This window comes from Methylobacterium fujisawaense, assembly GCF_039619325.1.
Classification (GTDB): domain Bacteria; phylum Pseudomonadota; class Alphaproteobacteria; order Rhizobiales; family Beijerinckiaceae; genus Methylobacterium; species Methylobacterium fujisawaense.
The window spans coordinates 413,512-469,495 of sequence record NZ_CP155000.1 but is presented as its reverse complement, the minus strand read 5'-3'; the positions used below and the strand labels follow the sequence as shown (position 1 = coordinate 469,495).

General features: G+C 74.2%; 47 protein-coding genes, 1 tRNA gene and 2 pseudogenes (2 of these 50 running past the window's edge). 20 read left to right on the top strand and 30 right to left on the bottom strand.

The window, feature by feature from the left end; translation table 11 throughout:
- Positions 1-613, top strand: partial view of a GNAT family N-acetyltransferase gene (locus ABC766_RS02305; RefSeq protein WP_043382476.1) — the 3' portion only. 167 nt of this gene lie to the left of the window's left edge; the window shows 613 of its 780 coding nt (coding positions 168-780); its start codon lies off the left edge, out of view; the stop codon is at positions 611-613.
- Between the two features lie 11 nt (positions 614-624).
- On the opposite strand, the gene ABC766_RS02300 is transcribed toward ABC766_RS02305, so the two are convergent.
- Positions 625-912: a hypothetical protein gene (locus tag ABC766_RS02300; RefSeq protein WP_342142928.1), complete on the bottom strand. Its 288-nt coding sequence runs from the start codon at positions 910-912 to the stop codon at positions 625-627.
- Positions 913-938: 26 nt separating this feature from the next.
- Positions 939-1,715: an SGNH/GDSL hydrolase family protein gene (locus ABC766_RS02295; RefSeq protein WP_345820976.1), complete on the bottom strand. Its 777-nt coding sequence runs from the start codon at positions 1,713-1,715 to the stop codon at positions 939-941.
- A 395-nt stretch (positions 1,716-2,110) separates the two neighbouring features.
- Between ABC766_RS02295 and ABC766_RS02290 the strand changes: the two genes are divergently transcribed.
- Complete coding sequence (locus ABC766_RS02290) at positions 2,111-2,875, top strand: 3-hydroxyacyl-CoA dehydrogenase (RefSeq protein WP_236952901.1); 765 nt, start codon at positions 2,111-2,113, stop codon at positions 2,873-2,875.
- A 4-nt stretch (positions 2,876-2,879) separates the two neighbouring features.
- Here the strand turns inward: ABC766_RS02290 and ABC766_RS02285 are convergent, their stop codons facing one another.
- On the bottom strand, positions 2,880-3,128 hold the full coding sequence (locus tag ABC766_RS02285; RefSeq protein ID WP_043355542.1) for a hypothetical protein: 249 nt from the start codon (positions 3,126-3,128) through the stop codon (positions 2,880-2,882).
- A 210-nt stretch (positions 3,129-3,338) separates the two neighbouring features.
- On the opposite strand from ABC766_RS02285, the gene ABC766_RS02280 reads away from it, so the two are divergent.
- Together ABC766_RS02280 and ABC766_RS02275 are read left to right on the top strand one after the other, a co-directional pair.
- Positions 3,339-3,908, top strand: coding sequence for a PepSY domain-containing protein (locus ABC766_RS02280; protein WP_043382364.1), 570 nt, complete (start codon positions 3,339-3,341; stop codon positions 3,906-3,908).
- 238 nt (positions 3,909-4,146) lie between these two features.
- On the top strand, positions 4,147-6,420 hold the full coding sequence (locus tag ABC766_RS02275; RefSeq protein WP_345820975.1) for a xanthine dehydrogenase family protein molybdopterin-binding subunit: 2,274 nt from the start codon (positions 4,147-4,149) through the stop codon (positions 6,418-6,420).
- 214 nt (positions 6,421-6,634) lie between these two features.
- On the opposite strand, the gene ABC766_RS02270 is transcribed toward ABC766_RS02275, so the two are convergent.
- The 6 genes and pseudogenes from ABC766_RS02270 to ABC766_RS02245 form a co-directional block, all read right to left on the bottom strand.
- Entirely contained in the window at positions 6,635-7,744 is a 1,110-nt protein-coding gene (locus tag ABC766_RS02270) for an aldo/keto reductase (protein ID WP_345820974.1), read from the bottom strand.
- A gap of 55 nt (positions 7,745-7,799) precedes the next feature.
- Entirely contained in the window at positions 7,800-8,480 is a 681-nt protein-coding gene (gene larB, locus ABC766_RS02265; RefSeq protein WP_043756527.1) for a nickel pincer cofactor biosynthesis protein LarB, read from the bottom strand.
- The gene (locus ABC766_RS02260; RefSeq protein WP_345820973.1) at positions 8,477-9,298 is read right to left on the bottom strand and encodes an adenine nucleotide alpha hydrolase; all 822 of its coding nucleotides are present in this window, start codon (positions 9,296-9,298) and stop codon (positions 8,477-8,479) included. Before ABC766_RS02260 ends, larB begins: the two co-directional genes overlap by 4 nt.
- The gene (locus ABC766_RS02255; RefSeq protein WP_427902280.1) at positions 9,295-10,602 is read right to left on the bottom strand and encodes a LarC family nickel insertion protein; all 1,308 of its coding nucleotides are present in this window, start codon (positions 10,600-10,602) and stop codon (positions 9,295-9,297) included. Before ABC766_RS02255 ends, ABC766_RS02260 begins: the two co-directional genes overlap by 4 nt.
- A gap of 111 nt (positions 10,603-10,713) precedes the next feature.
- A pseudogene (locus ABC766_RS02250) lies at positions 10,714-11,425 on the bottom strand (Crp/Fnr family transcriptional regulator).
- A 407-nt stretch (positions 11,426-11,832) separates the two neighbouring features.
- Positions 11,833-13,026 (bottom strand): YihY/virulence factor BrkB family protein, encoded by a 1,194-nt coding sequence (locus ABC766_RS02245; RefSeq protein ID WP_345820970.1) that lies wholly within the window; start codon positions 13,024-13,026, stop codon positions 11,833-11,835.
- A 371-nt stretch (positions 13,027-13,397) separates the two neighbouring features.
- Between ABC766_RS02245 and ABC766_RS02240 the strand changes: the two genes are divergently transcribed.
- On the top strand, positions 13,398-14,159 hold the full coding sequence (locus ABC766_RS02240) for a sigma-70 family RNA polymerase sigma factor (RefSeq protein ID WP_345820969.1): 762 nt from the start codon (positions 13,398-13,400) through the stop codon (positions 14,157-14,159).
- Positions 14,160-14,397: 238 nt separating this feature from the next.
- Here ABC766_RS02240 and ABC766_RS02235 read toward each other — a convergent pair whose 3' ends face one another.
- The 3 genes from ABC766_RS02235 to ABC766_RS02225 form a co-directional block, all read right to left on the bottom strand.
- A complete protein-coding gene (locus tag ABC766_RS02235) occupies positions 14,398-14,724 on the bottom strand; it encodes a hypothetical protein (protein ID WP_345820968.1) in 327 nt (108 codons plus the stop codon).
- Positions 14,717-15,034: a hypothetical protein gene (locus ABC766_RS02230; protein ID WP_345820967.1), complete on the bottom strand. Its 318-nt coding sequence runs from the start codon at positions 15,032-15,034 to the stop codon at positions 14,717-14,719. Before ABC766_RS02230 ends, ABC766_RS02235 begins: the two co-directional genes overlap by 8 nt.
- Before the next feature lie 67 nt (positions 15,035-15,101).
- Positions 15,102-15,659 (bottom strand): metallophosphoesterase, encoded by a 558-nt coding sequence (locus ABC766_RS02225; protein ID WP_345822654.1) that lies wholly within the window; start codon positions 15,657-15,659, stop codon positions 15,102-15,104.
- A gap of 188 nt (positions 15,660-15,847) precedes the next feature.
- Here ABC766_RS02225 and ABC766_RS02220 point away from each other — a divergent pair, with 188 nt between their 5' ends.
- The 3 genes from ABC766_RS02220 (at position 15,848) to ABC766_RS02210 (ending at position 18,080) form a co-directional block, all read left to right on the top strand.
- The gene (locus tag ABC766_RS02220) at positions 15,848-16,525 is read left to right on the top strand and encodes a DNA-3-methyladenine glycosylase 2 family protein (protein WP_342142949.1); all 678 of its coding nucleotides are present in this window, start codon (positions 15,848-15,850) and stop codon (positions 16,523-16,525) included.
- 37 nt (positions 16,526-16,562) lie between these two features.
- Positions 16,563-16,638, top strand: a tRNA-Ile gene (locus tag ABC766_RS02215).
- Positions 16,639-16,976: 338 nt separating this feature from the next.
- Entirely contained in the window at positions 16,977-18,080 is a 1,104-nt protein-coding gene (locus tag ABC766_RS02210) for an adenylate/guanylate cyclase domain-containing protein (protein ID WP_043355495.1), read from the top strand.
- A gap of 66 nt (positions 18,081-18,146) precedes the next feature.
- On the opposite strand, the gene ABC766_RS02205 is transcribed toward ABC766_RS02210, so the two are convergent.
- The 10 genes from ABC766_RS02205 to ABC766_RS02160 form a co-directional block, all read right to left on the bottom strand.
- Complete coding sequence (locus ABC766_RS02205) at positions 18,147-18,521, bottom strand: hypothetical protein (protein ID WP_053609755.1); 375 nt, start codon at positions 18,519-18,521, stop codon at positions 18,147-18,149.
- Complete coding sequence (locus ABC766_RS02200; RefSeq protein WP_043382337.1) at positions 18,518-19,267, bottom strand: sel1 repeat family protein; 750 nt, start codon at positions 19,265-19,267, stop codon at positions 18,518-18,520. The genes ABC766_RS02205 and ABC766_RS02200 overlap by 4 nt, the downstream gene beginning before the upstream one ends.
- Positions 19,264-21,114, bottom strand: coding sequence for a reverse transcriptase family protein (locus ABC766_RS02195; protein WP_043382335.1), 1,851 nt, complete (start codon positions 21,112-21,114; stop codon positions 19,264-19,266). Before ABC766_RS02195 ends, ABC766_RS02200 begins: the two co-directional genes overlap by 4 nt.
- A 313-nt stretch (positions 21,115-21,427) precedes the next feature.
- Positions 21,428-23,092 carry an SWIM zinc finger-containing protein gene (locus ABC766_RS02190; protein WP_043382332.1) on the bottom strand — a complete coding sequence of 555 codons (1,665 nt, stop codon included), beginning with the start codon at positions 23,090-23,092 and terminating at the stop codon, positions 21,428-21,430.
- Positions 23,089-26,247 (bottom strand): hypothetical protein, encoded by a 3,159-nt coding sequence (locus ABC766_RS02185; protein ID WP_345820962.1) that lies wholly within the window; start codon positions 26,245-26,247, stop codon positions 23,089-23,091. The genes ABC766_RS02190 and ABC766_RS02185 overlap by 4 nt, the downstream gene beginning before the upstream one ends.
- Before the next feature lie 195 nt (positions 26,248-26,442).
- The gene (locus tag ABC766_RS02180; protein WP_345820960.1) at positions 26,443-28,383 is read right to left on the bottom strand and encodes an SWIM zinc finger family protein; all 1,941 of its coding nucleotides are present in this window, start codon (positions 28,381-28,383) and stop codon (positions 26,443-26,445) included.
- A 9-nt stretch (positions 28,384-28,392) separates the two neighbouring features.
- A complete protein-coding gene (locus tag ABC766_RS02175) occupies positions 28,393-29,523 on the bottom strand; it encodes a VWA domain-containing protein (RefSeq protein WP_342145544.1) in 1,131 nt (376 codons plus the stop codon).
- Positions 29,520-37,301 (bottom strand): DUF4132 domain-containing protein, encoded by a 7,782-nt coding sequence (locus ABC766_RS02170; protein ID WP_345820958.1) that lies wholly within the window; start codon positions 37,299-37,301, stop codon positions 29,520-29,522. The genes ABC766_RS02175 and ABC766_RS02170 overlap by 4 nt, the downstream gene beginning before the upstream one ends.
- Positions 37,302-37,349: 48 nt before the next feature.
- The gene (locus ABC766_RS02165) at positions 37,350-39,650 is read right to left on the bottom strand and encodes a DUF5682 family protein (RefSeq protein ID WP_345820957.1); all 2,301 of its coding nucleotides are present in this window, start codon (positions 39,648-39,650) and stop codon (positions 37,350-37,352) included.
- Positions 39,647-40,756 (bottom strand): ATP-binding protein, encoded by a 1,110-nt coding sequence (locus ABC766_RS02160; RefSeq protein ID WP_043382316.1) that lies wholly within the window; start codon positions 40,754-40,756, stop codon positions 39,647-39,649. The genes ABC766_RS02165 and ABC766_RS02160 overlap by 4 nt, the downstream gene beginning before the upstream one ends.
- 634 nt (positions 40,757-41,390) lie before the next feature.
- Between ABC766_RS02160 and ABC766_RS02155 the strand changes: the two genes are divergently transcribed.
- Both ABC766_RS02155 and ABC766_RS02150 read left to right on the top strand, forming a co-directional pair.
- Positions 41,391-41,687 carry a hypothetical protein gene (locus ABC766_RS02155; protein WP_043355801.1) on the top strand — a complete coding sequence of 99 codons (297 nt, stop codon included), beginning with the start codon at positions 41,391-41,393 and terminating at the stop codon, positions 41,685-41,687.
- 428 nt (positions 41,688-42,115) lie between these two features.
- On the top strand, positions 42,116-42,259 hold the full coding sequence (locus ABC766_RS02150) for a hypothetical protein (protein WP_167380411.1): 144 nt from the start codon (positions 42,116-42,118) through the stop codon (positions 42,257-42,259).
- 24 nt (positions 42,260-42,283) lie between these two features.
- Here the strand turns inward: ABC766_RS02150 and ABC766_RS02145 are convergent.
- The 4 genes and pseudogenes from ABC766_RS02145 to ABC766_RS02130 form a co-directional block, all read right to left on the bottom strand.
- A pseudogene (locus tag ABC766_RS02145) lies at positions 42,284-42,433 on the bottom strand (methyl-accepting chemotaxis protein); the annotation flags it as partial.
- Positions 42,434-42,788: 355 nt separating this feature from the next.
- A complete protein-coding gene (locus ABC766_RS02140; RefSeq protein ID WP_345820953.1) occupies positions 42,789-43,829 on the bottom strand; it encodes a helix-turn-helix domain-containing protein in 1,041 nt (346 codons plus the stop codon).
- Positions 43,830-44,065: 236 nt separating this feature from the next.
- Entirely contained in the window at positions 44,066-44,245 is a 180-nt protein-coding gene (locus ABC766_RS02135) for a hypothetical protein (protein ID WP_043355788.1), read from the bottom strand.
- A gap of 143 nt (positions 44,246-44,388) precedes the next feature.
- Positions 44,389-45,477 (bottom strand): catalase family protein, encoded by a 1,089-nt coding sequence (locus ABC766_RS02130; protein WP_345820951.1) that lies wholly within the window; start codon positions 45,475-45,477, stop codon positions 44,389-44,391.
- Positions 45,478-45,618: 141 nt separating this feature from the next.
- Between ABC766_RS02130 and ABC766_RS02125 the strand changes: the two genes are divergently transcribed.
- From ABC766_RS02125 to ABC766_RS02115, 3 genes are all read left to right on the top strand, one after another.
- Positions 45,619-45,825, top strand: coding sequence for a hypothetical protein (locus ABC766_RS02125; protein ID WP_342144970.1), 207 nt, complete (start codon positions 45,619-45,621; stop codon positions 45,823-45,825).
- A gap of 197 nt (positions 45,826-46,022) precedes the next feature.
- Positions 46,023-46,376, top strand: coding sequence for an energy transducer TonB (locus ABC766_RS02120; RefSeq protein ID WP_345820948.1), 354 nt, complete (start codon positions 46,023-46,025; stop codon positions 46,374-46,376).
- A 311-nt stretch (positions 46,377-46,687) separates the two neighbouring features.
- The gene (locus ABC766_RS02115) at positions 46,688-46,945 is read left to right on the top strand and encodes a hypothetical protein (protein ID WP_345820945.1); all 258 of its coding nucleotides are present in this window, start codon (positions 46,688-46,690) and stop codon (positions 46,943-46,945) included.
- Between the two features lie 17 nt (positions 46,946-46,962).
- Here the strand turns inward: ABC766_RS02115 and ABC766_RS02110 are convergent, their stop codons facing one another.
- Positions 46,963-47,142, bottom strand: coding sequence for a hypothetical protein (locus tag ABC766_RS02110; protein ID WP_043355784.1), 180 nt, complete (start codon positions 47,140-47,142; stop codon positions 46,963-46,965).
- 236 nt (positions 47,143-47,378) lie between these two features.
- A complete protein-coding gene (locus ABC766_RS02105; protein WP_043355782.1) occupies positions 47,379-47,861 on the bottom strand; it encodes a DUF2721 domain-containing protein in 483 nt (160 codons plus the stop codon).
- Between the two features lie 1,044 nt (positions 47,862-48,905).
- On the opposite strand from ABC766_RS02105, the gene ABC766_RS02100 reads away from it, so the two are divergent.
- Positions 48,906-49,736, top strand: coding sequence for a porin family protein (locus ABC766_RS02100; RefSeq protein WP_345820941.1), 831 nt, complete (start codon positions 48,906-48,908; stop codon positions 49,734-49,736).
- 230 nt (positions 49,737-49,966) lie between these two features.
- Here ABC766_RS02100 and ABC766_RS02095 read toward each other — a convergent pair whose 3' ends face one another.
- The gene (locus tag ABC766_RS02095) at positions 49,967-50,527 is read right to left on the bottom strand and encodes a hypothetical protein (RefSeq protein ID WP_043389277.1); all 561 of its coding nucleotides are present in this window, start codon (positions 50,525-50,527) and stop codon (positions 49,967-49,969) included.
- Between the two features lie 507 nt (positions 50,528-51,034).
- On the opposite strand from ABC766_RS02095, the gene ABC766_RS02090 reads away from it, so the two are divergent.
- The 5 genes from ABC766_RS02090 (at position 51,035) to ABC766_RS02070 (ending at position 54,165) form a co-directional block, all read left to right on the top strand.
- Positions 51,035-51,304: a GCG_CRPN prefix-to-repeats domain-containing protein gene (locus ABC766_RS02090; RefSeq protein WP_043756560.1), complete on the top strand. Its 270-nt coding sequence runs from the start codon at positions 51,035-51,037 to the stop codon at positions 51,302-51,304.
- A 337-nt stretch (positions 51,305-51,641) separates the two neighbouring features.
- Positions 51,642-52,184: a sigma-70 family RNA polymerase sigma factor gene (locus ABC766_RS02085; RefSeq protein WP_345820937.1), complete on the top strand. Its 543-nt coding sequence runs from the start codon at positions 51,642-51,644 to the stop codon at positions 52,182-52,184.
- Positions 52,181-52,951: an anti-sigma factor family protein gene (locus ABC766_RS02080; RefSeq protein ID WP_075379974.1), complete on the top strand. Its 771-nt coding sequence runs from the start codon at positions 52,181-52,183 to the stop codon at positions 52,949-52,951. Before ABC766_RS02085 ends, ABC766_RS02080 begins: the two co-directional genes overlap by 4 nt.
- A gap of 70 nt (positions 52,952-53,021) precedes the next feature.
- On the top strand, positions 53,022-53,714 hold the full coding sequence (locus tag ABC766_RS02075; RefSeq protein WP_345820934.1) for a helix-turn-helix transcriptional regulator: 693 nt from the start codon (positions 53,022-53,024) through the stop codon (positions 53,712-53,714).
- A 223-nt stretch (positions 53,715-53,937) separates the two neighbouring features.
- Positions 53,938-54,165 carry a DUF1127 domain-containing protein gene (locus tag ABC766_RS02070; protein WP_342144961.1) on the top strand — a complete coding sequence of 76 codons (228 nt, stop codon included), beginning with the start codon at positions 53,938-53,940 and terminating at the stop codon, positions 54,163-54,165.
- Between the two features lie 25 nt (positions 54,166-54,190).
- Here the strand turns inward: ABC766_RS02070 and ABC766_RS02065 are convergent, their stop codons facing one another.
- Positions 54,191-55,210, bottom strand: a complete 1,020-nt coding sequence (locus ABC766_RS02065; protein ID WP_345820932.1) for an NAD(P)-dependent alcohol dehydrogenase — start codon at positions 55,208-55,210, stop codon at positions 54,191-54,193.
- 271 nt (positions 55,211-55,481) lie between these two features.
- On the opposite strand from ABC766_RS02065, the gene serA reads away from it, so the two are divergent.
- Positions 55,482-55,984: the start of a phosphoglycerate dehydrogenase gene (gene serA, locus ABC766_RS02060; RefSeq protein ID WP_345822653.1), read on the top strand. The gene runs 721 nt beyond the window's last position; the window shows 503 of its 1,224 coding nt (coding positions 1-503); its start codon is at positions 55,482-55,484; its stop codon lies off the right edge, out of view.

Below are 55,984 nucleotides of genomic sequence, written 5' to 3'. Positions count from 1 at the left end.
TCGGCCCGACCAGTTCGCCTGGGCGGGGGCCGCGGCCCTCGGGCGTGCCCGGGCGCCGGCCTTCCTGGCCCGGGACGACGCGGAGGTGGCGCTGCTGCGCGATCTGTTCGAGCCGGCGGCGCTCTACCCGGCGAGCTGGATGGTGGCGTGGCCGCGGCCGTCGTCGTCCGCGGCGGGTGGCGCGATCACCGTGCAGGCGGCGCCCGCGCCGGGGCCGGATTTCGAGCGGGTCTTCGCTCACCTGTCCGACGACCCGGGCGTGCGGACGCATCTGCGCCGCTTCTATATCCCGGCCCTGCGCGCGGCCCGGAGCAGGACCGGACTCGCGCCGTTGCACCTCGTCCTGCGCGACGCCACCGGTCCGGCGGCCTGCGCGAGCCTTTACCTGCGCGGCGACAGGGCGGGGCTGTACAATGTCAGCACGCGGGCCGACCGGCAGCGTCGCGGCCTGGGCACCGCCGTGACCGTCGCGGCCCTGCGCGAGGCGCGGGCCCGCGGGGCCACCCAGGTCTTCCTGCAATGCCCGGCCGGCGGCGCGGTCGAGGCGCTCTACGTCCGGGCGGGCTTCCGGACGGTCTGCGCGCCCACCCTGCTGTGCACGAGCCCGCCTTGATGGGGATCCGTTCAGAACGGCTCCGCGCCATACCCGTCGGGCGTGAGGCTGAAGACGAACCCGATCTCCGCCTCCGCGTCGCCCAGGACCAGCGCGCTGACCGGCCCGGTGACGACCTTGCCCTCGCCCTCCGCCCAGGCGTCGTACCGTCCGCGGGACTCGAGGGCCGCCAGCGCCGCGAGGGTGCGCCGCGCCGCCCGGGGCTGCCGGACGCCGTTCTCGTCGAGCCAAGCCGCCGCGTCGGCGGGCCAGACCCGGCGCGGCAGGGACGGCCTGTCGCCGCGCGAGGGCGGGCGCATGGCCGCGACCCGGAGCGCGCGGATCCTCACGGCCGGCCGACCCAGGCCGCACGCAGGACCCGCAGGGGCGCCGTCGCGGCAGGCGCGGTCGCGACGGGCGTCGGGCGGGGCCCGGGACAGGGCACATCCGGGCGGAGCGGCCGCCCGGCCGGATGGACCATGCCCGCCACCGCGCGGGAGAGCGCCGCGGCCAGGGGCGCGTAATCGGCCAGATGCACGCCGTCCCGGTGAAGACCGGGGCCGGCGAGCCCCCCGGTGCCGGCGCGCCACGCCGCGAACGGGTCGAAGAAGGTGTGGCCCCCCTCGGCACACAGCCTCGCCAAGCGGTCCGAAAAGACCGCGACGGCTGCGGGATCCCGGCCGGTCGCCCCGATTCCGACCGGCGGTACGGCGGCGACGAACACCTGTGCCGACCACGCCTCCAGACTGCGCAGGATGCGCCGGACATCGGCCTCGAACCGGTCGACCACGCGGACCCGCTCGGGATGCCGCCAGCGCTGGAGGTCGTTGGTGCCGATGATCAGCACCGCGGCCGCGCAGCGGGTCGGAACGCGCAGCTCCGCGAGATGGCGGCCGCAATCGGCCGCGGTGCTGCCGCCGACGGCGATGTTGATGCAGGCCCGGCCGCCGAGATCCGGCGTTCCGACGAACTCCGCGTGGGAGTTGCCGGCCAGCAGCACGCTGTCCGGCGCGGCCGCCCGCAGGGCCGCGCGGATGCCGGGACGCCGGTCGGCGAACCGGCGCCCGACGATCCGCCCATGTCGCCAGTGCCGGGCGGCGGTCTCGATCCAGGGGACGTCCATGACTGTCCTGATCAGGCGTGAGGGCTCGGCCGCTCCCGGATGGCCGGGACCGGAGAATGACGGGTGCGGTCCGCGACAGAACCGTCACGACCGCACGACTCGGCCGCACCATGACTTGGCCGCACCATGACTTGGCCGTTCCCTGACATGGACACGGCATGACTTGGCGACCGGGCACCGAAGCGCGGGAAACACGGGGACATCCGATCCGCGACCGCAGATCGTCTTCGCATGTTGTATGTGGGAAAATTTCACACGTCAATCGCCCAGCGGAACGGATCGGTCCCGGATCCGAACGGGGACGACTTCCGGCCGCTGCGGCGCCGCGCTAGGTCGGTGGCCGCGGGGCGCCGTCGGTCGCCCGGAACCGTCGGGGGGCCAGGATGGCCAGCGAGATGATCAGGGATCGGGTCTTCATCGTCACGGGCGCGGGCTCCGGCCTCGGGGAGGCGACGGCGCGGGGCCTCGCGGCGGCGGGGGCCCGGGTGGTCGTGGCCGACATCGCCCGGGAGGCCGGCGCCCGGGTGGCGGCGGATCTCGGGACGCAGGCGCGCTTCGTCGAGACGGACGTCACCCGCGAGGCCGATGGCGCGGCGGCGGTCCGGACGGCGCTGGACGCGTTCGGGCACCTCCACGGGCTCGTGAACTGCGCCGGCATCGCGCCGGGGGAGAAGGTGGTCGGCCGCGACGGGCCGCACCGGCTCGAGACCTTCGCGCGGGCGGTCTCGGTCAACCTCGTCGGCACCTTCAACATGATCCGGCTGGCGGCCGACGCCATCGCCCGGGAGGCGCCGGACGCGGCGGGCGCCCGGGGCGTGATCGTCAACACCGCCTCGATCGCGGCCTTCGACGGCCAGATCGGGCAGGCCGCCTACGCGGCGTCGAAGGGCGGCGTGGTCGCCATGACGCTGCCCCTTGCCCGGGAACTCGCCCGGCACGGCATCCGGGTGGTGACCATCGCGCCGGGCATCTTCGAGACCCCGATGATGGCGGGGCTGCCCCAGGACGTGCAGGACACCCTCGGCCAGAGCGTGCCCTTCCCGCCGCGCCTCGGCCGCCCGTCGGAATACGCGGACCTCGTCCGCCACATCTGCGAGAACCCGATGCTGAACGGCGAGACGATCCGCCTCGACGGGGCGCTGCGGATGCCGCCGCGCTGACGGCTCAGCCGATCGACACGCTGGTCAGAACCGCGGCGGCCCGGCGGACCTCGGCGGCGATCATCTCCTCGCTCGGACCGTCGATCGGCATATCCGACAGGATCGCCGCCACGTCGCGCTTCACGTCCTCGCGGATCTCCGGGTTCTCCTCGGAGAGCCGCCCGATCAGGACGCCGAGCACGATCTCCAGGGCGGACAGCTTGGCGTGCAGGCGCGTGAAATCGTCCAGCGGCTCGGGCTCGTGCGCGGTCATGGCCTGCTCCATCCGTGAGGGCTCCGCCGTCGCCGAGGGGCACGCCGGATCGTCAGCGTCTCATACAGGGGCCCCGGCCGCCCGTCTCGCGGGGCGCCCGGCCGCGCTCCGGGGCGACGGCGGCAGAATTTTTTCCGGGCGCGGGCAACCGGATTTCCGGACCCGACGTTTCACGCTCCCGTGAACGAGCCCGCAAAGGGACTACCCGCCATGATCACCCGCCTCACCGCTGCCGCCGGCCTGCTCGCCCTCTCCGCCAGCTTCGCCGTGGCCCAGACCCCCACCGCGACCCCCGCCGAACCCGCCACCAAGGCCGACAGCAACCTGAAGGAGTGGCAGGTCGCCAAGGTCGCCAAGGTCGGCCTCGCCCAGGCGCTCGCCACCGCCGAGTCGCAGGGCGACGAGAAGGGCGGCCGCGCCATCGACGCCGACTTCGAGAAGGCCGACAGCAAGGATCCGGCCCACTACGCGATCAAGGTCGTCTACCCGAGCGGCAAGCTGGTCGAATACGGCATCAACGCCGATACCGGCGCCCTCTACAAGACCGAGAACCAGCCGATCGAGCGCTACTTCACCCGGCTGAAGGCCTCCGACTTCCAGAACGCCAAGACCTCGCTGAAGGACGCGCTGGCCATCGCCGAGCAGAAGGCCGGCGGCGGCAAGGCCTACGAGGCCGAGGTCGAGAAGGACGGCTCCGCGGTCCAGTACGAGATCAAGGTCGCCGGCGCCGACAAGGAGCAGGAGATCAAGGTCGGGCCGGACGGCAAGGTCCTGAACTGAGGCGCCGGGCTGCGGCGCAGGCCGCCGCAGCCCGCCCCGTCCTCGCGCGGGACGCGCGCAATCCGGGGGACGCCCGGCCGATCCAGGCCGCGCTGCCCCGAAGCGCTCCGCTCGCGAGGACGGCTCGGCCGGAGCGGCCGCTGCAACCTGTCGCCCCGCGGCAAGCGGACCCGAACCGCCGTCTCGTCCATTCCCTTCGTCAGCGGCGGCCGGAGCGGCCGCGGACGGGAAGGGCAGGATGGACGCACGCGCGCTGGACGAGGGTCATCTCGGACGGGCCCATACCCGGGTCGAGGGTCCCGACAAGGTCACGGGCCGGGCCCTCTACAGCTCCGACCGCGTCGGCCCGGAGACCGCCACGGCCCACGCCGCCCTGGTAACCAGCACCATCGCCCGGGGCCGCATCACCGGCTTCGACCTCGAAGCCGCCGGGCGGGTGCCGGGTCTCCTGGGGATCTTCACCCACCGGGATTTCGCGGGCGCGGTGGCGCCGGTGAAGCACCTGATGGCCGGCGGCTTCGCCAACAGCTCGCACCGCCCCCTCGACTCCGACGCGATCGCCTATGCCGGCCAGATCGTGGCGCTGGTCGTGGCGGAGACGCAGGAAGCGGCCGCGGCGGCGGCGGGCGCGGTCCGGGTCGCCTACGCGGCCGAGCCCGCCGCCGGCGGCTTCGATGCGCCCGGCGCCGAGACCGTGCGGTTGGCCGACCTGAAGCCCCATCACGAGGACATCGCCCGCGGTGATGCCGAAGCCGCCCTGCATACGGCAGCCGTCCGGATCGAGGCGCGCTACGAGACCCCGGTCCAGCACCACAACCCGATCGAGCTGTTCACCACCCGGGCCGCCTGGGACGGCGACAGACTGACGGTGCACGAGCCGACCCGCTACGTCGGCGCGGTCCAGCACGGACTCGCCGCGCAACTGGGCCTCGATCCCGCGCAGGTGCGGGTGGTGGCAGGCCTGATCGGCGGCCATTTCGGCTCGAAATTCGCGCTGTCGCAGCACACGGCGCTCGTCGCCCTGGCAGCCAAGCGCCTCGGCCGGCCGGTTTCCCTGGTCCCGAGCCGGCGGCAATGCTTCACCATCGCCAATTACCGGCCGGAATCCCGCCACCGCATCCGGCTCGGCGCCGACCGGACGGGCCGCTTGACCGCCCTGGTCCACGAAGCCGACACCGTGACCTCGCGCTTCGATCCCTTCGTCATGGAGGGCGCGGAGGTGACCGCGAGCCTCTACGCCTGCCCGAACATCCGGACCGAGGAGCGGGCCGTGCGGGTCGACCGCAACACGCCGGGGCCGATGCGGGCGCCCCCGGAGGTCCCGTTCCTGTTCGCCCTGGAGAGCGCCGTCGACGAGATGGCGGCGGCGCTCGGCATGGACCCGATCGAGTTGCGCCGGCTCAACGACACGGCGGTGGATCCGGTCAGCGGAAAGCCGTTCTCGACCCGGCCGCTGATGGCCTGCTTCGATGCAGGCGCCAAGGCCTTCGGCTGGTCGCGCCGGGTGCCGCGTCCGGGTTCGATGCGCGATGGTCCCTGGCGGGTGGGTCTCGGCTGCGCTACCTCGGTGCGGCCGGTGAAGATCGCCGCCGCGACGATGCGGGTCCGGCTGGGCCCGGACGGGTCCGCGGAGGTGGCCTGCGCGCATCACGAGATCGGCAACGGCATCACCACGCTGCTCGCCATGGGCGCGGCGGACGGGCTCGGGGTGCCGGTTGAGCGGGTGACGGTCCGGCTCGGCGACACGGACCTGCCGGCGGCGGGTATCTCGGGCGGATCGAGCACGACCACCAGCCTGATGAACGCCCTGGCATTGGGCTGCGGGCAGATCCGCGAGACCCTCGCGCAGGCCGCGACCGGGCAGGGCGGCCGCCTCGCCGGCCATGATCCGGGGACGCTGCACCTCGCGGACGGGCGGCTCGTGGCCCCGGACGGGGCCGGGATCGCGCTGGCCGAGGCGGTCGGACCGGCGGGCGTGGAGACCGTCGCGGCGTTCGTGCCCGAAGGCGGCGACCGCGAGACGGCGCTCGCGGGCCTGCGGCAGGGCCATATCGGGCTCAGCCTGGGCGGGGGCGGGAAAGCCGTCTCCTGGGGCTTCGGCGCGCAGTTCGCGGAGATCCACGTCCATGCCGAGACCGGGGAGATCCGGGCGGCCCGGCTCACCGGCGCCTTCGCGGCGGGGCGCATCCTCAACCCGCTGACCGCGCGGAGCCAGCTCACGGGCGGGATGATCTGGGGCCTCGGCTCGGCGCTCTTGGAGGAGACGGTGGTCGACGGGGCCGCCTACCGCAACCCGGATCTCGCCGAGTACATGGTCCCCACGGCGGCCGACGCGCCGGAGGTCGAGGCGCTGCTGGTACCCGATCCCGACGACCGGGTGGACGCGCTGGGCCTGAAGGGTCTGGGCGAACTCGGCATCATCGGGGTGAACGCCGCCATCGCCAACGCCGTCCACCACGCCACCGGCCGCCGCATCCGCAGCCTGCCGATCCGGCTGGAGGACGTGGCGTAACGCCGGCCGCTTCTCCCTCCCCCCTCTGCGGGGGAGGGTGGCCCCTGCGTCAGCGGGGGTCGGGAGAGGGGAGCGACGTTTCCGGACGAGGCGCCGCCTTCATGCCGGGCACAGGCCCGTTCTGCACCGTCGCGCCGCCCCTCTCCCGACCCCCTTCGGAGGCCACCCTCCCTCGCAGAGGGGGGAGGGAGGGCGCGCCATTCTGCGACCCGCTCTACTCCATCGTCGGCGCGAGCTTCTTCACGCTTGCCACGTCCTCGCCCAGCCATGCCGCGTTCTTGGCGGTGCCGTCGAAGGTCGCGCTCGTCTTGAACAGCTCGTACTTGCCCTCCAGCGCGTAGGGCTTCGACCGCGACAGCAGCTCGGCCACCGCCGCCTTGTCCATCGGCTTGAAGGTCTTCACCGCCTCGAAGGCCTGGTCGAGGTCGCGCTGGTTCTGGATGCCGGTGATCACCACCGAGACCGGCAGGTTCAGCGAGAAGTGCAGGTACTCGATCGGCTTGATCGGCGCGTCCGCCTTCAGGATCACCCCGTCGCCAAAAGTCTTCATGGCGAGCGGCGCGATGCCGTTCTGCACGAGATAGGGCAGGACGAGGTGGCTGAACGAGCGGAAATGCGCGTCCATCACGTTGACGGGCATCTGCACGGAATCGAAGTGGAAGCCGCGCTCGGCGGCGACCTCCAGCATCTGCAGGTGGATGCGCGGGTCCTTGTGGCCGGTGAAGCCGATGTAGCGCAGCTTGCCGGCCTTCTTGGCCTCCAGGAAGCCTTCCATCGCCCCGCCCTCGGCGAAGACCCGATCCGGGTCGTCGAAGCGCAGGATCTCGTGGTGCTGGACGAGGTCGATCCGGTCGGTGCGCAGGCGCAGGAGCGACTGGTCGATCTGCTTGATCGCCTCCTCCTTGGTCCGCCCGTCCATCTTGGACATCAGGAAGACCTTGTCGCGATAGCCGCCCTGGGCGAGGGCCGCGCCCATGCGCAGCTCCGAGCGCCCGTCGTTGTAGTCCCAGCAATTGTCCATGAAGGTGATGCCGCGGTCGATCCCGGCATGGATCAGCCGCGTCGCCTCGTCGTCGGTCACGGCCTTCTTGCCGAGGTGGAACCCGCCCATGCCGATCGCCGAGATCTTTTCCGACGTCTTCCCGAACGTCCGGTAGAGCATCTCGCCCCGGCGCTCGCCGGGATCGGTGACGAAGGGCAGGTCCGCCGGGTCCTGCGGGTGGTTGCCCGGGAGCACGGGGGCGTTCACGGCCGCACCTGCGCTGCCGGCGCCAGCCAAGCCCGCGCCGAGCACGGCGCCCTGTAGGAAGCTGCGGCGTTCCATCGGCTGTCTCCGTTCGTGAGTGTCCGGGTGAGGAGAGGTAATGCGTCGGGCCGGCTCATCGTTCGGTCTCCGCGGCGAGGCGTCCTGCCGCGTGGAGCAGGCGCAGGGCGGCGCAGGCGGCGCCGTAGCCGTTGTCGATGTTGACCACCGTGATGCCGGGGGCGCAGCTCGCCAGCACCGCGTCGAGGGCGGCGCGGCCGCCCGCGGCGACGCCGTAGCCCACGGAGGTCGGGACCGCGATCACCGCGCCGGCCACGAGGCCGCCGACGACGCTGGGCAGCGCCGCATCCATGCCGGCGGCGACGATCACCACCGGATGCGCGCGGATCTCCTCGATCCGCGTGGTCAGCCGCCACAGGCCGGCGACGCCGACATCGGCGAAGAGCGCGGCGGCCCGGCCGGCATAGGCCAGCACCCGCAGGGCCTCGCGGGCGACGGGGACGTCCGAGGTGCCGGCCGCCACCACGGCGACCCGGGCCGGGCCCGTGATCCGGGGCGCCTCGCCGAACACCGCCGTGCGCGAGACCGGGCAATAGTCGAGGCGGGCCGCCGCATCGAGCCGGTCGCGCTTCTCCGGATCGAGGCGGGTGAGGAGGAGCGAGGCGCCCCGGGCGCGGGCGGCCTCCAGGATCGCGTCGATCTGCTCAGGGCTCTTGCCGGCGCAGAAGATCGCCTCCTCCAGCCCGATCCGCTCCGACCGGGCGAAGTCGAGGGTGAATTCTTCCGCGACGCTCACGAACGGGCCTCCCCCTGCTGCACCAGGAAGGCGCTGCCGACCCGGTAGGGCGCGAACCGGACCGGGCCGGCGAGACGCGCCGGCGCGATCTCCCGGATCCCGGCCCCGAGTTCGGCGCGGCTGTCCGCGTCGAGGGCCGCCAGGCTCCCGGGATCGAGTTCCACCACCACGCCCTCGGCGCGCACCCGGCAGCGGACCGCCCGCTTGGCGCCGGTCCCCGCAGCGAGGGCGCCCCCCACCAGCCGCTCGACGGCGTGGATGAAGCCCAGCGTCTCCGGCTCGATCGGGATGCCGGTCTCGACCCGGCTCGACAGGCACGGGGCCGCCGGCAGCTCCGCCACGGCGCCGAGGCCGAGGTCGCGGGCGAGCGCCCGCACGGAAGCCTTGTCGAACCCCGCCTCCACGTAGGGGTGGCGCACGCCGTGCTCCCGGGCGGCGTCGAGGCCGGGGCGGTACTCGCCGAGGTCGTCGCGGTTGGCGCCCGAGAGGATCTGCCGGTCGGTCACCCGCCGGACCGCCCCGTACAGGTTGGTCTTGCAGAAGAAGCAGCGGTTGACCGGGTTGGCCCGGTAGGCCGGGTCGGCGAACTCGCCGGCCTCGATCACCCGAAGGGACCAGCCCTCGCGGGCGCCCTCGGCGCGGACCCGCGCGGTCGCCTCCTCCGGCACGGCCGGCGAGACCGCGTGCACCACGAGGGTCGTGCCCGGCGCCAGCCGGTGGGCGAGGGTGGCGAGGGTCAGGCTGTCGACCCCGCCGCTCACCGCCACGGCGACGGGGCCGAGTCCCGCCAGGACGGCTTCGAGTTTCTGGCGCGTCACCGCTCCTCCTCCGGCACAGTCAGGGCGAGGCGCTCGGCCTCGCGGCGCAAGCGCGCCCGTGCGGCGTGACCCGCGTGGTCGCGGGCATCGTCGGCCTCGGCCTTGGCGGTGCGCCCGCCGGGGCGGTCCACGACCTTCACCCGGACGGGTCGGCCCGCATGATCCACCGTGCGGGCCTCGCGGTCGAGCACCGCCCCCTCGACCCGATGGTAGCGCAGGCCGATCGTGGTGGTCTCCCGGAAGCAGGCCGCGATCGCCGCCTCCAGGCTCTCCGGGCGGACCAGAACCTGGATCCGGGCCATCATCCGGCCCTTCTTGCCGAGGACCGGCGCCTGCACGACGTCCAGGATTCCGGGCTCACCCCGCAGCCGGTCGAGGCCCATGGCGAGATCCTCGCCGGACTGGTCGTCGATCTCGAAGGCGATCACCGCAAGGTCCCGCCGGCCGGGACGGGCGGCCGCCTCATCCAGCACCAGGACGCGCAGGCAGTTGCTCAGGCCCGGCAGGACCTTGGTGCCGAACCCGATGCCGGTGCGCCCGAGAATGCCCCGCGGACGGCCCCGCCCGGGGTCTTCGCCGCAGAGATGGCGCAGGATCGCCGCGCCGGTGGGGGTGACGCGCTCGCCGGGCACGCCGTCGTCGAGGGTCGAAAAGCCCTCGAGGAGCAGCGTCGTGGCGGGGGCCGGGACGGGGAGGGGACCGTGCTGGGTCCGCACCCGGCCGGAGCCCAGCGGCAGGGCCGAAACGCTCCAGCTCCGCACCCCCAGCGCGGCGATCAGGTGGGCGGCGGCGACGATGTCGGCGATGGAATCGAAGGCGCCGACCTCGTGGAACGCCACCGCCTCGACCGCGATGCCGTGGACCCGGGCCTCGGCCGCGGCGAGGTGGCCGAAGATGGCGAGGGCCTGCGCCCGGACCGCCGGCGCGAGATCCGCCGCCTCCAGCGCGGCGCGGATCTCCGACCAGGGCCGGTGTCCGTGACCGTGGCCGTGGCCGTGGCCGTCATCATGGGCGTGATCGTGGGCGTGATCGTGGGCGTGATCGTGGGGATGCGGATGGTCGTGGCGTGCCGGGTGGTCGTGTCGGTGCGGCGCGGGTCCGGGCTCCACCCCGGGGGCCGAAACGGCGAAGCGCGCGCCGCTGAGGATCCCGTCATTGTGCGCCCGGACCGCGCAGGCGATGCGCCCGTCGACCGCCCGGATGCTGGCGGAGACGCCGGCCTGATGCTCGGGGAAGGCGTCCAGCAGGGCGGCGGCGAACATGTCGCCGGCCACGCCGCCGAGCGCGTCGAGGTGGATGTGCATCGTGTGTCGCGCGGGCCCGTGCCGGGAGGGAGGTCCGCCTCAGATCGGCCGCGGCGGTTCCGCGGCAAGGTTCGGCCGGCCTGCGGGGCCGCGGCGTATCGCCCGCGCCGGTCAGGACAGCTGCAGATAGGCCGGATCGAACAGCCCCCGCTCCATCAGCCCGTCGAGGGTCGCGGATCGTCAGGCGCCGGCTGCGCAAGGCGACGAGGCCGCTGATGCGCAGCTCCTTCAGGGTGCGGTTGATGTGCACGCTCGTCTGGCCGAGGGCATCGGCGAGATCGGGCTGGGTCACCGGCATCGGCAGCGTCATCCCGTCCGCGAGGCCGACGCGTGTCAGCCGCAGGTGCAGCTCGCAGAACAGGTGCGCCAGCCGCTCGATCGCCGAGCGCCGGCCGACGCTGGCGATCCACTCCCGGTGGAGGGCCGTGGTGGCGAGCATCTCCCGCCACAGGCATTCCTCCACGGCCGGCCGGCCGCGGATCGCGTCGCCGAGCTGGTCCGGCGCGATCCGGGCGACGGTGACGGAGGTCAGCGCGCCGATGGCGTGGTCCATGTGCGCCCGGCGGAAGACGAACGGATCGCACAGGTCGCCCGGCAGGAGCAGCGCGACGATCGCCCGCCGCCCGTCCGGAAACTGCTTGTACCGGCAGGCCCAGCCGTCGAGGATGAGGTGCGTGTGGGACGGGTCGCTCTGCTGCCCTTCGATATCCTGACGGGCCGCGACATGGCGGACGTGCTGGCGCCCCAGCCCGTCGAGGACCGCGCGGTCCTCGGGTGCGAGCCGGACGTGCCGCTCCATCTTCCGCACGAACGGGTTCTCCACGTCCCCCTCCGGTCAGATCACCGCGACACCGGCGTGTCGGCGACCCTCGGGAGGGAGACGGGCCCGACCGGAGATTCGGCCGCATCGCGGCCGGGTGCACGGGACCGGGGGACGTCGCGCGCGTCCGAAGCGTCCCGCACGACGGTGCCGCCGGGGGTATCGGTGAAATAATGGGACAAGGATATTTCTATCGGCAGGGACCAAACCGTCATCCGAACATCGAAGTCCGGATCATCTTGATCGGCTTGTGCCTGCAGCAGAAAAACGTGCGCCAACCTGTGTTAAGTCGTCGTTCCCGGGCTTGAGGACGGGGGACGCGTCGATCCGGTGCGCCCGCGCAGGTTGTTCGCGCAGATCGTACGCGCGGGTCGCTCGGAAAGGCCGTTCGCGCCGGACCGGGTGCGGCGCTAGTCCGCGGCGGCGCCCACCGTATCGGCCATGCGTGCCCGGCGCGTGCCCAGGGGCTGGGGCGCGCCGACGGTGGTGTCCTCGGCGGTCTGGTGCTCCATCTCGGCGTTCACCTGGGCGCCGGCCAGCATGATCATGGTCGAGAGCCAGATCCATGTCATGAACCCGACCGCCGCACCGAGGGAGCCGTAGGTCTTGTTGTAGCTGCCGAAATGGGCGACGTACCAGGAGAACAGCACCGATGCGCCGAGCCACAGCACGGCCGCCAGGGCGCCCCCGGGCGTGACCCAGCGCCAGCGCGGCGCGTCCCGGCTCGGCCCGTAGCGGTAGAGCAGGGCGAGCCCGAGCAGGACTGCCAGGAGCAGAACCGGCCACCGCAGCAGCGACAGCCACCACGCATCCGCGCCGAGCCCGAGAGACGCGAGAATCACCGGCACCGCCACCACCGCGGCCAGCGCCAGGACGAGGAACAGCAGCGCGCCCGCCGTGAAGGCGAGGGAGACCAAGTTGAGCACGAAGAAGTTGCGCTTCTCGCGCTCGTTGTAGACGAGGTTGAGGGCGTCGAAGACGTGCTTCACCCCGCCATTGGCGCTCCACACCGACAGGACGACGCCGAACACCAAGCTGAGCCCGAGGGTGCTGTTGCCCTCCGCGTTCAGCCGCTTCACCTGGTCGCCGACGATCTCCAGGGCGCCCTGGGGCAGGATACCCTGGAGGCTGGCGAGCTGGTCGTTGATGGTCGCCGCATCCGCCACGAGGCCGTAGCAGGAGACCAGGGCCGCCACCGCGGGAAAGATCGCCAGGAGCGTGAAGAAGGTGACGCCGGCCGCGATCAGCGACAGGCGGTTCTCGCCGATGTCGTGATAGGCCCGCAGCGCGATGTCCTTCCAACCCTTGGCGGGGATCTCGGTCGGCGTCGAGGCCCCCCGCCCGCGATCGGCCTGGGTCCGGGCGACGGCCTGCGCCTCCTGGCCCGCGTGCGAGGGCGACGTCCGGCGCGCCCCGTCCCGCCCGGCAGGGCCGTCGCCGGAGCGGTCTCCCGAGCGGTCGGCGGGGCGTGGGGCCGGCGGCCCCGTCCGGCGCGGAAGGGCGACGAGGCCGATCAGCGCGGTGGCGAGGGCGAGCGTCCAGACCGTCGAGGCGCTCCCCTCCGGAGCGGAACCCGCGGTGCGGGCTGGATCGGGGGCTGGCATCGGTGACCTCGGCGGGGTTCGGGCGGACGTGTCGGCGCAGGCCGGTCGGCCGCGCATGACGGCGCACCCGACCGGCTGCAGCTGCGAAGGCAAACACCGCGGCGCGGGCAAGGGTTCGCCGTCCAGTTGCAATACGACGGCAACGCGGGACGCAGGGCCTGATCGGCGCGCCTGAGCGGCGAGTCGGCGGTCGTGACCGGCACCTCGGGCGGCATCGGCCGGCCCGTCCCGACGGCGCTGCGCGCTGGCGCGGCCCCGCGGCCGAGCCCCCTTCGGGAAAAGCGCTAACCCATGTTGCGGCATGGGCGGCCCGGGCACGCCACAAACGGTCCCATGGGCGCAACCGGCCCACTCGCCGACGACCGGACCGTATGCCCGACACCGAAGGCTCATCGCTCCTCGATCTCGTGACGGATCGTGCAGAGGAGGCCGGGGCGGAGACCCGCCACGGCCTGCCGGAGGCCGTGCGGGCCCATCTCGGCACCCTGCTCGGCCGCGCCTACGACCGGATCGGCCTCGGGTCGGAGCCCGCCTCGGACCCCTTCGCCGACCTGCTGGCGCGCCTGGAGACGGCCCTCGCGCAGGCCGAGGGCGAGCGGGACAAGCTGTTCCGGGCGGGTCTGCTGGAGGTGGTGCCGGCGCTGCACCGATTCGCGGTCTCGCTGACCCGCGACCCGGCTGCGGCGGACGATCTCGTGCAGGACACCCTGCTGCGCGGCTGGCGCGGCCGCGGCGGCTTCACCCCCGGCACCAATCTGGAGGCGTGGCTGTTCACGATCCTCCGGAACGTTTTCTACAGCCAGCACCGCAAGCAGGGCCGCGAGGTCGCCGACACCGACGGCACCTATGCCGAGCGGCTGACCAGCATTCCCGAGCAGGGGGGCCATCTCGATCTTCAGGACGTGCGCGCCGCCCTCGACCGCCTCGCCCCGGTGATGCGGGAGGCGCTGGTTCTCGTGGCGATCGAGAACCTGAGCTATGACGAGGCCGCCGCCGTGATGAACTGCCGGATCGGGACTGTGAAGAGCCGCGTCTGGCGCGCCCGCGAACAGCTCGCGCGGATGCTCGGATACAGTGGAGCCGAGATCGGCAGCGACGGGGTCATGCTGTCGGTGACCGGCAGCTCGGCCTGATCGGGACGATTCTCCAGGTCGAATAAGCCAATTCGACACTCAGACCGCCGTATTCGGCAGGAAATTTGACTTAGGTGAAAGCGTCCGGGCCGGCGCCTGGGCGATATGAAGCGGGTTGGGTCGATCCGTCGACTCGGCTCGGCTCCCATCGGTGTGACATCCCCCCGATCCACCGATGGGGGCCTCTTCCCGCATCTCCGGCGGATGTGCCGCGCAGAGGTGGGGCCCAGCCCAGACCTCAGGTCGAACCGCCGCCCCGGTCCGTGTCGAGCTGCTGCAGCAGCTCCGCCAGTCGGGGATCCAGAGCCTCGTCGATCACCGGATCGTACATCGCCCGCATCTGGTGGCCGAGGCGCAGGCGCGTCTGCGCGTCGAGAACCGGGCCGCCCGAGAGGGGAACCACGCGCAGGGCGGACGGCGCCGGGCCGGGGCCATAGCGTTCGGTCGGTCTCGGGGCTGCGCGCCGGCGTTCGGGATAAGGCATGCCTTCTACATCGGCCCGCACCCCCGCGACGGCAACCACCTGCCGGCGCGAAGGCGCGCCCGGGTCGTCGGCCTCACGCATCGTCCTCCGGCGCGAACACCTCGCCCCGCTCGGCGAGCACGGTGTTCGCGGCGTCCTGGGCCAACTCGTCCCCGGCCAGCTCGTCCCGGGCCGCCGCCGGATCGGGGCGGCCGAGGGCGCGCGCCAGGGCGCCCTCCCAGCCGGCCGGAGGCGCGTGACCCTGGCCAGCGAGGATCTCGCCGGCCCGTCGGCAGAGCCGCGTCCAGTCCGGCGCGGCGAGGGCGGCCCAATCGGTGCCGAGGCCCAGTTCGGCCGCGGCCTGCGTCGCGGCGGCGGTCCAGCCCGACGGCGGGGCGGGGATGTCGGTCATGGCGATGCGGCCTCCTGCCGGGATCTCGCGTCTCCCGCGGACGATAGCGCGTGCCGGCGGCCTGTCATCAGCGCAGGCCGTGGGCCGCGAGTTCCTCCGGCACGCCCGCGGCCGCGTCCTGGCGGATCAGGATGGCGTCGAGGGTGACCGGACGGTCGTTCCAGGCATCCACGCCGACATCGCACGAGCGCGTGGTGTCGGCGAGGCAGCCGTGGCTGTGCCCATAGAGGTGGCGCGTCTCCCGCCACAGCCCCGGCCAGGCCCGATGCGCGTAGTGCGACAGGAACAGGCGGTGCGGCCGCCCCTGCGCGTCCGCGACGGAGAGGCGGGCGCTCTCAACCGGCGGCTCCGCCCAGGGCAGGTCGAGAACGCGGTTCGAATCGTGATTGCCCCGGACCAGGCGCTTCGTGCCGTTCAGCCGCGCGAAGATCGCCGCGCAATGGGCGGGGCTCGCATGGGCGGCGAAGTCGCCGAGATGCCAGACGGCATCCTCCGAGCCGACCACGGCGTTCCACCCGGCGACCAGGGCCTCGTCGTGGGCCTCGAGGCTGCCGAACCGCGCCCCGCGGTGGCGGAGGATGTGCGGGTCGCCGAAATGCGTGTCCGCGGTGAAGAAGATCGCCATGCCGTCGAGACCTGGGCCGCCATCGCGTTCCGTCCAGACCGGCCGGAGAGGCCCGGACAAGATGGCGCTGCGCGGCATCCCGTCTGCCGGACTGGAAACGGGGCCGCGGCTCGGATACGGGTGCGGCGCGCGAGGCCGGCCGCCTCTCCGAGGGGCGGAGCGCCGTGCGGGCCGGATGGGCTGAGGCGATGCTCGATCCCGCGATCTACGCCCATCTCCTGGACGCGGCGCGCGCCCATCCGGCGCTGCGGGCCGCCCTCGTGCAGGCCGGTCCGATCCGGATCGAGCCGCCGGCGCATCCGCGCGTCGCCGACCGCCTGTTCGTCGAGGTGGTCAACCAGCAGCTTTCCACCCGGGCGGCCGGGGCGATCTGGGCCCGGATCGAGGCCGCCGCCGCGGCGGCGGATTCGAGCCCCCGGGGCCTGTTCGAGGCCGGCGAGGCGGACCTGCTGCGGGCCTGCGGGATCTCGGGCAACAAGGTGCGGGCCCTCCAGGCGATCGTGGCGGCCGAGGCGGCGGGCCTGCTCGGCCCCGGCCTCGCCGGCCTGCCGCATCCCGAGCGGGCGGCGATCCTGTGCGGCATACGCGGCGTCGGCCCCTGGACGGCCGACATGGTCGGCATCTTCCATTTCCACGACCCCGACATCTGGCCCGCGGGCGACGTGGCGGCGGTGGGCTGCCTGCGCCGCCTCACCGGGCAGGCCGATGCCGGCGCGGTGGCGTCGGCCTTCGCACCGTACCGCTCGATCCTGGCGCGCTACCTGTGGCGCATCAAGGACGGGGCGCCCCTGCCGGGGGACGAATCAGCCCGTCAGGCCCCGCCCCCCCGGACCCGGCGCCTGCGCGGGGCGGCGAAATCCGGGTGACGGACGGCCGGGGATCGGCTATCCGTCGGCGCCTCCCGGGCCCGTAGCTCAATGGTTAGAGCCGGCCGCTCATAACGGTCTGGTTGCAGGTTCGAGTCCTGCCGGGCCCACCAGGCTGGCCGCGGGCAGCCGCACCACCCTTGCCGGCCCCCCGTATCCCGCATTCACGCGGTTCCGCCGACCCACAAGGGCCGAGCCCGGATCGGTCCCTCGCCCAGGAGCCGCTCACGACGGCGAGGCCGAATGCGCCCTGTGGCACGGCCGCGACACCGCACGACACCGTGATGTGGACGGTGCGCATTGATCCCGATCGATCAAGCGCGAACGGGCAGTCTGCGGCGCACCGAATCAGACCGAGTCTTCGCCGCGTTCGTCGCTCTCTCGCCTTCCTCCCGTGCCATCGCGTCGGTCGCACCGCGCCCGACGCCACGCTCTCTCCCGCCGACAGCCCATGCTTCCGCACTACCGCTGGCTCTGGGCCCTGACCCTCCTCCTCGCCTGCGGCGGGGCGGGCCTCCTCTACAATGTGCTCTTCGTCGGCGGGGCCTCGATGCTCGCCGGCCTCGTCTACGCCCTGGCAGTGGGCGGGACGGTGCTGGCCTTCGTCCCCGCCCTGACCCTGTCGGGTCTCCAGCCGCGGATCCGCCGCCTGCCGGCGCTGGTCTACATGCTCGCGGCCGAGTTGCTCTACGTGGTGCTGATCACCCTCGGCTGCGCCCTCGGCGGCCTGGTCGTCTGGGGGTTCGGCCTCACCGGCGACAGCCTGTCCACGGCCGTGCGCATCACGCCGCGGTTTCTCGCCTACTCCCTGGCCGTGTCGGCCCTCCTCGTCTTCGCCATGCGGATGCGCGACCTGATCGGCGGCGCCGTGTTCGTGAACTTCATGATCGGCCGCTACCACAAGCCGGTTCAGGAGGAGCGGATCTTCCTGTTCCTCGACGTCGTCGGCTCCACCGCCTTCGCCGAGACCCACGGCGATCTGCGCGCCCAGGAGTATCTCGGGGCCGTGTTCGCGACGCTGGCCGAGCCGGTGCGGCGCAACGGCGGCTCCGTGGACGATTATGTCGGCGATCTCGCCATGATCACCTGGCCGATGAGGCGCGGCCTCAAGGACGCGCGCTGCGTCACCGGCCTGTTCGCGGTGCTCGACCGGATCGAGGCGGATGCCGCGGCCTGGACCGCCCGGTTCGGGACGGTCCCGCGGCTGCGGGCGGCGCTGCATGGCGGCCCGGTGGTCACGGCCGAGGTCGGAGTCGACCGCCACAAGATCGCGTATTTCGGCGACGCCGTGAACGTGACGGCGCGCATCGAGGCCCTGTGCCGCCCGCTCGGCGTCGGCATCCTGATCTCGCAGGATCTCCTCGGACGGCTGGACCCGCTGCCCGACGGCGTCCGCGCCCGCCCCCTGGGCCTGCACGCCCTGCGCGGCCGGGGGGCGCCCCTGGCGGTCGCCACCCTTGAACGCGGAGCCGCGGTGGCGGAGAGGCCGATCCCGGGGCGGAGGCCGGATCCGAGGGCGCCGGATCGCCCGGAGGTCGTCGCGGAACGGCGCTAGGAGGTCGCATGCCGCGCATCCCGGCCGGCGCCCGGCGCGGCGGCGTGGCCGGTCCGGGATCGCGTCTCAGCCGCGGCGGAAGCAGCGGTTCCAGAGGCGCCGCCCCCAGGCGACCGGCGCGCGCCGGGGGGCCGCCGCCGGGCTCGGCCCGTCGAACGCCGCAGCCAGTGCCGCCGGCAGGGTGTCGATGATCGCCGCCGGCCCCTCGATGTCCCAGCCGATCACGCAGCAGCCGCAGCCGGTGCTGCGCACGCAGGTGAGCCGGCCGGCATGGGCCAGCATCCAGTGCTCCGCTGCGGCGACGTCGTCCGCCTCGTCCACCTCCACGCACAGGCAGGCGCGCCTGAGGCCCGGGGCAGGGGGACCGGCCGGCCACGGATCGCTCCGCCCGTAGAGGGCCCGCAGGGCCTCGGGATCCGCCCCGGCCTCGCCGGACCTCACGGCGCGTCGTCCGCGCTGTCCGGCGGCGCGTCCATCTCGGCCACCTGCCGCTTGGCGAAGGCGCAGGCCGCGAAGTCCGGGTTGATCGCGCAGGCCATGTCGAACGCCGCCCGGGCGCGGGACGCCTCGGCGGGGACGCCCTCGCCCAGGCGGTAGGCCTGGCCGAGCATGGCGCAGCCCCAGGCGCCGCGCCGGTCGCAATCGAGGCGGAAGCTCCGGGCGAGGCAGGCGTCCGTGTCCGCGCGCGGCACATCGCGGAAGGGATCGGCCGCGTAGCCGCCGTTGCGGATCCCGGCGGCCCGGTTGGTGCAGCCCGCCGGAAACCCGCCCGCGCAGGCGAGGGCGTAGAGGCGCTCCTTGTCGAGGATATCCGGGACGTCGAGGGAATGGTGCTCGAAGGCGAGGGCGAGGTCGAAGCAGGCCGGCGCGTTCGACCACCGGGTGCAGAGCACGAAGCAGGCCGCGGGTTCGCGCGCGCAGCGGCGCTCGGTGGGCCGCCGGGGCGCGAAGGCCCGCCGCCAGACCGGGCGCTCCCGCGCGAAGGTGTCGGCCGGGCAGGCCGGGAAGCTGCGCAGCAGCGCCGGGTCCTGCCGCAGCGGCTCCCCGATCCCCGCGGCCTCCGCCTTGTTGAAGATGATCGTGCCGGGCGCCTCCTCGGCCCGGGCCGCCGGCCCGCGCGCGAGGGCGAGGGCCGCAGCGAGGCTGGCCAGGATTCGCCCGGCCAGACGGCGCCGGGGCGGGCTCACCGGCGCCGGCGCCAGCGGCGCAGCAGGCGTCGGAGGCCGAGCACCAGGGCGACCACGAGGACGAGCAGCCCGAGCGCCGGATGCAGCAGGGCGCCCGCCTGGAACAGGACGAAGACCCCGAGGACCACCTTCCAGGGCTTCATGGGGGCGTCGTCGGCCTCCGCGACCGTGCCGGGCGCGGCCTGCGCGGGGGCGACCGGCTCGGGTGTAGCGAACCGCGGGCGCCCGGAGGTCGGCACGCCGCTGCGGCCCGGCACCGGCGCGGCCGCGCGGGCCGCAGCCTCGGCGACCGCCCGCGCGGCAGCCGCCTCGGCCTCGGCCAGGATCGGGTCCGGCTCGGGCGCGGGACGGGGGGCCGGCGCCCACCAGCGGGCCAGCGGCATTGCTCCCCGCGCGGACCGGGCGCGGAAGTCCGGCTGCGGCCGCACCGCAGGCCGCAGCCCGTGGCGGTCCGCGAGGGCGCGGGCCTGCGCCACCAGCGGCGCACCGGTCTCCGGCGTGACCATCCGGACGAACTGCGCGAAGCCGACCGCGGCGCGGAGCACGTCGCCCTCGCCGGCCGCGCCCCAGCGCCGCCCGGCCGGCCCGTGCCGATCGAGCCCGTGCAGCAGCGCGCGGAAGCGGCGCAGGGTCTCCCGGGGCACGCCGACGCGCTCGTTGACGGTCAGCCCGGTCACCTCCTGGTGCCGGCCGCGGCGCATCACCCGGGTCTTGTCCGGATGGACGGTGAAGCCCTCCCCGGCGACGATGGCGTGGACGTATTTGAGCAGCGCGCCGACTTTCCCGGCGGCCGCGCCGGAGGCCGAGAAGGTCAGGTCGTCGGCGTAGCGCGTGTAGGTGAAGCCGAGGCTGGCGGCGAGGCCGGTGAGCCGGGCGTCGAGCCGGGTGCAGACGAGGTTGGTGAGCGCGGGGCTCGTCGGCGCGCCCTGCGGCAGCCGGCGGGGGCCCCGGGCGGCGTAGAGGCGCGCGCCGTCGATCTCGACTGCGTCCACGTCCGGCTCGGTGCAGAGCAGCGCCAGCACGGTGGCCACCGGCTCGGCGTAGCCCAGGCCCCGGAACTTCCCCTTGATCCGCCGGTAGTCGAGGCTCGGGAAGAAGTCCTTGAGGTCGAGATTGACCACCACGTCCCGCCCGACATGGGCGGCGGCGTTGGTGACGATCGAGCGGCCGGGCACGAAGCCGTGGGCCGCCCCATGCACGGGAACGTGGGCGAGGAGCGCGTCGAGGATCCAGTACTGCGCCCGCTTCAGCCGCGGCATCGGCGCCGAGATGCGGCGCAGGCCGCCCGCCTTCTTGGGGATGGTGAAGCACCGGTAATGGCTCACCGCACTGAGCGCCCGGTCGTAGGCGAGGAAGCGCAGCTCGCCGAGGCCGATCCCCATGGCCTCCGCCAGCGCCTTCGGGCTCGCCAGGGCGGGAAGACCGGGGGCGGGCCCCCGCGCGGGCGCATCCGCGTTCGCAAGGCCGGCCGAGACGCCGTCGCCGAGATGGAGGATCTCCGCCTCCCGGCGCGCGTGCCACGCCTGCGCCCGGGCGTGGCGGTCGCGGGCGTTGCGCAGCTTCGTCTCGCGCCGCCGCTCCAGCGCCGCCGTCTTGCGGCGGCGATGCATCTCCTTGAGGGCGGCCTCGGGGTCGCGCCACGCCGCCTCCCGCCGGTGCAGATCGGCGAGGGCGCGGGCGATCTCGCCGCGGCGGCGGATCAGGTCGTCCGGCGGGTTGGGCTGCTCCGCCCCGTCCGGCCAGAATCCGAGCCGGATCATCTCCTCGAGGATGACCTCGTCCTTCGAGCTCTCGCGGATCCGGTCGTAGAGCTGCTGGCGGGTCAGGCTGCCGGGCTGCGGGCTCATCGGCGGCCTCCGGCGCGGGCGGCGGGAGGCGTGACGGGGGACGTCGGCCAGGATGCCTTCGTCAAGTCTCGGGACTGGCCCGGTCCACTCGACGCCGGCACGACCACCGGTGCGCGTTTGGGTTCAGCGAACCCAAACCGCGAACGCGCACCGGTGGTCAGTGCCGGCCCAGTGAAGAGCGGGCCAGTGACGCTTTGCCGGGCAGGGTGCAGGGACGGCGAATCGCCGCCCGAAATGCAAGGTCCGCCCCGGCCGACGCCCCTCGTCACGGTCAGGATAGGCCAGGCTTGCGGCCGCATCAATCGGGTCTGCCTCACGCCTGCCACCGCGCCGGCTTGCCCTCGACCTGGGCGTGGAAGAAGCGGCGCACGGCCAGCATGTGCGCGCAGGGGCCGCGGGTGAGCCGGTTGTGGGTGTAGAAGCCGCACTGGCAGGAGCCGCCGACCATGCGGTCGTCGGAATCGAGCTCCACCGCGGGCGTCAGGCTCCGGCCGTCATCCAGCACGGTCCCGCTCAGGCGCCGCCGGTCCCCCGCCTGCTCGACGGGCCCGAGGGTGACGAGCCCGGCCGCCAGGAACCGGTCGGCCTTGGCCTCCTGCTCGGAGGCGAAGCGCAGGGCGCCCGGCGCTAGTGGCTCCCGGGTCAGCTCCCGCAGGCGGTAGACCCGCTTGTCGAGGTCGAACATGGCGCGGCCCGCCTGCACGTAGCCGCCGAGCGCCGCCTCCACGGTCGACCGGTCGAGGCCGGTCTCGGCGGCGAGTTGCCCGGTCCCGGCGGCGTGGTGGCGCCGGAGCGCCGCGAAGACGCGGGCGGCGGTGTCGGCCTCGACCTCCCCCCGGGGGGCGAGCAGGTCGAACTGCCCGGCCCGGGACCAGTCGTTGGCGGTCCAGCCCGACAGGCCGAGGGTGAAGCGCAGGCCGCCGAAATCCACCACCGCGAAGCTCGGCAGGCCGGTGCCGAGGAGGTGCAGCCGCACCGACCGGGCGAGCGGCAGGGTCCGGGCCAGGATGGCGAGGCGCCGCCGGCCCCACAGGCGGATCTCCGCGGCCTCGCCGCCGCGGTAGATCGAGCGCCGGAAGGTCAGCCGCTCGTTCCAGGGCTCGATCAGCACGCTGACCGGCCGGCCGGGCTCGAGCAGGAACCGCAGGGCGCGCGGGCCGTGGCGCTCCCGGCGCGCGGCGAGGCGGGTCAGGATCGCGTGCATGTCGACCGGGTGCAGGTCCACCACGTGGGCGGGCTGCGCCATGGCGCTCGACACCTGCAGGAAGCCCCGCATCCAGGAATCCGGCAGCTCGATCTTGTCCTCGCGATAGGCGGCCTCGCCGGAGGTCTGGACCGCGAAGCCGGTCGGGTCGATCGCCAGCTCGGTATCGCGGTAGCTGCGGATCTTCTGGAACTCGTCGTAGAGGGCGTGGCTGTAGTCGATGTTGGTCGTGCCGCAGGCCATGTCGCCGATCCGCGCGAAGGTGTCGTGGTCGCAGGACAGGCGCCCGTAGCTCGATTCGTCGAGGCTGAACGCTTCGAAGAAGACCTCGTCCGGATGGACGGTGATGACCGGGTCGAGGACGATCCAGGCGTCGAAATTCTCCCGGTAGAGGTAGTCGAAGTACCGCTTCCGCGCGTCGTAGAACGGCCGCATCACCGCGTCGGAACGGGCCGCGATGTCCCGGTGTTCGGCGCGCAGCGCCTCGATCTCGGCGCGCAGGCTGTCCTTCTCGGCGAGGGCCTCGGCCAGGAGTTCCTGCTCGTGGGCCTGGAGCCACGCGAAATAGGCGGTGCGGTCCTTCGGCTTGAAGCGCAGGTCCGACACGACGACGTGGTGCAGGGCCGAGATCGCCTCGCGGAACGGCAGGTGTCGCGCCACCGTCCCGGCGAAGTAGGTCGGCTCGCGCAACGTGTCGGGGACGAAGCCGAGCCGGGTCGCGTCCGCATCCGAGACGGCCCGGCTCTCGCCGAGGTAGCGATGGACGAAGTTCATCGAGCCCCTTCCGAGACGGGTGCCGAGGGAGAGATGGGCCCCCGCACCTCTGGCGGCCGCCGGACGAGAGGCACGGCGAGGCCGGGATGGGCCTCGGCGATGTCGCGCAGCGCCAGGATCGCGGCGCTGCGGTCCCGGGCCGTGCCGCTCAGAGTGAGATCGGCGAAGAGCGGCAGCAGCGCCTCGGCGCGGGCGCGGCTGCGCAGGGCCTCGGCCCGGAGGAAGGCGGCCATCCGGTCCTTGGCGACCCGGCCCCGCAGCACCTGCAGCATCACGGTGCGGGCGAGGGGGATCAGCCGCGCGAAGGCCGCCTCGCTCGCCACGGCCTGCTCGGTCAGGAGTTCGGTGAGCAGGAGATGCATGGACGGAGCGGGGTGCTCCAGCAGGCGCAGCACCTGCCCCTCCGCATCCTCGGGCCGGAGCCGGCTGCGCAGGAGATGGCGGGCGAAGGCCAGAACCTCCGGCTTGACGCTGTCGGTGACCACGGCGAGCGCCCCGGGCGTCCAGGCAGCCTCCGGCCACGTTTCAAAAAAGCTGCGGGCGAAGGCGAGGGTGTCGGGCCAGTCGCTCTCCACGAGGAGCACGGCCTCGGCCGCCGCGGCCTGGAACCGGGCCGGGTCGGCCGCGAAGGCCGCCATCGCCCAGTCCCGCACCGCCCGGTACGGGTGGCCGCCGAGGCGGGCGATCTGGCGGACGCTGAAGGCCGCCGGGTGGCGGTCGGGCAGGAGGGCGGCGCCGAGGCGGCGGGCGCCGTCGGCGCGGGCCTGCAGCAGGCGCCACAGGGTGCCGTCGTCGAGGGCGGCGCATTCCCCCGGCAGGGCCTCGCGCAGCAGGGCCTCGCGCAGCAGGGCCACGACGTCGGCGGCGTAGGCGTCGTCGGGCGCCGCGCGGAACAGGCTGCCGATCAGCTCCCGGGCGAGGCGGGGAGCGAGACCCGGATCCGCCGCCGCGAGGCGCGCCACCAGGGGCCGGGCGGCCTGCCGGACGGCGCTGCCGGGCCCGCTGGCGAAGGCGACGATCCGCTCGGCGTAGGGTCCGAGCCGCGCGTCGTCGAGACGCGCCAGCAGGACCAGGGCGGCAATCCGGATGTCCTCGGAGCCCGTGCCGATCAGCGCGTCCCAGCTTTCCGGGGGCAGGCCGTCGGCTCCGGCAGGAGACTGCGCCAGGAACGCGAGGCCGGCCGATCGGACGGCGGCGGCCGGGTGCGCGATCAGGGCGGCGGCAGTCTCGGGCTGCACCGGCAGGTCGTGGTCCGGCCACAGGAGGGGCAGGGCGGCGCGCAGGCCCCGGATCGCGGCCGTCGCGGCGGCGTCGGGCTCCGGCGGCATCGCCCGCAGCCACGCCACCAGCCGCGCGACCAGGGGCGCGACCAGGGGCGCCGCGAGCCCTGGGGGCAACGCCCGGGCGAGCCCCGGGACCGCCGCCTGGACATCCGGCTCCGGGCTTGTGAGCAGCGCGGCGGCGAGGTCCGGATCCGACCAGACGACCGGCGCCCCGGCCTCGAGGCGCCGCAGGGCAAGCGCCCGCGCCTCCGGCAGGGCTGCGGCCAGCAGCGCCGCCACCAGGGCGGCGAGGTCGGCGGAATCGGCGATCCCGGCGGCGAGGCGCGCCTGGGCGATCTGGAAGGCGAAGATCCGCACGGCGTCGTGCGGGGACGCCAGAAGGCGCCCGATCGCGGCGGCGTCCAGAGCCGCGCAGGCCCCCGGGTCCGCGCGCAGCACCCGCAGCCCCAGCCGCGCCACCGGCTCGATCCGCCCCTCGGCGGCGAGGCGGAGCGCCAGGTCCGGACGGGCGCTCCAGAGATCCGGAAAGGCCTCGTCGCGCCGGTCGGGATCGACGGCGCCGGTCTCCAGGAAGGTCAGCGATCCCGTCCGCGGCCGGGCCTCCGGGGCGTGGCGGTACAGGAGCTGGCTCGCCGTCCAGTTGCGGCCGAGCGGTCCCCGTGCCCGCGCCTGCCGGCCCCAGGTCCCGTCCGGCTTGCGCCCCCAGGCGGTCCAGCGGGTCGGGGGGTCGAGATCCTCCGGCCCGAGGGCCAGCAGGAAGCCCGTCGCCAGCGCGGTGAAGGCCGGGTCCCCGACGGCGCCGCGCTTGCGCAAAGCGCGCCAGATCCGCCGCTTCATGTAGGCGCGGGTGGCCGTGGACAGGCCGAGCCGCGCCTCCGGGCCGTGGCGCGCCGCGTCCACCGCGACGTAGCGCCGGAGGTCGGGGACGTAGGCGTGGCTCCGGCCGGCCTGGTACATCGCCTGCGCGGTCTCGAAGCGCTGGGCGGCGGCGCCGAACAGGGCGGCATCGTCGGCCATCTCGGCGTGCTTGAACAGGCGCCGCAGGCCGATCAGGTAGGGTGGCCGCGCCGGCAGCCGGAGGAGGGCGGCGCAGAGCGTCGCGTGCAGCGCGGGCCGCCCCTGGGCAAGCCGGCCCAGCGCCACCAGGGCCGGCCCGACCCGGCCGGGATCATGCCGGGCGAGGCCGTCCAGCGCCCCGCACAGGCCGTCGACGTCGCCCGCCTCGGCCGGCCGGGCGACCATGCCGGGCAGGTCCGGCTCGGCCTCCGGCGGGCGATACGCCCCGGTGAGCGGGGCGGCCAGGGCGAAGCGGGCGAGGTCCCGGACGACGCTTCCGGGGGCGTCGGCGGCGATCGCGTCCAGGATCGGGCCCGCCTCCGCGCCGGCCGCCCGGGCGAGCGCCCAGACCAGAGCGTAGCTCGCCTGCGCCGGACCGAGGGCCCGCGCCAGGGCGATCAGGTCCGGGGCGGCCGCGGCCAGCCGCAGCTCGCCGATGCGCCAGAGCAGGCGGTCGCGCTCCCGCTCGGGCCAGCGCTGGTGCAGGCAGGCGGAGAGCCGCGCCCGCAGCACGGCCGCGCGCCCGTCGGCCGACGGCTCCGACGCGGCGGAGGGCTCCGGGCCGTCGATCCGCCGGTAGCCGCCGTTGATCTTCGCGACGATCACGCTGTCGAACACCCGGGCCGCCGCCTCGGCGGTGAGGGGCTGGGGTGTCTTCGAGCCCTCGCGCAGGGTCGCGCCGCGCCGGCCGTAGCGTGTGTTGACGAAGTAGCGCTCGGGCGTCCCGAGGGCCTCGTTCTCGATCAGATCGACGTCGTAGACCTTGTCGGAGGTGGCGTCCCGCAGGTGGAGGCGCGCCGCGCGGACGACCCTCATGCCACCGCGTGGGCGTGCGGGCCGCGCGCCGGACGAACGGGATGGCCCAGGCCTGGGCGACGATCGACGGATCCGCGCATTCGGGCTCCTCACGCAACGATCGGGACGGGACGGCCGGCGAATCACGGCGCCCGAAACCGCGGCAAGCTGCCCCAGGGCGCCGGATGGGGCAACCGCGTCCCCACGATTCGGTGATCAGCCCTCGGCCGGCCCGGGATCATCCCGCATGGCGGCGACCCAGAGGGCAGCCCGGGCGAAAGGATCGGGCTCCGCGCCCGGGGGGGCCAGGGCGGCGGCGAGGAAGGCCGAGAGCCGCGCGGCGGTGGCGGGATGCCCCGCCGCCGCGAGGCGCGCCACGAGGTCGGCCCCGCCGGCGCGGGCGTTCGCCGCGAAGGCCCGCCGCCCGGCATGGAGGGCGTTCGCCAGGAGCGCGGCCGCCTCGTCGAGGAGCGTGGCCGGCCCCAGGTCCGGTGCCGGCGGGATCGGGTGGCCGGCGCCGTCCGGGGCGGCGAGGTCGGGCACGACGAGCCGGTCGACCGACACCGACCAGGGATCGCAGACCAGGGCCCCGTCGGCGATCCGCACCGGGCCGGCGACCTGCCGCACCGGTCCCCAGCGCCCCGAGCAGGCGCCCGCGAGGGCGTCCAGGGCGTGCGGCGCGGCGGGGTCGTAGGCGCGGGCGAGATGCAGCGTGCCGCCCGCCTCCGGCAGTTCGACGGCGGCCTGCCACGTCTGGGCGCCCGGTGCCCAGGCCTGTCCCAGAACCGCGTCGACGGGGAAGACGTGGAAGGCCTCCAGCCGGTCGCGCGGCCGCAGGAAGACCGGCGGCCGCTCGGCCAGACGGCGCAGGATCGACGGGACGTCCCGCGCCGCCAGGGGGGCGGGCACGGTCACGCGGGCGTCCCGCGGCAGCAGGGCCGTGCGGCCCTGCGCGCCCCGGCCGAGGGCGAGGAGCCCGTCCGCCCGGCGCCGGGCGACGCTGGTCAGGATCTGGCCCTGGCCGGTGCCCGAGACGGACAGGCCCGATCCCAGGAGCCGTCCGGGCAGGCTGCCGACGAAATCCACCTCGGCCTCGCCCGGCGCGAAATCGCGCTCCAGGGCCAGGAGCGCGCCGGTATCGGTGTCGGCCAGGGCCACCCGAGCGGTGGCCCCCCGGCCGCGGGCGAGGAGCCGGGCGCCCAGGGAAACCAGGCGCGTCCTGCCCATGGCGGTCTCGTAGGGCTGGCCGACGCCGAGGGCGGACTCCCCGCCCCGGACGCGGCCGAGGAGTTCCGTGGCGAGCGCCAGGACCACGGCCGCGTCGTAGGCGGCGTGACGCGCGGCATAGGCCGCGAGTTGCCCGGCCAGGTCCGCCTCGGCCAGCAGGATCTGCGTGGCGCCCCGCCTCTCGGCCGCCCGCCGCAGCCGGACGAGGGCGGCGTCGTGGGCTTCCGGACCGGATACCACCCCGGCCTCCAGCAGGCCGGCGACCACCCGGTCGGCGGCCTCCGCGAGGCCCTCCTCCGCCGGCCCCGCCTCCGCTCCGGCCGGCGCCGCCCCGCCCAGGCGAATCTCGGCGGCGCCCCCGGCCGCCCGGAAGGCGCGGATCGCCAGGGCGACGTGGGCGCAGCCGCCCCCGGCCGCGCAGTCGCAGCGGGCGTAGCCGACGGCGTCGGGCACGAGGAAGCGCACGGTCGCGGTCGGGAGCCGCGCGGCCGGCACGGCGCCGCGCTCCAGCCCGACCGTGATCCCACCCGCCAGGAGGCGCCGCAGCTCCGCCGCCGCCGCGCCGCCGAGCCCCGCCTCGAAGGCGGCGCCGTCGAGGCTGCCGGGATCCCAGGCGACCGCCGCGGGTGCGGCTGGCTGCGCCGGTCCATCCGCGACCGCCGCGGCCCGGTAGGCGACGACGAGGGCGACCCGGTGGCGGCACATCCCGCTCGCCGGGCAGGTGCAGCTGGCCTCGCCCGGGGGCCGGCCGGGGCCGAGCCGCGTGACCGTGCCGTCGGCGAAGCGCGCCTCGACGGTGCCGTCCTCGGCCTCCGCGAGGGTGGGCCCCTGGCCGGCGGCCACCTCGCGCAGCGCGCGCTTCACCAGCCCGGCATTGGCGAGCTGGACGAGGCCGTCATCCGTGAGGGCGCGGAGGTCGGGGCGGGCCATCGCCGCGGCTCAGCTCCGGATCGCGGCGGCGAGCCAGCCGGCGAGTTCGCCGGGCGTCATCGCGGCGATCTCGGCACCGGCCGCCACGAGCCGCTGGGCCATCGCCCGGTCGTAGGCGGGCTGGGCCGCCGAATCGAGGGCCGCGAGCCCGAGCACGCGGGTGCGCTGGCCGGAGAGCGCCCGCACCTGAGCGACCAGGGCGGCCTCGCTCGCGCCCTCGTAGAAGTCGGAGACCAAGACCACGATCGCCCGCTCCGGCGCGGTGATGAGGCCGGCCGCGTAGCGCAGGGCCCCGCCGATATCGGTGCCGCCGCCGAGCTGGACCTTCATGAGCAGCTCGCAGGCGTCGTCGCAATCGCGGGTCAGGTCCACCACCGCCGTGTCGAAGGCGACGAGATGGGTGCGGATGCCGGGGAGCTTCCACAGGCAGGCGGCCATCACCGAGGCGTGGATCACCGAATCGAGCATCGACCCGCTCTGGTCGACGAGCAGGATCACCTGCCAGGGCCGCATCTGCCGCCGGTTCCGAGCGAAGAAGTGCAGCCGCTCGACGGTGATCCGCCGGCTCTCGGGATCGTAGTGGCGCAGGTTGTCGCGGATCGTCCGGTTCAGGTCGAGGTCGCGGGCGCCGGGCAGGCGCGTGTGCCGCCGCCGGTCGAGCACCCCCGAGAACGCCACCGCGAGGTCCCGGGCCAGCCGCTCCATCAGCTGCCGCACCACCTCCTGGACGAGCTTGCGGGCCATCACCAGCACGTCGGGCGCCATCAGGTGCTTGGTGCGCAGGACCGCCTTCAGCAGCGTCTCGTTCGGCGCGACCCGGGCCAGCACCTCGGGGTTCGTGACCACGTCGTCGATGGCGTAGAGCTCGATCGCGTCGCGCTCCAGCCGCTCGATGGTCTCGCGGGGGAAGAGCGTGTGGACCGCGTTGATCCAGCCCGGCACCGTCAGGGTCGAGCCCTCGCGGCCGCCCTGGCGCCGCTCCCCCCGCGCCGTGCCGTCGGCGTCGCGGCCGTAGAGCCAGTCGAGGGCCTGATCCATGGCGGCGGCCTCCCCCGACAGGGCGCAGCCGGCCCCCGCGCAGGCGGACTCCGCCGCCTCGCCCAGGATGAGCCGCCAGCGCGTGACGGGGTCGAGGCTCACCGCAGCCGCGTCCCGGCGAGGAGGCTCGGTCCGCGCAGGAGCTCGCTCGCCGTCACCGGCGCGAGCGCGCCGAAGGTCCGCTGGCCCGGCTCCGTCCGGTTGCTCCAGGGCGAGCCGAGGGTCAGGTCGCCGAGGGTCTGCTCCCGGTCCTCGAACTCCACCGCGCCGGTGAACAGGCCCTCCGAGAAGATCAGCGAGGCCTGGCCGGCGGCGCCCCCCGGGAAGGTGACGGCACGCTCGATCCACCAGACCACACCGCCATCCTGCGGTGACCCGAGGGGCCAGCCCTTCGCGGCCATGCCGCGCAGGCGGTTGGCCTCCACCACGGTCCCGGCGAAGCGGCTCGTGGTCGATGCGGCCGCCTCGGCCTCCGTGAAGGCGTAGGTCTCGCGGGCGAGCTGCGGGAAGGGCTGGACGATCTCGTAGTCGCCGAACAGCGCCCCCCAGGCGGCCAGGGCCCCGGGGTCGAGTTGCAGGGGATGGACGAGGCCGATCAGGCCCGGGGCCGCCCCGGTCAGGTCGAGGTCGAGCGGCGCGTCGTCGGCATCCGTGAAGGTCAGGTCCTCGGCCACCCGGAAGGTCAGGCCCGGGCCGGTCCGCGGGTCGGCATCCGCGAAGGTGGCCCAGACGAGGCGCTGGGCGAGGTGGCGCACGAGCGGGTGTGCGGCGAAGCAGGGGCCGAACACCGTCGGCTGGACCCGGCGGGCGCCGGCGAGCATCGCCTCCAGGCGGGCCACCTGCAGGCTCGCCACGGCCCGCGCGTCCTTCTTCAGGGCACCCCAGCGGGCCACCGCCGCCGCGGCCTTGCCGGCATCGTCGGCCTTGGCGGGCTTGGGCAGGTCCTTGAGCCTCTGGCCGGCGGCGTCCCGGACCCAGGGCTTCAGGGTCTCGTCGAACCCGACACGGAAGCCGCGGGGGCCGAAATCGAGGTCGAGGCCGCCGCGCTCGTCGAGGTCGAGGTCGGGGGCGAGCCGGTCGGCCAGTTCCTCGGGGGTGAGGCCGCGGGCCTCGGCGAGCTGGGCGATCTTCTGCCGGGCCTTCTCCTGGAGCCCCTTGAACTTCAGCTTCTCGGCGATGCCGTTGAGGTTCATCAGCGCGACGTCGGTGCCGATATCGACCAGCACGTCGAGTCCGGTGACCGCGCGGGCGTGGGCGGCCTCGCCGGGCCAGCGGCGGATCAGGCGGGTCAGGTCGCGGGCCGTGGCGTCGGTGCCGAACCAGCCCAGCGCGCGCAGGGCCCAGCCGTCCTTCGAGGGCGTCCCGGCGGCGATCCAGGCGGAGAACAGGTCCCACGCGAAGGCCGCGAGGCTCGCCTCGGTGCAGGCCTCGCGGACCATCGGCACGCCGGCGTAGACGGCGTCCGGGTTGGTGAAGGACAGCATCTCGCAGAGGGTCAGGATCGCCGCGTCCGGCAGGGCGGTCCCGTCCCGCAGACGCGGCCGGGTCAGCATGGACGGCACGACCCAGGCGGGCGGCTTGCCGACCTTGGCGGGGACGCGGGCGAGGGGATCGCGGTCGAGCACCTGCGCGACCGCCTCCGTCACGTCCGGTGCCTGGTCCGCGTAGCGCGCAGCCACGGAAGTGATGATGGCGCGGCCGTCCGCCCGGTCCTGCGCCAGCACGCGCAGGGCGTGCTCGCCGGCGTCGCGCAGCGCCCCGGGCCGGCCCACGGCGTCGGGCAGCAGGCGGATGAGGGCGGTCTCGGGATGGCGGCGCAGCCACGCCAGCGCCGGCTCGCGGGCCTTCTTGAGCTTGGTGAGGGCGCGGGCGGCGGGCACGGCGAGACGGCCATCGTCCACCGCCAGGACCGCCGGCAGGAGCCCGACCGGATCGGCCTCGACCAGCCCGACGAGGCCCGGCATCGCCCGCTCGCCGAACCGCGACAGCATCGCCCACACGATCTCCGGCCATTGCGAGACGTGGGAGCATCCCGCAACGACGCGCGACTGGGCCCAGAGGGCGAGCGCCAGGGGCTCGGGCTGCCGCTCCAGGCTGCCGACCAGTTGGCGATAGGGCGAGTTCGCCCAGTAGCGGCAGGCCTCGTCGATCTGGGCGACGCGGGCGGCGACCCAGGCGATCAGGGCCGGCGGGTCGTCGCGCGGCGGCTCGGAGAGCGGGGGCGGGATCCGGCTCCAGCCCTGCGTCGGATGGGAAAGCTCGGTGGCCGCCACGAAGGCCGACAGCGCCTCCGGGCCGTCGAGGGTCACGGCGTTCCGCGCCCGCCAGTAGCTCGGGGCGACCTCCGGCACCGCGTGCGCGAACGGCGTCGGCAGCGGCGCGAGGGCGAGGACGAGGTCGTCCCGGGTCCGGGCCTTGGCCCGCCAGGGCGGATCACGCAGCACCCGCGGCCAGGCGGCGGGCTCCGCGAGGGGCACGGCGCGGGCCTCCGCCAGGGCATCGAGGATCCCCCCTCCACGCCCGCCCGACGCCGCGAGCCAGCCGCGGACCCGGTCGATCCCGTGGATATCGAGCGCCCGGTTCACTCGGGCGCGCAGGGCCGGCTCCGATCGGCCGCCCGCGAGGGCGGCGAGGCAGCGGGGCAGGATCGCGGCGGGGTCCGCCTCCAGCGCCGCGTCGAGGGCCGCCGCGACGGGCTTCTCGTGGAGATGGGGCAGCAGGGCCGGCAGCGCGCCGGCCTCCCCCGTCGACAGGATCGCCAGGGCGACCGTGCGGCGCTCCTCGTCGAGGGCGTAGTGGAGCAGCCAGTCGAGGGCCGGCAGGGCCGGCTGCCCGGCGGCGCGGGCGACCGCCAGCAGGGTCGCGGCCGCCTCGGCCGCGTCGAGGGCGCAGTAGACGAAGTAGAAATGGTAGCTGCGCTTGGCGCGCCAGCCCGCGACGGCCTCCGGCGGCGCGTCGGCGAGGAGCGGCAGGTAGGCCGTGTCGGCCGCGACGTCGATCCCCGCCGCGGCGGCCGCCTCGACCACCGCGACGGGCTGGAGCGGGTGCAGGGCGGCCCGGTCGTCGGCCAGGATGAACGCGAAGGCGCAGGCCGCCGGCCAGTCGTGGTCCTCGGCGATCCGCGCGTTCAGGAACGCCACCGCGGCGTCGTAATCGGCCTCCGGGGCGCGCACGAGGGCGGCCCGCAGGGCGAGCTGGAGCGGCTCCGCCCAGGACAGGCGCTGGTAGGCGCGCGGCGTCTTCGGGTTCGGGCGGCGCCGGTCGGCCATCCGGGCGACGGTCCCCGTCCCGCCCTCGGCCACGGCGTAGCGCAGGATCGCCTCCAGCGCCCGCCGCAGGACGGCGTCGCCGGTGGCAGCCCGGGACGGATTTCCCTGTCGGCGCGCCTCCGCGGCGTCGACGATCGCGTCCAGCCAGGCGGCGAGGCCGTCCCGGTCCGGCGGCGCCCCGGCGAGGCGCGCGGCCTCGGCATCGCCGAGCGCGGCCGCCAGCGGCGCCGCGATCGCCCGCCAAGCCTCCGCCGCGTCCGGGCGCGGACCGGGGCGCAGGCGGGTCGGCAGCGGCTCCGCCGCGAAGACCGCGGCCGGGGCGGCGGGCAATGCGGGCTCCTGCGCGGCCGGGTCCGGGGCGGGCTCGGCCGCCGCCGGCGGAGCCGCGACGGGTGCCGTCTCGTCGGTGGCCGTCACGGTGGCCGGTTCGGCGGGGATTTCGGCGGCGCTCTCCGGTCGCTCAGCCGTCCCGGACGCCTGAACCGCATCCGCGGTCCGAGCCGGTGCGGCTGGGGCGGCGGCGGGTGCGGAAGCCGATCCCTCGGCGCGGACGTAGCCCTTGGCGGTCTTCTCGCGGACGAGCTTGTCCTTCTCCTTCACGGCCGCGGCGGCGTCGGCGCAGGTCTTGTCCTTGCTCTGGCCCTGGGTGCCGAGGCGCCCGAAGCGGACGGTGAGCGTCGGGCCGGAGACGCCGACCTCCCAGAACTTGGCCGCGCTGCCCTCGACCAGCTCGTAGCGTTCCATGGGCTCTCTCCCTCTCACGCGTCGCCGGCGGCGGCGAGCAGGCTCGGCGTGCGCAGGACCTCGCTCGCGGTCACCGGATCGAGGGTCGCCGAACCGGTGGGTGGCCGCGGCGCGCCAGCCGGTGTCGGACAGGGTCAGGCTCCGCAGCGTCTGGATCCCGTCGCCCTCCGGGCCGGGCCGGTGCCAGAACCCGTCCTCGAAGCGCAGGACCGCGACGAGGCGGGTTCCGTCGGGCAGCGCGACCGGCCGCTGCACCGCATGGACGTGCTCGCCACCGGTGTCGGTCGACCAGCCCTGGGGCCGCAGGCCGCGCAGGCGGCGGCCGCCCACCCGGATTCCGTCGAAGCGCAGGGTCTCGGCGCCGCCCCGCTCGGCCTCGGTGAACGCGAAGGTCTCGCGGGCGAGTTGCGGGAAGGGCTGGGCGATCTCGTAATCGGCGAACAAGCCGCTCCAGGCCGCCAGCGCTTCCGGGTCGAGGTGCAGGGGATGGACGAGGCCGACCACGCCCTCGGCCGCCGCGACGTCGAGGGCGAGGGCGTCGTCCGCGGCGTCGGTCGGCGAGAGATCCTCCGCGAGGCGGAAGACGTGCCCCGGCGGCGTCGCGGGCGCACCGTCCGGATAGAGCCCCCAGACGAGGCGCCCGGCGAGGTGGCGGATCAGCGGGTGGGCGGCGAAGAACGGCCAGAACACCCCGGGGGCGACGCGGCGCTGGGACGCCAGCATGGCCTCGAGCCGGGTGACCTGCAGGCCGGCGGCGGCTTCCGCGTCCTTGCGCAGGGCCGCCCAGTGCCGGGACGCCGCCTTGGCGGCCTCGGGATCGTCCGCCTTGGTCGGGCGGGGCAGGGCGGCGAGCCGCCGGCCCTCGGCGTCGCGCAGGACGGGCTTCAGCGTCTCGTCGAAGCCGACCCGGAACCGGCGCTCCCCGAAGGACAGGTCGAGCCCGCCCCGGGCGTCGAGGCCGAGATCGGGGGAGAGCCGGTCGGCGAGGTCGACCTCGTCGAGGCCGCGCGCCTCGGCGGCGTCGACGATGGCGGCGCGGGCAGCCTCGCGCAGCTGCAGCAGCGGGCTCTTCTCGGCGATGGCGCTGAGGTTCATCAGCGCCACGTCGGTGCCGATCCCGGCGAGCACGGCGATGCCGGCCCGGCCGCGGGGCTTCAGGCCGGCCTGCCCCCAGGCGCGGATCTGACGGGTGAGGTCGCGGGCGGCGTGGTCGCCGCCGATCAGGGCCAGCGCCTGCAGGGCCCATTCCCCCGTCGCCTTGGCGCCGGCGGCGATCCAGGACTGGAACAGCGCGACCGCGAAGGCGTCGAGGCTCTCCGGCGTGCAGGCGGCGCGGACCTGCGCGACGCCCGCGTAGGGCGTCAGCGGGTCCGAGAAGGCGAGCATCTCGCACAGGGCGGTGACGGCGGCGTCGGGCAGGGCGCCGCCGCTCCGCAGGACCGGGCGGGGCAGGGCGGCGGGGACCACCCAGTCGGGGAGCTTCGGCGGCTTGGCCGGCACCTGCTCCAGCGGGTCGCTGTCGACCCCGGCGGCCACCGACTCGGTCACGCCGGGATCCCGCTCCGCATAGGCCGCGACGGCGGCGTCGAGGGCGGCGCGCCCCGCGGGCTCGGCGGCGAGGAAGCGCAGGGCCGCGTCGGCGGCGTCGCGGTCCGGGCCGGCGGGCCCGAGGGTCTCGGGCAGGAGCCGCAGCGCCGCGGTGCGGGGATGGGCGCGCAGCCACGCGGCTGCGGCCGGCCGGAGCTTGCGGGTGCGGTGGAAGACCCGGGCGGCGACCGGGGCGAGGTCGGCGGCGTCTACCGGCTCGACCTCCGGCAGGAGCTGCGCCGGATCCGCCGCGACGAGGCGGACGAGGCCGGGCACGGCCCGCTCGCCGAAGCGGGACAGCATCACCGCGATGGTGCGCCGCCACGCCACGTAATGGGCGCGCTGCGGCCCGGTCTTCTCCCACAGCATCAGCGCCAGGGGCTCGGGCTGCCACCCGACCATCCGGAACCAGGGCCCGTAGTTGAAGTAGAAGAAGCCCGTGAACTGCTCGCGGGTGAGGTCGAGCCGGCGGTCGAGCCAGGCCAGGGCCGCCGCGGGATCCGCGTCGGCGGCGGGCACGGGCTCGGCCGGCGGCGGGATCGGCATGTCGTAGAGGGCCTCCGCCTCGGTGGCGCGGATCCGCGCCGCGAGGTCCGTCATGGCCTCCACCAGCGTTCCGGCCTGGAAGTAGAAGGTGCTGCGGTCGAGGGCCTGCTCGGGGTCGAAGCCGTGCGCGAAGGGCGTCGGGATCGGCGCCACCACCCGTTCCGGCCGGGCGCGCGCGGCCCCGCGCCGCCGCCAGGGCGGGTCCCGGAGCACGGGCGGCAGGGCCTCCGGCGCCGCCTGCGGCCCGCTGCCGGCGGCGAGCAGCCGGTCCAGGCGCCCCGCGCCCCGGCCCCCGTCGGCCGCCGCCCAGGCGCGGGCGGTCTCATGTCCGTGGCGCTCGGCGAGCGTGACGGCTCGCGGGCCGTAGGCGGGCTCCCCCTTGCCATGGAGCGCCCCGAGATAGGCCCGCAGCATCCAGTCGGGGAAGGCCGCGTCGGCGGCGTCGAGGGCGTCGCGGACCAGCTTGGTGCCCACGAAGGGCAGGAGGGCGTCGAGGGCGTCGGCGGCCCGGGTCTCCAGGAGCGCCCGGGCGATGAGCGTGCGCTCGGGGCCGACCGCTCCCTCCAGGAGCCAGACGAGGGCGGGGGTGGCCGGCTCTCCGGCCGCGTCGGCGCTGGCGATCACCGTGGCGGCGGCCTCCTCGGCCCCGACATCGCAGGTCGCCAGGGTCGCCCGGTGGAACGGCGCGGCGTACCAGGGCGCGGCCTGGCTCGGCGGCACGTCGACGATCAGCGGCAGGGCGGCGTGGGAATTGCCGTAGGCCTTGGGATCCGGCGGGTCGCAGCGCGCGAGCACCGCGCGGGCGCAGAGGGCATGGTCGGCGCCGGGCCGGTCGTCCGCGAAGACCGCCGCGAGCCAGCGGGCGAGGGTCGGCTCCGGCTCCGCGGCGGCGAGCCGGAGGGCTGCCTCCAGGGCCGCCGCGTATTCCGCCTCGGGGGCGGCGGCCAGGGCGGCCCGGACGCCGAAGGCGGTGGGCATGTCCCAGGCCGAGACCGGCAGGGAGCCGTACCGGCCGGAGGGGCGGGGCTGCAGCCGGTCGAACAGGGCCACGAGCGTCCCGGTGCCGGAGCGGGCCACGAGCCAGCGGGCGAAATGGGTGAACGCCGCCCGGGCCGCCGGCCCCTGCGGTCCGGGCTTGGCACCCCAGAGGCGCTGGTTCAGCGCCGGGCAGGCCGCCTCGAGCTGCTCCAGCCAGTGCCGGGCCTCGGCGTGGTCGGGGGCCGGCGGCGCGCCGTCGAGCCGGGAGGCGAGGGCCTCGGCCGGCGCGCGGGCCTCGTCGGGAGCGGTTTCCAGCAGCGGGCGGATCCGCGCCGCGAAGGCCGCCCAGTCGGCGGCGGCGTCGAGGGGCGGGCCGGGGCGGGTGCGCGTGGGCAGGGGCGTGCCGGAGAAGATCGGGGCGCGGCGCGCCTCCACCCGGGCGGCGGGGGCGGGCGAGGCCTCGGCGGCTTCGGAATCGGCGGCCCGGGCAACCGTGGCCTGGGCAACCGTGGCCTGGGCTGTCGCCCCGGCGGTCGAAGCCGGTGCGGCGTCGCCGGCCGGGCGATAGCCCTTGGCGGTCTTCTCCCGCACCAGCCGGTCGAGCTCGACCCGAGCCGCCTGCGCGCTCGCGAAGCTCTTGGTCTTGGACTGCCCCTGCGTGCCGAGCCGGCCGAATCTCACGATGAGAACGCTGTCCTCGGTCCCGGCCTCCCAGAACTTCGCCGATGATCCCGCCGTCAGCTCGTAACGCTGCATGCAGTCCTCTCCCCCGTGGCGCGGCGGTAAAATTTTCCTTGTCGCGTCTCAGGTCAACCCGTAGCGGGCGAGCCGCGCGGCGACCCGCGCCTCCCGGGCCAGGGCCTCGGCCTGATCGGCCGGGCGGGCGCGCTGGCGCATCCAGGCCAGGGCCTCGACCTCGGCCCGGGCCTCGCCGAGGCCGCTCCGGCGCAGGATCGCCACGGCGATGCGCTCACGCTCCCGGGGCGGGAACCACGCGAAGGCCATCCGCAGGGACGGCAGCGCCCGCAGGAAATCCTCATCGCCCCAGGCGGCCACCAGCCCCTCGACGGAGGCGAGGGTGGCGTCGGCGGCGATCTCCTCGCGGGCGAGGGCGAACAGGCCGGCGAGGAAGTCGCCCAGCGTCGCGGGCAGGCCGAAGCGGCGCAGCCGGGACAGGGCGGCCTCCGGGTCCGAGCCGGCCGCGCCGCAGGCGACCCGGAAGCCGAGGGCCGCCCCCGCGAGGGCCGGGGGCGTCTCCGGGTCGGCGAGGCGCCGGCCGAGCATGGCGGCGAAGGGCCCGCGCAGCTCGTCGAGGCCCGCAACCTCGGCGCCGACCTCGCGGAACAGGTCGCGGCAGGCGAGGAGCAGCGGGATGGCGCCGAGCCCCGCGCGGGGCTCCCGGATGCCTTCGACGACGAAGAGCGCCCGGGCCGCCAGAGCGGCGCAGAGGCGGGCGAGGGCGGGCCGCGAAGGCGCGAAGGCGTCGCCGAACCGGTACAGCCGCACGATCCCGGCCCCGGCGGCGCCCAAAGCGGCCACGTCGTGCGCCGCCGCGATGCCGGCGCTCAAGCGGGCCAGCAGATCGCCCTCCAGGGTCAGCCCGGCGAACAGCGCGTCGGACAGGGCCCCGGTGAGAACGGCGAGGGAATCCGGCGCCGCCTCGACCCGGGCGGAGATCCGGGCGGCGGCGGCCATCTCCAGGGTGCCGCCCCAGAGCGAGGCCTCGATCAGGGCGCCGAGCCAGTGCGGGTGGCGCACGAGCGTGAAGCGCTCCCGCGGCAGGCCGGGCTCGGCGCGGTCCGGCCCCTCGCGGGCGATCCCCGGCAGCCCGAGCAGCGCCAGCCGGTGCAGCAGGTGCGCCCGCGCCCGGTCGCCCGGCGCGGCCCAGTCGAGGTCGATGCTGCGGCGCGCCGGCCCCGGCTCCAGATCGGCGGCGCGCAGACGCTCGGCGACGTCGGCCACCAGGGGCGGCTGCCGGGTGCCGGGAGCGAGGCGTCCCTCGCGCCGGCCGGTGAGCGCCCGCAGCATCGCGGCGAGCGCGGGGTGGCCGGGCGCGGCGCCGCCGGCCGCCCAGGCGGGCGGGCGGTCGAGGGCGTCCTTCACCAGGGCGGCGAGAGCCGCGTCGATCAGGTCGGCGCGCAGGATCGCCGGATGGGCGCGCAGCCGGGCGAGGGCCTCGGCATGGACCCGCCAGGCGATGCGGTCGGCGGTGGAGACGACCTGTCCGGCCTCACGCAGGGCCGCGGTGATCGCCGTCATCGCCCAGTCGGCCGCGGGGGCGAGGCCCGCCTCGGCCACGCGCTCGTAGTAGCCCGGCGCCGGCATGCCGGCCGCGTAGCCCGAGAACCGGTCGAGCCGGAGATAGGCGTAGGGCACCACGTAGCTGCCGGTGCGCAGGTCCGGCTCCGGCGGCGCCGGCTCGGGCCGGGTCCCGTCCGCCTGCGCGGCGTGGCGCCGGACGGCGTCCGCGTGCCAGCCGCCGCAGACGAGGACCACCGGCCGGTCGCCGGCCGCGCGCAGGGCGTGGGCCGCGTAGGCGCCCATGAAGCGCTCGCGGGCCGCCTCGGCGGGATCGTCCGTGCCCGGCGGGCGCAGCAGGGCGAAGTAGCGGTCGAGCCGGGCCGGCAGCTCCGCCTCGGAGGACGCCTCGGCGAGGACGTCCCAGAGGGCGTCCTGGTCGGCGACGCCGAGGGCGGCGGCCAGCGCCCGCTCGGCGGCCTCGGCGCGGGCCCCGTGCGGGTCGGCGTAACGGTTGGCGCGGCGTCCGAAGGCCGGGTCCCAGGCCGGTAGGTCGCAGAACAGCGTCTGCGCACCCACCGCCCGGCCCGCCTCCAGCGCCTGCCATTCCGGCGAGAAGGCGCAGAACGGCGTGTAGGAGGCGGCGCTGCCGGTCGCATCCGCCCGGAACGAGAAGATCGCCACCGGCAGGTCGTGGCCGAGGGCGAGGTCGGGCAGGTGCGGGTTGAAGTCCACCGGACCCTCGATCAGCACGAAGGCCGGCCGCAACGCCGCGATCCTGCGCCGGACGAGCCCGGCGCAGGCCGGGGAATGGTGGCGTACGCCGATGACGGTCAGGCGGCCGGAATCCGGCGCGGGACCGCTCATTGCGGGGTGAGGAGGTGCCGCGCCGCGTAGAGCTGGCGCCACGCCGCGCCGGAGCGGCGGCTGACGCGCTGGTCGAGATAGCGGCGCAGGCGGGCGAGATCCTCCGCGTCGTCCTTGGCGGCGGTGCCGGCGAGGCAGGCGACGATGTCCTCCGGCTGGCCGGCATCGCCCCGCAGGAAATGGCCCTTCACCCCGATGGCGTGGGCGACGCTGACCGCCTCCGCGGTGCTCATCACGGAGGAGAGCCGCTCCATGCCGGTGCCCTCCGTATCCACGGCCTCGCGCAGCTCCCGGAAGCAGGTCACGAGGAGTTCGAGCACCTCGGGATCCGGGCTGCGGGGCACGCCGGAGCGGGCCAGAAGCGCGGTGGCCTCGCGCTGCACCAGGGCGAGTTCGGCCTCGAGATCGGCGATCGGGAACACGGTCTCGAAGCCGAACCGGCGCTTGAGGGCCGCCGACATCTCGTTCACGCCCCGGTCGCGGGTGTTGGCGGTGGCGATGAGGTTGAAGCCGTCGCGCGCGTAGACCATCCCGTCCGCGCCGGTGAGTTCCGGCACGGCGAGCACCCGGTCGGACAGGACCGAGAGCAGGCTGTCCTGCACCTCCAGCGGGCAGCGGGTCAGCTCCTCGAAGCGGACGATCCGCCCCGCGCTGAGGCCGGTATGGAGGGCGCCCGGCACCAGGGCGCGGGGGCTCGGCCCCTCGGCGACGAGCAGCGCGTAGTTCCAGCCGTAGCGGATCTGGTCCTCGGTCAGCGACGCACCGCCCTGGATCGTCAGGGTCGAGCACCCGCTGATCGCGGCGGCGAGGAGTTCCGAGAGCAGGCTCTTGGCGGTCCCGGGCTCCCCGATCAGCAGGAGGGCGCGCGAGGTCGCCAGGGTGACCATGGCCCGCTCCACCAGCGCGGGCGCGCAGACCACCTTGGCGGGGGTCGCGCCGTCACCGCAGATGAAGCGCCGCACGGCCTGGAGCGAGAGCTGCCAGCCGGGCGGCCGCGGCGCCGAATCCTCGGCCCGCAGGCGGGCGAGTTCCGCAGCGTGGACGTCCTCGGCCGGGGGTCTCTGACGCGCCTCGCGATCGCCGCCCGCCCGCACCGCCTTCGCCATGCACCCGTCCCCTGCCGTCGCGCCGATCCTGTCGGCGTGTCCTGCGATCGGCAGAGCATGCCCCGGCACGGGCATGTCTCTCAAGCGCCTCCGAGCATCTCCGAGCATCTCCAAGCATTGGTGGCCCGGCGCATGCGTCCGGCCGGCCCGCACGGCACCGGACGGGCCAGAACGGATGTCTTTCCGAGAGCGTCTACATCGACACCAAGCACAACGTCAGGATCGCGATCTCGAAGACGATCCAGCCACCGAAGACGACGACCAGCTCCCAGTCGGTTCTCTCTTTGGTCTTGGCCAAAGCGTACATGTTCGACCTCCTCGCGCAGCCCGAGAGGCCACAAGCGAATTCAGTCACCACGATAGGACGCGACGTATACGAATATTCAATCAGATTCTGCCTTGGATTGCAATTGTTCGAACGCGCGCAGGCCCGAAGATAAATCAATACATCACTCCGCGAAACGCGCGCCGCGCCTTCTCGGACGCGGAAATATTGCATCGCAGCAAGTATTTCCCCGCAGGCCCGGCGCTCGCGCAACCCCGATCCCGGGGACGTGAACGGGATCCGTCCAGCCGCGTTGCTCCCGACAGGCCCGGTAGAGGCAGCCTGGGGAAGCGTTCCGAGGATTCGCACATGAAGACGTTGATCAGCCTGACCGTCGCGGGCCTCCTGGCGACGGGCGCGGCCGCCACGGCCGCGGAGAATACCGGCCCCCGCATGCAGGGCTCGCCCAATGCGGCCGGCTATACGGGCAAGGACGAGACGGGGAAGGGCGCGACGACGGGCACGACGACGGGCACGACGACCGGATCACCGGGCTCGGAGATGCCGAAACAGGACGGCCGGATGAAGGGACCGCCGAATGCGGCCGGCTTCCAGCCGGGCGGCGACAAGGCCGGCGGCGCGGCCGGAGCCCCGGACCGTCGCTGATTCGCCTCATGCCGGGGCGGGATCCGGCCCCCGATCCCGCCCCTGAAGCCGGAGCCCCAGCCGCGACAGGCGGGGGCGGCAACCGGACGGGCCGCGCAATGCGGCGGCCCCATGGAGCACGGCGCGCGCAACGATATCCCCGCCACGGCGACGGCGATCGAAGGGCGGGGCCGCGATGGCCCAGGTCGAGGCGGAGCCGGTCGCAGGGCCCTGATGAAGGCCGTCGACCTGCCGGAGACGCCGGGATTCGAGGACGGCGGCACCGTCCCCCTGCGCGCCCGGGCAGCGAACGTTCTGCCCGTGAAGCCGTCGCGGCACCGCGGCAGCATGGCCGGGGCCTGTGCCGCTCCGGCGGGCCCGTCATCCAGCCGTCATCGGGCCGGCCTAGGGCGGCGCCTCCCGCCCACCCGACCGGCTATGCTCACCTGATGGATTGGTCCGACCTGCCCGAAGACATCCCTCCGTCGTCGGCCGCCGACGCGAGCCGGATGCGGCTGTACATCACCGTCGGGCTGATCGGCATGGGGGCTCTCGGCATGGTCGGCGGGATGCTGCACATCCTCCCGGCCTGAGCGGGACCGCCGCCGCCCCGGACCGGCCCGTTCGGTCGCCGCCTGGATCGCGGCGATCCGGCCGCCGATCTCGTCCGTCGTCCGGGCGGTCATTCCGGCGGTCACCTTCACCGCCGCGGCGACCACGGCGAAGCCACGGCCCGCCTCACCGGCGCGGGCGGCCTCGATCGGGGCGACGCCGCATCATTCAGCGAACCAGGATCGATCCCCCGCACCAGACCGGCGCCCCCCTGCCGCAGGAACCGGAAGGTCCCGGCGGGCAGTGCGTCGCAGCGCGGCTCCATCGGCTGGACGACGCTGCCGCCGGGCTGGCGGCAGGCTACCGGACGGGATCGGGCAAGGCTGAAGCCGCAGCGCCGGGGAGGCGATCCCGGCTGCTTCCATGCGGATCGCCCGATGGCAGCGCCACGGCAGGTGCCCTGAGAGGCCGGGATCGACACCCGCGGGTGCCGCTGCCGAATCCCGGAGGTCATCGCGGCTCCAGAGCGCCCGCCGGAGCCGGGGCACGCGGTTCGGGGCCCGAATCCGCTCAGGCCGCCAGCTTGAGAACCCAATCGTAGAAGTCGGTCCAGGTCTCCGACGGGGCCGGCGGCTCTGTGCCCGACGATTTCCCGGGTTCGATCGCGACCTGCGCGCGGACATCCCGAGGGGCGCAGCCGAACTCTGCGCGGAAGGCCTGGGTGAAATGTGCGGGGCTCTCGAACCGCCAGCGATACGCCACATCGGAGATGCGGGCGAAGCGCCCGTCGCCGGCGGCGAGGTCCCGATAGGCGCGGGCGAGCCGGCGCTGCCGGATATAGCCGGACACGCCCCCGAGGGGGACGAACAGCCGGTACAGGGCGCTGCGCGAGACGCCGAACCGCTGCCCGATCGCCTCGGCGGTCAGGTCCGTGGACGCAAGCTCGGCCTCGATGAAGCGCCGGATGGCGACGAGCAGGGGGGGCCGCTCGAGTGGCTGGGCGCCCCCATCCTCCTGCGGCAAGCCCAAGGCCGCCACACCGAGCAGCGCGGCCGTGGCCTCAGCCGCCGCAGCGGCCTCCGGCTCCGAGAACCCGGTCGCGTGCGTGCTGAGGGAGCGCAGGTGGTCGGTGAGCATCCGGCCGAACGGCGTCGCACCCCGGATCACCGCCCCGTGCAGGGTGTCGAGCGCGCTTTGCCGGGCGCCGAAGAGCGGCCGCGGCAGGACGACCGTGATCGCCTCGTAATCCGTGGAGGCGGCGGAGAGGGGCCGCGACAGGTCGAACAGGCAGATGTCCCCCGGCGCGCAATCCTGCTCCCTGCCGCTGACCGCCACCCTCGATTGTCCGGAGACGCGCATGTGGGCGACGATATGATCGACGCCCATCCGGGCCACCAGGCCACGCTCGCGCACGAACCGGAGCCCGGAGGCGCGGGCGCTGCAGACGATCGCGGTGCCGAGGTGCCGAACCCGCGACTGACCGCGGAAATCGGACAGATCTTCCTTGCGGATCGTGAAGTCCCAGAACGGCGCGACGGCGTCGCGCCAGTCGTCGGCTTGACGATGACCGGGACTCTCACCCGTGAGCAGCAGGATCGGTTTTGGTCGCATCGCCCGTGTTGTGGTCCGGACCGCGCACATGGCATCGGCCCCGCCGCCAGTATGGCGATTCCTGCTGCTTAGAAAAGTGGCACTCCGTTCCAAACACCGGACTCTGCGCTCCGGGCTCGTCCTGTCCTGCGGGATCCGGTGCCGGATGCGGAACGTCCCGCAGGCCGGTCGGCCGCGGGACGGGACGGGACACGGTTGTGAGGATCGCGGACTGCGATCCTGATGGTCGAGCCCCGTTACCGTCCGCTCGGGGCTGCGCCGCTGCCGGTGGCACCGTTGCCGGTGCTGTTGTCGCCCGCAGGGGCGCCGGGGGACGAGGTGTTGCCGTTGGGCGTGCTCTGCGCGGCGGCTATCCCGGCGCTGCCGGCGACGAGGGCGAGAGCGAGCAGGGCGGATTGAACGGTTCGGCTGGTCATGGCTCTCCTGGATCCCGATCGGATTCTCGACGTGCCGGCCCATGCCGGCTTGCCTTCGAGAACCGCCCCCGGGCAGCCCCGTTCCCGCCCGGTTGGGAGCGGCGCGAATCGGCCGCAGTCCACGGGCATGCCCGTGCAAGCATCTAGACCCGGAATGCGGCCGCGCTGCCCGGCTCGTGGATCGGGCAGCCGTTGTGCTCGGCCCGGAAGCCGGCCGAGCGGGGATAGACCACTCGGCGCGCGCGCATGATTGCGCCGAGCGGACGATGGGCGGCGAGGCCGTGCCAAGGACTGAAGGCGAGGCCGTCATCGAGCGCCCGCGCCTTCGCGTCGTTCCAGGCCTCCTGACGCGGCACGGTGATGCGCGCCACAGGACGATAGGGGCTCTCGGTCTCGGGCCAGGGGACCGAGGCGTCCTCGACCGGCATCGTCTCGCGATTGGTGAGGAGTTGAGCCCGGATTTCCCAGACGCCCGCCTGCGCGGCGAAGAAGGCCGCGACCGCCTCGCGCAGGCCGTTCGGCTTGCCGTTGACGTTCAGGGCGGCGCCCGTGAGCGCGGTCAGTTCGGGCGAGACCGGCGCCACCGCGACCTTCGCGACGTAATCGCCCCAGCGCAGGGGCGCCTGGCTGTAGAAGGTCTCGCCCAGGATGTGGGTTTCGGGATGACCGCCGAGGGCGATGACTGTCGGGCTCTTCGTGCCGAGTCCCTCAAGCACCGCCTCGACGCCGCGCAGCAGGGCCGAGAAGCCCTTCTTGAACACCTGCGGGGTGTCTGTGGTGGCCGCCAGCAGCTTCAGGCTTTTCAGGAAGGCCGCCCCGTCGGGCGCCGTGAAGGCCGGCGCGTTCGCCAGGACGAAATCCTGCGTCAGGCCCTGCGCGTCCGGCAGGCGCTCGCCGGCAACGCCGAGAATCTTGATGGCGAGGCCCCGGGGGGTCGACACGCTGTCGTCGAGGATGTCGCCGGGATTGGTCGAGAAGCGCAAAACCACATCGTGGCGCCCCCGCGCCGCGAAGGCGCCCTGGGCGAGCGCGGGGGACAGTCCGGGCAGCACCTCCAGGGAGCCGACCAGCAGGCCGTGCGCCTTGGCATGAACCCCGCGCACCGCGTGGCCGTAATCCTTCAGGGTCGTCTCCTGGATCTTGGCGAATTGCTCGACCATGCCCGCATGGACCGCCGCCTCATCGGGCTGCGGAGCCTCCAGGTCGGGCGTGTAGCGAATGAAGTCGGTCATGGGCCTCGGGGAAGACTCGGGGGCGCCGGGCATCGGATCCGAGCCTCAACCCGTTCGGATGCAGGCCGTTCCGCGCGTTTAGGGCGGCGGGAGCCGCGGGCCGCGCCGTTTCCGCCGGGAACACCCCGGAGCCCCCCGAGCTTGTCCGAAGGTCGAGACCTGGGGCGTGGCGTGAAGGTGTTCCGGATCATGCAGGCGGCGACGGGGGCGATCCTCTGGATCGGCTCCGCGCTCGATCCCCTTACAGCCCTCGACGCGATGGCGCGCGCAGCCGGCTTCCGCGACCGCACCCGGATCCCGAGCCACCTGCGGGCCGGAGGCCTCCATGTCGAAGAGGTGGAGGTCTGAATCCGCGCCGCGCCGAGCAACGGGCCGTGCGGCTGGACGTGCGGCGCCGATATCCCATCCCAGGGCCGGCGGATCGAGGTGCGCTCGCCGGAACCGACCGCAGCGACCGCTGTGTGCATCGGGGAGAACAGGGGGGTTGCCGACAAGTGTAGCGATGCCGTTCACGCGTCTTCAGGGAACGCCACGGAGGGTACGGCATGAACTCCGCCGATCCGACACCGCGCCTGCTCGCGGCCGGGGCGTCCCTCACCGGGACCGGCATCCTGATGTGCCGGACCGAGCCGTCCTGGGACGGGGTCCTCATCGGCCTGCTTTGCCTCGGGCTCTGGGCCCTCGGAACCCTCGCGACACGTCCGGGGCCCGTGACGCGGCCCACACGGACGATGCGTCCGGTCCTGCTTGAGGCGGTCGTCGTCGAGCGCCCCCGATCCTCGCCCCTGTTGCTGCCCGCGCCCCGGACGTCGGCCGACGACCGGGCCGGATCGAACCCATCCCGCCTGCCGGACAGGCCGACGCACCGCCCACGCGTCATCGGGCGCCGGCGCGGCTAGGGCCCCATGGCCGGCCCGGGATGCCGCTGACCCGGCGGGCGAGCAGGGGCGAGAACCGCGCTTCGAGAGCCTTGAGACGTGTCACCGGGGTGCCCCGGCGACGGCCGGGGCGGGCGCGAAGACCGCGGCGGGGAGACCCGCCCGCGCCGAAGGAATCTGGTAAGGAGGTGAGCCAGTCATCGATCCCAGGCCGGCCGGACGTCCTGCGGCGTCCTCGCCATCCGGACCGACAAAGGGCCGCCGTCCGGAATCCTGCGTCGCCGCGCCGGCTCTGGCGGCGCGCCGCCCCCATGACCGGCCAGGAGATCGCCATGGCCCCGATCAAGACCCCGGTGCCCTACCGGCTGCAATGCATCGTCCACCGGGAGAGCGCCGGCGGCATCATTATCCACGACGAGCAGATTCCCGGCGCCACCGACGAAGCGGCGGTCGCCACCGCGAAGGCACGCTTCACGCAGTTGCTCTCCGGCCGGTCGGGCTCGGCGGCTCTGAGGGACCCCGCAGGCCGGGTCGTCTGGTCTGCCCGGCAGACGCCGCCGCCCGGCACGGTGGGATCCGGCATCCCGTAGGACACCTCCCGGCGGGATCAGGGGGTGTGGCGCGCCTCGAGATCGATCACCGGGCCGCCCAGATCGAAGAACTCATCCTCGTACGGGAGCAGGTCCTGCGGTTCCTCAGCCTCCCGCCCCCCGAACGGCAGGAGCGCGGACAGGACTCCGAGGCAGAGCGCTCCGGCAACGAGGGCAATCATAATCGCGAAGCTCATCACGGAACACCCAGGCGAAGCCGACGGCGGCATCAGGCCGTCGGAAGATTAAGGCCCGGTTCCCGCACGCCGCAATCGTTCATGGCCGTCCGCGCGACCGCGGATCGACCGTTCTGCACTCTGAACGGCGCCCCGCACGCCCCGAAACGCCACGGGGGCACCGCTGGCGCACCGTTGCGGGTCGCATTCGAGGATTGGACCGGCCCCGGCGCGGCCCGGGTGATTCGGATGCGGCATCACCGTGGCGTCGTGACCGCATCCTGACGGTGCTCGACCTCGTCGCGCACACCGCGGCCGGCCATGAGGATCTCGGTCATGAACGCCGCGATCGCCGCCACCGTGCAGATCAGCGCCGCGCCGAAGCAGGCGAACAGGACGGATGCGGTCGCCGCGTCGCGCAGGGCCCCGACGAACAGGGTCAGCACCGCCAGGCCGATCAGCCCGCCTCCGAGCGAGGCCAGGACCACCGCCACGTCCAGCACGAAGGAGCGCCGCCGCAGGAAGGTCAGACGGCGGGTGAGGCGGACAGCCTCGGCGGCCGTGGCCCGGGCGGTCTCCGCCGAGAGGCTGTCGACCTTGTCGGAGATCCGGCCGAGTCGGGTCGAGAACACGTTGAGCAGCGTCGCCAGGGCCGACAGCAGGAAGGCGGGCGCGAGCGCCACCTGGATGATGTGCGCGACGCTGTCAGGCTCGGTCGCATTGAGGGAGAAGCCGAACATCGACGCGCTACGCTCGCGGACATGTCATGTCCCGGCGCGGCCGGGCATCGGTGCGGATGGAGGCGCGGGTGCGCACGGGTCCCGGGCGGAGCAGCCTACCATAGGAGCCCCTCCGCCTGCAGCCCGGCCACCAGCAGGAACAGCGCCGAGAGGAACGCGACCGCGATGTAGGGGGCCGGCGTGTCCGTCACCGAAGCCTCCCGGCGGGCGTGGGGCACAGATGCCCGATCCCGATACGGGCCGGGAGGACCGGCATCGAAGGCAGCGCGACGGGTCCCATGCGCGTCTCCTGAACTCTCCACCGATGACGAGGCCGGGCAGATAGGGCCTGATATGCGCCGGGAAAGCCGCGGCCGTTCGGCCGTGCGGCGGCCACAGGTTCTTCCCCACAGGCCGGGCGGAGCGGGTCCGCACCGGGAGCCGGCACCGGGTCTTGCGCGAGATCTGCGGCGTCCCGGGAGATCGATCGGTCCAGGAGATCGATCGGTCCATGGGGCCGCGGCCGGACTCACGGTCGTCCGCCCGAGATCCGGATCCGGCCGGGCCCCTATTCGCGCGGGTGCATCCGCCGTCGGACGCCGGAAGATCAGGGCCGGGCCGGCGCGAACCCGACGGGCAACGATCCGATACGCTCCCGGACCGGAGCAGATCTCCCGCCTCGCGCAAGCGGGCAATCTGGGGAACCGATCTGGGCTGTTCGTAAATTAATGTTAACCGCTCTTCGGGTCGCAGACGGACTTGCGGGCCGCCTGCCGGTAGGCTCTAGTGAATGTCGAAGCTTCCTGGTTGGTCCTGGGAACGTTTACGAACGAACTTCAGCCCCGTCCGCACCGCGCGACGGGGCTTTTTGTTCTCGGAAACACTCCGATACACATGGTCGAGAGCGCTTCGACCAATCCCGATCGGGATGTGCCCCAGCACACTTGGCTGTCTTGGCGGGAGGGCCCGTATCCGGGCTGTTGCGGCGACGCACTATCGCCCTGGCGCGCCCTGTCGTTCTGTCCGCCCCGCACACATCCCGCACAACGGGAGACAGAGGACCAGATGATCAAGAAGCTTCTTCTCGCGAGCGCCGCCACGGCCCTCCTGACCGGCGCCGCCTCGGCCGCCGACCTGCCGCGCCGCGCCGCCCCGCCGCCGATCTTCACCCCCGTCCCGGTCTTCACCTGGACCGGCGCCTATTTCGGTATCAACGCCGGCTACGCCTTCGACGCCAGCAGCAACAACACCAACAGCTTCGCCGTGCCCTTCCCGTACGGCAACGGCACCACCGCCTTCTTCAACCAGCGCAACCAGGAAGGCTTCTCCGGCGGTGGCCAGGTTGGCTACAACTTCCAGTTCACCCCCGGCTCCGGCATCGTCGTCGGTATCGAGGCGGACGCCCAGTACCTCGACTTCGGTCGCAACCGGAACAACGCCTTCGTTGTCGGCCCGCTGGCTCCCGGCTACTACGTCACCGACCCGCGCGGCCTCTCCAGCCTCGACTTCTTCGGCACCGTCCGCGGCCGCATCGGTTACGCCTTCGATCGCGTGCTGTTCTACGGCACCGGCGGCTTCGCCTACGGCTCGGGCAGCGCCGACCGCTCCTTCGGCGGCTTCGCCGGCAATGACAGCTTCCGCACCGGCTACGCCGTCGGCGGCGGCATCGAGTATGCCCTGCCCACCGACTCCTTCCTGAACTTCTTCCGCTCGTCGGCCGTGACGCTCAAGGTCGAAGGCCTGTACGTCAACCTCGACCGCAACACCCGCAACCAGGGCGCGTTCGTCATCAACGCCGCCAACAACTTCCCGGTGGCGTACAACACCATTGGCCGCCGCGATGACGAGTTCGCCGTCGTCCGCGCCGGCCTGAACTACAAGTTCGGCTCGTACTGAGATCCTCGCGCGATCGCGCCCCCCGCGCCGCGGGGGGCTGCGTCCCGGCCACCGGGACAGCGCGAGGCCCTCTGAGCAGGCCGTATCCTTTCTCGACCTGAGCATCCCCAGCCCGATCAAACTGGCCGCTTGAGCCGAGGAGCGTCCCGGGAGTCATTCCCGGGACGTCTTGCCCGGGACGTCTTGCCCGGGACGTCTTGCGTCCTGGCGATGGCCCTCCGCGTCACGCCTCAGGCGTGGACCGCGTGTTCCAGTTGCGCCTTCGACATCCGCGACCGGCCAGGCACGTTCTGAGCGCGGGCCTTGCGCATGAGCTCGGCCTTTGTCGGCTCCGACCGGCTGGAGCCCTTGCCGGACGTCTTGCCCTGTCCGGCAGACCTGCCGTCCTTCCTGCCGTCCTTGCGCGCTGCGGCGGCCTTTTCGGCGGCGGCCTCCGGCTGCTTCGAGAACTGCTTGCCCTTGCGGGTATCGGCCCGCTTCTTGGCCGTGCTGGCGGCATATTCCTTGTCCGTCAGACTCTCGCGGGCCTTCTTGGGCAGGTATCGTTCACCGGTCTTGCCGCTCTCTTCGCCCGATTTCGTGCCCCATTCCTCGTCGGTCCATTGCCGGAGATGGTTGTCGGCCGTCTTCTTGCCGGCATAGCCACCGCCTTCCTTCTTGTATTCGGCGGTCGCCATCTGCGCCTTGCGCGCCGACCACTGGCCAGGCTTGCCACCCTTGTCCGATTTCGTGACTTGCGTCTTGACCTTCTCCCACAGCTTGGGGTCGGTCTTCTTCGCTGTACCCGACATCGTCGCGCCTCGTGAAAAAGATTTGGCGGACAACACGAGCCCTGCGGCTCTGTTCCTGCGGCGCGTTCACTCCCCGCGTCCCGCCCGGTACGGTCCCGCGCCCCGGCGCCCCGCGATGCCATCCCCGGGGAGGGGACGCGTCTCGGAGCGGAGCGGGATCGGCCCGACGGCGGCCAGGATTGAGCGCCTTTCAAGGCGCGGGAACGGGAGCGGAAGACGCAGCAGCCCGATCCGGCGCAAGCCTCTGCGCGAGCCCCTGCGCAAGCCACTGCGCGAGCCGAAGGGCGTCATCGTCGGCAACCGAGGCCCCAACCGCAGCGCCTCAGGAGCCTTCGATCACGCCGGTTCGGACCGGAAGTCTGCTCTCGGCGGTCGCCGCCGGAGGGTTCCGGAATGTTTGTTTCTGGACGGTTATGGCGGAGGTCAGCCCACATTCAGGCGAGACGACCATTCTATCGTGGCCTTGTGTCGGTCCCGACCGGCACAAATCGAACAGAAGGTCAGATCATGATGCACGTGAAGATGTTCGCGGCGACCGCGGCCGTCATCGGCGGCCTCGGCCTCGTCTCCGCCAGCGCGGCGCCCCTGGCACCCGCCGGAGCCGCCGCGATCACCGGCCCCGCGTCTGTCAGCACCGTCGCCTTCGGCTGTGGACCCGGCTGGGCGCCCGGCCCGTACGGGCGCTGCCGGCCGATCTACCGTCGTCCGCGCTTCTACGGCCCCCGCTGCTTCTTCCGCCCGACTCCCTGGGGCCCGCGGCGGGTCTGCCGCTACTGATCCGACGGCTCGGGATCGATCGCGGCACCGAACCGTGACGCGAGCCGCGAGTTGATCCAGGGGCAGGCGCCGTCTCCGAGGAGGCGGCCCTGCCCCTTCCCGTTGGAAGGGACGCGGACGCCCGGGATCGCGCATCCGGCCCGTGCCGCCAGGCGGGCCGGGGCCCGGCCGCAGAGCCGCGCGCCGTCGGACCGAAAGTCCCGGCGCGGGGCGGGAATAAATCCCGCCGCCCACCGGTTCCTGATCGTGTGGCACCACGCTGCGGTCTGGAGCACGAGGGTCGGGACCCCATGGCTTCGCAGGCTCTCGACGGGGCGGGCCCGGCCCGGCCGCCGACATGACGACCCTGGCGCGGGCGCGCTTCAGCCAGTTCGTCCTGCCGCGCCTCGACGAGGGTTACCGGCTCGCGCACTGGCTCACCGGAAATGCCACCGACGCCGAGGACGTGATGCAGGAGGCGTGTCTGCGCGCGTTCCGGGCGATCGAGGGGTTCGCCGAAGGCAATGCCCGCGCCTGGTTCCTGACGATCGTCCGCAACACCGGCTATTCCTGGCTGCAGCGGCACCGGCCGCGGGCGGTGGTCTTCGCCGACGACCTCGCCCCCGAAGCCCGCGCCGAACTGGAGACCGGAGGCGCCCTGGCCGAGGCCCCGGAGACGCCCGAGTCGACCCTCATCGCCCGCGACGAGGCGGGGCAGCTCGCCCGGGCGGTCGGGTCCCTGCCGGTGGCCTTCCGGGAGGCGCTGATCCTGCGCGAGTACCATGGCCTCAGCTATCGGGAGATCGCCGCGGTGACCGGCGTCCCGATCGGAACCGTGATGTCGCGCCTCGGCCGCGCGCGGCAGCATCTGCTTGTACGGCTCGCGAAGGACGGGCGATGACCGACGACGAGACCCTCCAGCTCCTCAGCGCCTACGCGGACGGCGAACTGTCCCCTGGCGAAGTCCTGGCCATGGAGCGCCGTCTCGCCGCGGACCCCGCGGCGCGGGCGATGGCGGAGCGCCTCCGCGACCTCTCGCGCGCCCTGCGCGGCCCTCTGGCGGGACCGTCGGCCCCGGAGACCCTGCGGGCGGGCGTGATCGAACAGATCGGCTTCTCCGATCCGCCCCCATCCCGCACCCGGCTCGGCTCCTGGCAGGTGCTGGCCGCGACGCTGCTCCTCGGTCTCGCCGGCGGCGCCGCGCTCGGCGCCGGGGCCGTCTATCTCGACCGCCCCGGCGGCGCCCCCGATACGGGCGCGTCCGTGCTCGCCGGCCACCTCCGCGGCCTCGCGGCGCCCCAGCCCTTCGACGTCGCCTCCTCGGACCGGCACGTGGTGAAACCCTGGTTCAACGGACGGACCACCATCGCGCCCGAGGCTCCGGACCTTTCGGACCGGGGCTTCCCGTTGATCGGCGGCCGGGTCGACATCGTCGCCGGCACCCCCGTGCCGACCCTGGTCTATCGCCGCGACCGGCACGTGATCAGCGTCACGGTGGTCTCCGCCGCCGACGGGGCTCCGGACGGCGAGGGACGGCGGGACGGGTCCACGATCGAGCGCTGGCACCTCGGCGACCTCACCTACTGGGCGGTGTCGGACCTCAACCCGCGCGACCTGCGCGCCTTCGCCGACCTGTTCCGGTCTCGGGCCGGCGGACGCCCGAGCTGAAACGGGAATAATCGGCATTTCCGACGGGTTGTTACTGATATCGGGGAGTCGATGCGGCGAGGAACCTGGCGTGATCAGTCAATCGCACATGAACATCCGCAGAACCGGGGGCATGCCGGAGGCCGGCCCGGTGCACGCGCGGCGGTCCCAGTCCGGCGGCGCCCCCACCGTCCCGGACGCGTTCGTGGTGGAGGCCGCACTCCACCTCCTGGCGGAGCATCTCGAACAGGGGCTGGCCGTGACCGACCGGAGCGGTCGGCCCTATTTCCTGAACCGGGCTGCGCAATCCCTCATCGACCGGGGCCTTCTGCGCCTCGAGCACGGCGGCCTGCGCGGCGCGGGGCCGGAGGACAGCGCGACGCTCCGCCGCGTCATCGACCGCTGCGCCGCCGGCCAGCGCGGCGCCGCGGTGCGCCTGGACGGCCCCGACGGGACACTCTTGATCGCCGCCTGCGCGATCCCCGGGGCCTTCCGCCCGATCGCCGAGGGCGCGGTTCTCCTGCGCCTCATCGACCCCGCGGCGCCACGCCTGCCGGATCCCGGCGTTCTGCAGGATCAGTTCGGTTTTACCCCCGCGGAGGCGGCCCTGGCCATCGACATCCTGGCGGGGAACGACCTCGCGGCGAGCGCGACGCGCCGCCAGATCACCCGGAACACGGCACGCGTGCACCTGCGTCACCTCTTCGAGAAGACGGGGACGCGCCGCCAGGCCGAGTTGATGCGCCTGCTCCTGCTCTGCCCGCAGCCGATCGCGGGTGTGTAGAGCCGTCCTCGGTTTCCCGTGCGGGACGGAGGGGCGTCGTCTGGACCGGCAGAGCCTGCCCTGTCAGGAGGCAGGCCGCAACAGGCTCGCCCCCGGCAAACAAGTCTACTTCGACAACACGCAGTAACCTGAACAGATGATGCGAGAAAGAGACGATTCATCGACACTGATCCGGCCGAAATTGGATAAATAACCGATTTTTCGGCACAACGGAGACCAGATCATGATCCTCTCGTTCGTTAGATACATTCGAAAAAACCGCATCGCAACGCGAAACATTCGCATCTTATCGGCCCTCGACGACGATATGTTGAGCGATATCGGGCTCGACCGGCGCACGCTCCGCGCCTTCTGCGAGAACGGCTGTTCGCACATGCTGGCCCGGCCGGGCCAGCCGGAAGCATCCCGGACGGTCGCGCTGCCCAGGACGCTCGGGATCGCCGTCCGCTGAACCGGCCAGACCCCTTCAGGCCCGCTCAGATCGCGATGCAGATCTTGCCGAAGTGGCGGTTGCTTTCCTGGTGGCGGAACGCCGCCACGAGCTCGTCGAGGGGGTAGCGGCTGTCGACCACCGGCCGCAGGCCGCAGGCTTCGATGCCGCGGACCATCTCGATCTGGTGGCGGCGGCTGCCGACCAGCACGCCCTGCAGGCGGATCTGCTTCAGGAGCGCCGGCACCAGGGGCAATTCCCCGGCCACGCCCGACAGGATGCCGATCACCGAGATGTGGCCGGCGACGCGGACGGCGGCCATGGACTGCTCCAGCGTCGCCGGACCGCCGACGTCGACGACGTGGTCGACGCCGCGCCCATCGGTCAGCCGCCGGGCGGTCTCGCCCCAGGCCGGGTCGGCGCGGTAGTTGATGACGTGGTCGGCGCCGAGCCCGCGCAGGCGCTCCAGCTTGTCGTCGCTGGACGAGGTGGCGATCACCGTGGCCCCCGCCGCCTTGGCGAATTGCAGGGCGAACAGCGACACGCCGCCGGTCCCCTGCACCAGCACGACGTCGCCGCTCTTCAGGCCGGCATCGGCGTGGAGCGCGCGCCATGCGGTGAGCGCCGCGGTGGTCAGGGTCGCCGCCTCGGCGTGGTCCCAGCCCTTCGGCGCGTGGGTGAAGGCGCTGGCCGGCGCGGTGACCCGCTCCCGGGCATAGCCGTCGACCCCGTCGCCCGGCACCGTGGCGAAGCCCTCGACCCGCGGCGTGCCCTCGGTCCAGGTCGGGAAGAACGTGCTGACCACCCGGTCGCCGACCGCGAAGTCGTTCGGGCCGGGTCCCACGGCCTCGACCTCGCCGGCGCCGTCCGACATCGGGACGCGCGGCTCGCTCGGCCCCCACATCCCGCTGACCACGGCATAGTCGTGATAGTTGAGGGAACTCGCCCGCAGGCGGACGGTGATCGCGCCGGGCCCCGGCTCGGGCACCGGCTGCTCCCCGAAAGTCACCTTGTCGAAGCCGCCGCCCGGCTGGACGATGACGGCCCGGGCTGTCGATCCGGTCATGATGCACCTGTCGCTCCGCGGCCGCGGCCGCCGGGAGGCGGACACTGGCAGGCCCCACGCCCGGCGTCGAGACGACGGACGGGGACCGTCCGCCGCGGGGGCCGGGGCGGACGGCCCGCAACGGGCGCTCCGGTCCGGGACCGGCGCGCCCAGACGCCGCGCGCAGGAGCCGCGCGCAGGAGCCGGGCGCATGCCCCTCCCGCCCTTGCCGCTCCGCGACGCCAGCGGCAAGGTCGCGGATCGCATCCCGTCCGTGGAAGGAGCACAGACCGTGTCGACCGAGCGCGTCGTTCTGACCGAAAGCATAGCGCCGACGGCGTCCAGGATCTTCACGCAGGCCGGGATCGGCGACATCCGCCAGCTGCCTCGTGCCGTCAGCCCCGATGAGGCCCGGGATCTGGCCGACGTGACCGTCCTCGGCATCCGCTCCCGCACGCACGTCACCGCCGCGCTGCTCGACGCCCTGCCCGATCTCACCGCCATCGGCTGCTTCAGCGTCGGGACCAATCAGGTCGACCTCGAGACGGCGCGCGCCCGGGGCGTGCCCGTCTTCAACGCGCCGTTCTCGAACACGCGCAGCGTCGCCGAACTCACGATCGGCGAGATCGTGATGCTGCTCCGGCGCATCCTGCCGCGCTCGATCGCCGCCCATGCCGGCGGCTGGGACAAGTCGGCCTCCGGCGCCTTCGAGGTGCGCGGCAAGACGCTGGGGATCGTCGGCTACGGGAATATCGGCGCGCAGCTCTCGAACCTCGCGGAGGCGATGGGCATGCG

Excerpts from the sequence above, each read along its gene's own strand:
- ABC766_RS02300 (WP_342142928.1), bottom strand. The coding sequence starts at position 912 with ATGCGCCCGCCCTCGCGCGGCGACAGGCCGTCCCTGCCGCGCCGGGTC.
- ABC766_RS02295 (WP_345820976.1), bottom strand. The coding sequence starts at position 1,715 with ATGGACGTCCCCTGGATCGAGACCGCCGCCCGGCACTGGCGACATGGG.
- ABC766_RS02290 (WP_236952901.1), top strand. The coding sequence starts at position 2,111 with ATGATCAGGGATCGGGTCTTCATCGTCACGGGCGCGGGCTCCGGCCTC.
- ABC766_RS02285 (WP_043355542.1), bottom strand. The coding sequence starts at position 3,128 with ATGACCGCGCACGAGCCCGAGCCGCTGGACGATTTCACGCGCCTGCAC.
- ABC766_RS02280 (WP_043382364.1), top strand. The coding sequence starts at position 3,339 with ATGATCACCCGCCTCACCGCTGCCGCCGGCCTGCTCGCCCTCTCCGCC.
- ABC766_RS02275 (WP_345820975.1), top strand. The coding sequence starts at position 4,147 with ATGGACGCACGCGCGCTGGACGAGGGTCATCTCGGACGGGCCCATACC.
- ABC766_RS02270 (WP_345820974.1), bottom strand. The coding sequence starts at position 7,744 with ATGGAACGCCGCAGCTTCCTACAGGGCGCCGTGCTCGGCGCGGGCTTG.
- ABC766_RS02255 (WP_427902280.1), bottom strand. The coding sequence starts at position 10,602 with ATGCACATCCACCTCGACGCGCTCGGCGGCGTGGCCGGCGACATGTTC.
- ABC766_RS02245 (WP_345820970.1), bottom strand. The coding sequence starts at position 13,026 with ATGCCAGCCCCCGATCCAGCCCGCACCGCGGGTTCCGCTCCGGAGGGG.
- ABC766_RS02240 (WP_345820969.1), top strand. The coding sequence starts at position 13,398 with ATGCCCGACACCGAAGGCTCATCGCTCCTCGATCTCGTGACGGATCGT.
- ABC766_RS02235 (WP_345820968.1), bottom strand. The coding sequence starts at position 14,724 with ATGCGTGAGGCCGACGACCCGGGCGCGCCTTCGCGCCGGCAGGTGGTT.
- ABC766_RS02230 (WP_345820967.1), bottom strand. The coding sequence starts at position 15,034 with ATGACCGACATCCCCGCCCCGCCGTCGGGCTGGACCGCCGCCGCGACG.
- ABC766_RS02225 (WP_345822654.1), bottom strand. The coding sequence starts at position 15,659 with ATGGCGATCTTCTTCACCGCGGACACGCATTTCGGCGACCCGCACATC.
- ABC766_RS02220 (WP_342142949.1), top strand. The coding sequence starts at position 15,848 with ATGCTCGATCCCGCGATCTACGCCCATCTCCTGGACGCGGCGCGCGCC.
- ABC766_RS02210 (WP_043355495.1), top strand. The coding sequence starts at position 16,977 with ATGCTTCCGCACTACCGCTGGCTCTGGGCCCTGACCCTCCTCCTCGCC.
- ABC766_RS02195 (WP_043382335.1), bottom strand. The coding sequence starts at position 21,114 with ATGAGCCCGCAGCCCGGCAGCCTGACCCGCCAGCAGCTCTACGACCGG.
- ABC766_RS02190 (WP_043382332.1), bottom strand. The coding sequence starts at position 23,092 with ATGAACTTCGTCCATCGCTACCTCGGCGAGAGCCGGGCCGTCTCGGAT.
- ABC766_RS02185 (WP_345820962.1), bottom strand. The coding sequence starts at position 26,247 with ATGAGGGTCGTCCGCGCGGCGCGCCTCCACCTGCGGGACGCCACCTCC.
- ABC766_RS02180 (WP_345820960.1), bottom strand. The coding sequence starts at position 28,383 with ATGGCCCGCCCCGACCTCCGCGCCCTCACGGATGACGGCCTCGTCCAG.
- ABC766_RS02170 (WP_345820958.1), bottom strand. The coding sequence starts at position 37,301 with ATGCAGCGTTACGAGCTGACGGCGGGATCATCGGCGAAGTTCTGGGAG.
- ABC766_RS02165 (WP_345820957.1), bottom strand. The coding sequence starts at position 39,650 with ATGAGCGGTCCCGCGCCGGATTCCGGCCGCCTGACCGTCATCGGCGTA.
- ABC766_RS02160 (WP_043382316.1), bottom strand. The coding sequence starts at position 40,756 with ATGGCGAAGGCGGTGCGGGCGGGCGGCGATCGCGAGGCGCGTCAGAGA.
- ABC766_RS02155 (WP_043355801.1), top strand. The coding sequence starts at position 41,391 with ATGAAGACGTTGATCAGCCTGACCGTCGCGGGCCTCCTGGCGACGGGC.
- ABC766_RS02150 (WP_167380411.1), top strand. The coding sequence starts at position 42,116 with ATGGATTGGTCCGACCTGCCCGAAGACATCCCTCCGTCGTCGGCCGCC.
- ABC766_RS02140 (WP_345820953.1), bottom strand. The coding sequence starts at position 43,829 with ATGCGACCAAAACCGATCCTGCTGCTCACGGGTGAGAGTCCCGGTCAT.
- ABC766_RS02135 (WP_043355788.1), bottom strand. The coding sequence starts at position 44,245 with ATGACCAGCCGAACCGTTCAATCCGCCCTGCTCGCTCTCGCCCTCGTC.
- ABC766_RS02130 (WP_345820951.1), bottom strand. The coding sequence starts at position 45,477 with ATGACCGACTTCATTCGCTACACGCCCGACCTGGAGGCTCCGCAGCCC.
- ABC766_RS02120 (WP_345820948.1), top strand. The coding sequence starts at position 46,023 with ATGAACTCCGCCGATCCGACACCGCGCCTGCTCGCGGCCGGGGCGTCC.
- ABC766_RS02115 (WP_345820945.1), top strand. The coding sequence starts at position 46,688 with ATGGCCCCGATCAAGACCCCGGTGCCCTACCGGCTGCAATGCATCGTC.
- ABC766_RS02110 (WP_043355784.1), bottom strand. The coding sequence starts at position 47,142 with ATGAGCTTCGCGATTATGATTGCCCTCGTTGCCGGAGCGCTCTGCCTC.
- ABC766_RS02105 (WP_043355782.1), bottom strand. The coding sequence starts at position 47,861 with ATGTTCGGCTTCTCCCTCAATGCGACCGAGCCTGACAGCGTCGCGCAC.
- ABC766_RS02100 (WP_345820941.1), top strand. The coding sequence starts at position 48,906 with ATGATCAAGAAGCTTCTTCTCGCGAGCGCCGCCACGGCCCTCCTGACC.
- ABC766_RS02095 (WP_043389277.1), bottom strand. The coding sequence starts at position 50,527 with ATGTCGGGTACAGCGAAGAAGACCGACCCCAAGCTGTGGGAGAAGGTC.
- ABC766_RS02090 (WP_043756560.1), top strand. The coding sequence starts at position 51,035 with ATGATGCACGTGAAGATGTTCGCGGCGACCGCGGCCGTCATCGGCGGC.
- ABC766_RS02085 (WP_345820937.1), top strand. The coding sequence starts at position 51,642 with ATGACGACCCTGGCGCGGGCGCGCTTCAGCCAGTTCGTCCTGCCGCGC.
- ABC766_RS02080 (WP_075379974.1), top strand. The coding sequence starts at position 52,181 with ATGACCGACGACGAGACCCTCCAGCTCCTCAGCGCCTACGCGGACGGC.
- ABC766_RS02070 (WP_342144961.1), top strand. The coding sequence starts at position 53,938 with ATGATCCTCTCGTTCGTTAGATACATTCGAAAAAACCGCATCGCAACG.
- ABC766_RS02065 (WP_345820932.1), bottom strand. The coding sequence starts at position 55,210 with ATGACCGGATCGACAGCCCGGGCCGTCATCGTCCAGCCGGGCGGCGGC.